We start from the raw sequence: 55,704 nt of genomic DNA on the forward strand, positions 1-55,704 counted from the left end.
CTCACGAAGATCATTGGAAAGAGGTCGCGTCATTCGATGCTGGCCTCCACTCCAGCCAGCATCTTGAATCACAAAACACACAAAAACGGAATCCCTTCCGATTCAACTAAATCCGGATACGCTCTAGAGCTATGCGGTTCGGCTTTTCGTAAAGCGCAGAGCTGCCCTAACGGGATCAGCTGAAGCGGTGGAACTGGCTTGCGGCCTTTGCCGCAAGCTCGGCGAGATTGTCGCGGATCCGGTTCTCGATCAGCCGGGCCGCGTCCGGATATTCTTCGATCAGCCGGTGGAAGAGGGCACGGGTAATGCGGATGATACTGGTGTCCTCGCGCGCCACCGCGGTGAACTTGCGCTCAACCAGCGTCACCAGTGCCAGTTCGGAAACCAAGGTTCCGGGACCGGCGATCCCCTCTGTCCTCTGCATGCCATCGCTGCTCGTCGCGCGCAGCTCCAGGCTGCCGCTGAGAATGACATAGGCGCTCTCGGCCGGTGAGCCCTGGCGAAACAGCATCTGGCCGGCAGCGATCATGCGCCGGTCGGCGCCAAAGGCGATCAACCGCAGCTGATCCTCGTTCATGTCCTTGAACAGAGGAAGCTGCGCGAGCATGTGGATATCGTCGGTCAGCGCCATGCGGGCTTTTCGCCTTAGAGCAATTCCAGCAGAGGTGTCTAGCGGTTTTGCCAGGCAAAGCGTGAAAGGCTTTTGCCGGGAATTGCGTGAAAACAAAGAGATAGAGCATTTCCGTGATTCGGAGAAAAGGAAATGCTCTAGGGTATGATTTTATAGCCGCCGTTTTCCGTGACGAGGATTTCGGCATTGGAGGGATCGCGCTCGATCTTCTGGCGCAGGCGGTAGACGTGGGTTTCCAGCGTATGCGTCGTCACGCCGGAATTATAGCCCCAGACTTCTTCGAGCAGCACGTCGCGGGTGACGACTTTCTGTTCGGCGCGGTAGAGATAGCGGATGATCGCCGCTTCCTTTTCCGTCAGCCGGATCTTCTGACCGTTATCGGTGGTCAGCAGCTTCTGGCTCGGCTTGAAGAGGTAGGGGCCGACGGTGAAGGTCGCATCCTCGCTCTGCTCATGCTGGCGCAACTGCACGCGGATGCGGGCGAGCAGCACGGCGAAGCGGAAGGGCTTGGTGACATAGTCGTTGGCGCCGGCTTCGAGGCCGAGGATCGTGTCGGAATCGGTATCATGGCCGGTCAGCATGATGATCGGCGCCTTGAAACCGCCCTTGCGCAGCAGCTTCACTGCCTCGCGGCCGTCCATATCGGGCAGGCCGACATCCATGATCAGCAGGTCGATCGGCGTCGAACGGGCGGTCGCGACACCTTTACCGGCGTTGGATTCCTGCAGAACCGTGAATTCCTCATACAGCGACAATTGCTCCGTCAGCGTCTGCCGAAGGTCATCGTCGTCATCCACCAGAAGAATGGTGCGTGCGGTCATGCCGTTTGCGTCCTCATGTTAAGTTCCCTAGTCCTACGCCAAATTGCTGGTTTGGCAAGGATCGGGCAGCGGGCTGTTGCCTGGTCGGTTTTGATATGATTTCAATCGGAGCCCCAGACAAGGCACGACATGCGAGAAAAATGGAAAAAGCAAGGCAGAGGCGGGGCATGACGCCGACGGTGGTGGTGCGTCCTGCGCCGGGGCGTAAAAGCCGGGCAATCGTTCGGCTCGGCGCCATCACCATACCTGCTGCGATCGGCCGTTCCGGCCGCACCGTGATGAAACGCGAGGGCGACGGCGCCACGCCGATCGCCTCGATGAGGCTGATATCCGGCTTCCGGCGCGGCGAGCGGAACGGCCGGCTCGTCACTCCGCTTTCCATCCGCCGCATCCGCCCCGACATGCTCTGGTGCGATCAGTCCGACAGTGCCAGCTACAACCGCCTTGTCAGGGCGCCGTTCGGCGCAAGCCACGAGGAGATGCGGCGCAGCGACGGGCTCTACGATATCTGCCTGGTGATGGACTGGAACATCTCCTCGCGTGCACGCAATCGCGGCTCGGCGATCTTCTTCCATCTCATCAGGCCGGGTTACGAGCCGACGGCCGGCTGCGTGGCCATAAGCCTGCGCGACATGCGCCGCCTGCTGCCTCACCTTCGAAAGGGAACGATTGTCCGCGTCGTCTGATTGTCTTCCGGATGCGGCCGCCTATATGTTTTCGGTGACCGAACGCTCCGGCTGAGATGCGTTCAGGGACGCCCCGAAGGTGCGGGCGCAATTCATGCCTCGTCCAATTCTTCAAACTCCCGGAGATATATTGTGACCGCTCAACCCATCATCACTTTCCATGACGGACATTCCATTCCGCAGGTCGGCCTCGGCGTCTGGCAGACGCCGCAGGACATTGCCGCTCCCACCGTGCGCACGGCGATCGCCGCCGGCTATCGTCATATCGATACCGCTTCCGGTTACGACAACGAAGAGGGCGTCGGCGAAGGCATCCGCTCTTCCGGCCTCGACCGCAGGGATATCTTCGTGACCACCAAGCTCAGGAACGACGACCAGGGCTACGACAATGCGCTGCGGGCCTTCGACGGCAGCCTGAAGAAACTCGGCTCCGAATATATCGACCTCTATCTCATTCATTGGCCGTCGCCGCATCGCGGCCTTTATACGGAGACCTGGAAGGCTTTCGTCCGGATCCGGGAAGAGGGCCGCGCCCGCTCGATCGGCGTGTCGAATTTCAATCCTGAACATCTCGAGCGCATCATCGGCGAGACCGGCGTCGTTCCCGTTATCAACCAGATCGAACTGCATCCCGATTTCCAGCAGAAGGCGGCGCACGAGGTTCACAAGAAGCTTGGTATCGCCACCGAATCCTGGAGCCCGCTCGGCCAGGGCAAGTTCATCTCGAACGCTGTTATTGGTGAGATTGCCAAAAAGCATCAGAAGACGCCGGCTCAGGTCATCGTTCGCTGGCACATCGACACCGGCCTCGTCGTCATCCCGAAATCAGTGACGCCGTCGCGTATCGAGGAGAATTTCCAGGTGTTCGACTTCAAGCTCGATGCCGATGATATGGCTGCGATCGCCAAACTCGACAGCGCCAGCGCCCGCATGGGACCGGATCCGATGACGGCAGCCTTCTGATTAAGCAAGCCAATGAGCGGCCGCGCGGGTGAGATCGCCCGTGGCGGCCGTTGCATCAAGGAGGCATGCAGCCTTCAGTCAATAATTGCAATTGGACGATCCGTTGGTCGGGGCGAAGCCGTAACTGCAGCTATTGCCCAGGCTCCGCGGTCTTCCAATTGAGCCGGTATAATCGTCGAAGGCGTGTGAGGGATACCAATAACCGTTCGCGCTTTTGATATAGCCGGGCCGACCGCTGCTGTAGCCGCGGTATCCGTTGAGCGACGGTATCTTCTTCTGCGCGACCTGTTGCAGTTGGCCCGAGGCGACCGTGACTTGCGGTATGGTTGAATGCATCGGCGCAGCGCCGACCGCGTCGATCGATGCCAGCGGTGCGAATATGATCAGGCCGGCTCGCAGTAAACTCGCTACTGATTTCTGCCTCATGGCGCTTCCCCGATGGCGCGGTGTTCGCGAAGCCTGAACGGTATCTGTCGCGTATCGCGCCTGATCATCGATGAGGCCACAGGACTTTATCGATGTCGATTGCCCGAAAGGATGAAATTAGAAGGCGGGCCATGCACAAACGGGCTCGCCCGCCACGAGTGAGTTAAATCGGAAGCAATTTACGGAGTTAGAGCATGTCGCGCAAAACTGTGCCGCGGTTTTGCGACAACGACATGCGTAAGAACAAAGGCCTAAAGCGCGAGGAGCGAATCTGAAAGATCGCGACGCGCGCTTTGGTGCAGCAATTCAGGGGCTGCAGAGCTCTTTGCGCGTCGAAGAAGGCGCGGGGGTGCAGGTCGCAATCTGGGCGCCGAAGCGACAGACGCCATAAATGCAAAGCCGCCCGATGCGCATCGGGCGGCTTTCAATCTCATCCGTTGCCGGATCAGATCAGTTCCACTCGCGGATATCGACGAAGTGCCCGGCGATCGCGGCTGCGGCGGCCATTGCCGGCGAGACGAGGTGCGTGCGGCCCTTGAAGCCCTGGCGGCCTTCGAAGTTGCGGTTCGAGGTCGAAGCGCAGCGTTCGCCCGGCTTCAGGCGGTCGTCGTTCATCGCAAGGCACATAGAGCAACCCGGCTCGCGCCAGTCGAAACCGGCGGCCTTGAAGATCTTGTCGAGGCCTTCGGCTTCCGCCTGTTCCTTGACGAGGCCGGAACCCGGCACGATCATCGCGTCGACGGTTGGGGCAACCGTCTTGCCTTCGACGACCTTGGCGACTTCGCGCAGATCCTCGATGCGGCCGTTGGTGCAGGAGCCGATAAAGACGCGGTCAAGAGTGATGTCGGTCATCTTCGTGCCCGGCTTCAGGCCCATATAGTCGAGCGCGCGCCACTTGGAGGTGCGCTTGGTTTCATCCGGAATGTCGTCGGGGTTGGGAACGATGCCCTGGACGGAGATGACATCCTCGGGCGAGGAGCCCCAGGAAACGATCGGCGGCAGGCTGGCGGCATCGAGCACGACGACACGGTCGTAATGAGCGCCCTCGTCGGTCTGCAGCGTCTTCCAATAGGCGATTGCCTGCTCCAGCGCCTCGCCCTTCGGCGCGCGCGGTTTGCCCTTGATATATTCGAAGGTCTTTTCGTCAGGGGCGATCAGGCCGGCGCGGGCGCCGCCTTCGATCGTCATGTTGCAGACGGTCATGCGGCCTTCCATCGACAGCGCGCGGATCGCTTCGCCGGCAAATTCGATGACGTGGCCGGTGCCGCCGGCCGTGCCGATTTCGCCGATGATGGCAAGGATGATGTCCTTGGCGGTGACGTGCGGCGGAAGCAGGCCGTCGACCCGCACCAGCATGTTCTTCGCCTTCTTCTGGATCAGCGTCTGGGTCGCCAGCACATGCTCGACCTCGGAGGTGCCGATGCCGTGTGCCAGCGCGCCGAAGGCGCCGTGCGTCGACGTGTGGCTGTCGCCGCAGACGATGGTCATGCCGGGCAGGGTGAAGCCCTGTTCCGGGCCGACGATGTGGACGATGCCCTGGCGCTTGTCGCTTGCCGAATAATATTCGACGCCGAATTCGGCGGCATTGGTGGCCAGAGCTTCCACCTGGATGCGGCTTTCGTCGTTCTTGATGCCGAGATGGCGATCGGGTGAGGTCGGAACGTTATGGTCGACGACGGCAAGCGTCTTTTCCGGCGCGCGAACCTTGCGGCCGGTCATGCGCAGGCCTTCGAAAGCCTGCGGCGAGGTGACTTCGTGGACCAGATGGCGGTCGATGTAGAGAAGACAGGTGCCGTCCGGCTGTTCGTCGACCAGATGATCGTCCCAGATCTTGTCGTAGAGGGTACGCGGTGCGCTCATGGCGTTAAGTCCGTTTTTTGGAAGCTTTTGGGAAATCGAGAAATGGCGGATCAGGCTCCGCCGGCCGTCATTCGATCAACGAAGTCGGCTGTTGAGCGCACCGGATACGCACGCAAAGAACCGCGCCGGCAGGCGATAATGGTCCTGCAGCACGAAAATATGCGCACCAATACATCTGAACTTGGATTCCATGGCCCTGCATATAGCGATTTTTCGCGGCGGCTTCAATTTGAATCATCAGCAGATGCTCTGCCGCCTCTCCGCAGCGCGGCGGGTATTGATCGCTTTACCGCGACTTCATCCATTTCTCCGTCCGCCGCAGCGCCAGCGACAGGCCGATCGTCAGGATCAGATAGATATAGGTGACGATCGAATAGGTTTCGAAGAAGCGGAAGGAGCCGGCGGCATAGACCTTGCCCATCTGGGTGATGTCGGCGACGCCGAGCACGGAGACGAGCGAGCTGTCCTTCACCATCGAAACGAAATCGTTGGAGAGCGGCGGGAAGATCACCCGGATCGCCTGCGGGAAGACGACGGAGCGAAAGCGCCGGTAGCGCGACAGGCCAAGCGCCTTGGCCGCCTCGATCTGGCCGAGATCGACCGACTGGAAACCGGCCCGGAAGATTTCGGCGATGAAGGAGGAATAACCGACCGTCAGCGCGATGATCGCTCGCCACATCAGCGACAGGTCGCGCACCAGGATGGGCTCGGCCATGCCTGATGTCACCAGCGGCGAAATCAGGAAATTATAGGCTGCGACCAGAGCCGGCGCGCCGACGAAGGCGACGTAGAACAAGAGCACGAGGATCGGTATGCCGCGGATGATTTCGATGTAGAAGCGCGCGATCTGACGCAACACCTGGCTGTCGGCCATGCCGAGCAGGCAGATGCCGAGGCCGAGCACGGTGGCGAGCACGAAGGCGACCAGCGTCACGAAGACGGTGACGCCGACACCGTTGACGACGGTGCGGAAGACCTGGGCGTATATATCGTTGGCGACGATGACGGCGGCAAGCACGATGCCGATCGTGAGGAGGGCGACCAGCCACCAGGGATAGTCGTCCTTGACGTGTCTGTCGGGAGATGGTCGCAGGGCCATCAGTCGTTTTTCGGCGTCATTCGCCCATCTTGTAGTCGAGGAACCACTTCTTGTTCAGCCCATCCAACGTGCCGTCGGCCTTGAGTGCGGCGATGGCGGCATTGACCGGGGCGACAAGGTCGGACCCTTTCGGGAAGATGAAGCCGAAATCTTCGGTGCCGAGCGGTTCGCCGATCAGCTTGAGGGCGCCGTTCGAGGCGTCGACATAACCCTTGCCGGCGGTGCCGTCGGTCAGCACGACGTCGACATCGCCGGCCTTCAGCGCTTGGACGGTGGCGCCGAAGGTTTCGAAGAGCTTGATGCGCGGGTTCTGCTCGTTGCCATCCAGCACTTCATAGACGGCGGTGTAGAAGGGCGTGGTGCCCGGCTGGGCGCCGACCAGGCCATCCTTGAATTCGCCGAAGGACTTGGCATCGGCGAAGCGTTTCTCGTCGCCGCGCACCAGCATGAACTGCTGCGAGCGCATATAGGGATCGGAGAAATCCACCTTCTGCTTGCGGTCTTCCTTGATGGTGATGCCGGTCATGCCGATGTTGTACTGGCCGTCGGACACCGCCTGGATCATCGCGTCCCAGCTGGTGTTCTGGTATTCGACTTTGAAATTCAGCCGCTTGGCGATCTCGTTCATCGCATCATATTCCCAGCCGATCGCCTTGCCGGATTTCGGATCGACGAATTGCAGCGGCGGATAGGCATTCTCGGTGACGACGACGACGCTCTTGCCGCCGAGATCGGGCAACTCGGCCGCTGATGCGGCCAAGGGCAGAAGAGCAAGGGCGGCGAAGCTCGCAAGAACGGTACGACGAAACAACATTGAACGGTTCCCCAAAATTGAACGGCAAAAACTGTCACGGAAGATAGGCCTGAGGCAAGGCCGCCCACGGCGTGCCCCAGCAAAAAATAGAAAAGGCGACCCGAAGGCCGCCTTTTCAAGCAAAGAATTTTGCCTAGCGCAGGTCTTATTCTGCTGCCGGTTCCGCTGCAGCGGCGGCTGCTTCTGCGGCGGCCTTTTCAGCGGCGGCCTTGGCTTCCGCAGCTTCTGCTGCTGCCTTCTCGGCGGCGAGCGCCTGAGCTGCTGCCACCTTTTCAGCTTCGATACGTGCCTTTTCCTCGGCAATGGCGGCGCGCTCGGCGTCGTTAAGCTTGCGGGCGCGGACGCCGGTGTCTTCAACAATACGGGCAGACTTGCCGCGACGGTCGCGCAGGTAATAGAGCTTGGCGCGACGGACCTTACCGCGACGAACGACGTCGACGCTTTCGATCATCGGCGAGTAGACCGGGAATACGCGCTCGACGCCTTCGCCGTAGGAGATCTTGCGGACCGTGAAGTTTTCCTGCAGGCCGCCGCCGGAGCGGGCGATGCAGACGCCTTCATAGGCCTGAACGCGGGTACGGGTGCCTTCCGTGACCTTCACGTTGACGCGGACGGTGTCGCCCGGGGAAAATTCGGGAAGCGTGCGCTTGGCTTCGATCTTGGCGGCCTGTTCGGCCTCAAGCTGCTGAATGATGTTCATCGTCTTAACCCTTGGTTCTTCTGAAACAGCCAGAGCGCTCGACACTGATCCTTCGGAACTGGCCTCAGGACTTTGCCCATCAAGGGCGGGAGCGGATTCGCCATTCTTTGTTTGCTGGCAGACGGGGATAAACCCCATTTCCGCGTGCGCCAATACACCAAAGGCCAGGGCTTGTCATCCCTTGGGCGGCATTTTTGTGAAAAGGGCTGCGAAATCAGCCGTTTTTCTCGGTTTTGGCCTTTTCGAGAAGATCCGGGCGCCGTTCCCGGGTCAGGCGCACCGCTTCTTCATGCCGCCATTTCTCGATGGCGCCGTGATTGCCCGAGGTGAGGATCGGGGGAATTTCATGGCCCTCCCAGTCCTGCGGCCGGGTATAGTGCGGATGTTCCAGCAGTCCGCCTTCGAAGCTTTCGTGCAGGCCGGAAAGATCGTTGCCCATGACGCCGGGCAGGATGCGGATGATGGCATCGAGCACGATCAGCGCCGCCGGCTCGCCGCCCGATAGGACGTAGTCGCCGATCGAGACCTCTTCCAGGCCGCGCGCCTCGATCACCCGCTGGTCGACGCCCTCGAAGCGGCCGCAGACGATGATGACGCCATCACCGGCGGCGAGCTCGCGCACACGCTCCTGCGTCAGCGGCCGGCCGCGCGGGCTCATCAGCAGCCGCGGGCGGGTATCGTTTTCCGAGGCACTGTCGATGGCGCGGGCGAGAACGTCTGGTTTCAGCACCATGCCGGCGCCGCCGCCGGCCGGGGTGTCGTCGACGGTGCGGTGTCTGTCGGTGGCAAAATCGCGGATCTGAACCGTGTCCAGCGACCATTGCCCCCGCTCCATCGCCTTGCCGGCGAGCGAGAAGCCCAGATGCCCCGGAAACATTTCCGGATAAAGTGTCAGCACGCTCGCCCGGAAAGCCATCACTTCTTCTTTTTCGGCTTGTCGGGGGTGAATTTCGAAAGCTCTTCGGGATCGTCGACCAGCCCCGCCGCCAGCGGATCGATCAGCAGCGTGCCGGCCTCGAGGTCGATCTCCAGCACCGAGGTTTCGGAGAAGGGGATCAGCACCGGGCGCTTGCCCGGACCTTTGAGTTCCAAGAGGTCGCCGGCGCCGAAATCGAAGACCCCGGTAACCGTGCCATAGCTGACACCCTTGTCGTCGCGTGCTTCGAGCCCCTCGAGATCGGCATAGTAGAACTCGTCGTCCTCCAGTTCCTCGTCCGGCAGGTTGTCCCGCTCGATATAAAGTTCTAGCCCGTTCAGAGCCTCGGCGGCATTGCGGTCGTTGACGCCGCGGAAACGGACGACGACGACATTCTTCATCTCGCGGATTTCGAGGACTTCGAAGCTGCGGCCGTCCATGCTGTGCAGATGGCCGTAATCGCCAAGCGCGCCGGGATCGGCCGTATAGGCCTTGGCGCGCACCTCGCCCCGGAGGCCTTGCGCGCCACCGATCGTCGCCATCAGAACGGGGTTTTCAAGCTTGGTCATGGGTTCCTTCATGTGAAGCCGAAAGACAGGTTTCTCATAAACGAAGTGCGTGCGATTGGAAACGAAAACGGGCGGCATGTCGCCATGCCGCCCGCTCGAAGGGAATGTCGCGATTATTCCGCGGCGTCTGCTGCAGCAGCGGCGGCGTCGGCGACCTTCTGAGCCTTTTCGGCGGCGCGTTCCTGGGCGCGCTTGCCGGGCTTTGCCTTAACCGGGTTGTTCTTGACTTCGCGCTTGGCAACGCCTGCTTCATCGAGGAAGCGCAGAACGCGATCGGTCGGCTGAGCGCCGTGTTCGATCCAGTGCTTGATGCGCTCGGCGTTCAGCTGAACGCGCTTCTCATCGTCCTTGGCAAGCATCGGGTTCCAGGAACCGAGGTTTTCGAGGAAGCGGCCGTCACGCGGGCTGCGCGCATCGGCGAGAACGACGTGGTAATACGGGCGCTTCTTGGAACCACCGCGGGCGAGACGAATTTTCAGTGCCATGTTCTTTACTCCTTGGGCTTTTCTTGACCGCTTTCTCGAGCGGTACGGGTTATCGGGCTGCAGCGCTCTGTTCAGCGTGGTCCGCAGCGATCTGCTCATGATGCCGGATGACTTCCTTGATGACGAAGTTCAGGAACTTCTCAGCGAAATCCGGGTCCAGATTGGCGGCATTCGCCAGCTGGCGAAGGCGTTCGATCTGGTATTCCTCGCGCGCCGGGTCGGCCGGCGGCAAATTGTATTTGGCCTTCAGCACGCCCACCTCTTTGGTGCAGCGGAAGCGTTCGGCCAGCATGTGCACGAGAGCGGCATCGATATTGTCGATCGACTGCCGATAGCTCGCGAGCTGGGCTTTGACGTCTGGATCAATCATGGGGCAAGCGATCCTTTCACTTCTTCTTCGGCAATCCGGGCAATCCCGGGAAACCACCGCCAAGGCCCGGCAGCTTGGCGCCGCCGAGGCCCGGCAAACCACCCGGCAGACCGCCGAGACCGGGCATACCCCCACCCGGTTTTCCAAGCCCCGCCGCTTCCGCCTGCTTTTGCAGGGCCTCGAGCTGCCGGGGATCGATATTCGAGAGATCGGGCATGCCGCCACCCATGCCACCCATGCCGCCGCCGAGCCCCATCTTGCCGGCAAGGCCGCCCATCATCTGCTTCATCATGCCGCCTTTGCCCTTGCCGCCCATCATCTTCATCATGTCCGCCATCTGGCGGTGCATCTTCAGAAGCTTGTTGATGGCGGCGGCATCGGTGCCGGAACCGGCGGCGATGCGCTTCTTGCGCGAATGCTTGAGCAGGTCGGGATTGGTGCGTTCGGCCTTGGTCATCGACTGGATGATGGCGATCTGGCGACCGAAAAGCTTGTCGTCGAGGCCGGCTGCGGCCATCTTGTCCTTCATGCCGGCCATGCCGGGCATCATGCCCATGATGCCGCCCATGCCGCCCATCTTCTGCATCTGGCGCAGCTGGTCGGCAAGGTCGTCGAGATCGAACTTGCCCTTGGCCATCTTGGCGGCCATGGCGGCCGCCTTCTCGGCGTCGATGTTTTCGGCCGCGCGCTCGACGAGCGAGACGATGTCGCCCATGCCGAGGATGCGGTCGGCGATGCGGCGGGGATGGAATTCCTCCAGCTCGCTCATCTTCTCGCCGACGCCGATCAGCTTGATCGGCTTGCCGGTGACGGCGCGCATCGAAAGGGCGGCACCGCCGCGGCCGTCGCCGTCCATGCGGGTCAGCACCAGACCGGTGATGCCGACGCGTTCGTCGAAACTGCGGGCGAGGTTGACGGCGTCCTGGCCGGTGAGGCTGTCGGCGACCAGCAGGATTTCATGCGGGTTCGACCGCTTCTTGATGTCGGCCATCTCGACCATCAAGGGCTCGTCAATATGCGTGCGGCCGGCGGTGTCGAGGATGACGACATCATGGCCGCCAAGCTTGGCCGCCTGCACGGCGCGGGCGGCGATATCCGTCGGCGACTGGCCCGATATGATCGGCAGCGTATCGATATTGGCCTGGGCGCCGAGCTGGCGAAGCTGCTCCTGGGCTGCCGGACGGCGCGTGTCGAGCGATGCCATCAGCACCTTCTTCTTCTCGCGCGTCGACAGGCGGTGGGCGATCTTCGCCGACGTCGTCGTCTTGCCGGAACCCTGCAGGCCGACCATCATGACGACGACGGGGGCTGCCGCATGCAGGTCGATGCCGACTCCTTCGCCGCCCAGCATCTCGATCAGTTCGTCATGCACGATCTTGACCACCATCTGGCCGGGCTTGATCGACTTCAGAATCTCGGCGCCGACGGCCTTTTCACGCACGCGGTCGGTGAAGGAACGCACGACGTCGAGCGCGACGTCGGCCTCCAGCAACGCACGGCGAACCTCGCGCAGCGCTGCGGAAACATCGGCTTCCGAAAGCGCGCCACGGCCTGTCAGTCCATTCAGAATGGATCCAAGACGGTCCTGGAGGTTTTCAAACATCGGCTCTTCCTTGATACGTTTCGGGCGGGTTTGGATATGCCCGGAAACGTCGTGCTTTTCCTTGACGAAAACAAGACGCAAAGCCAAAAAGCACCCGAGGGCGCATCGCGCTGTCGGGTGTTGACCTCCGGGATCTCTCAGTCCCGGTCGGCGGCTCGGAGTCATGCGGCTCGTCGCGGATTGGGCGCGATAAACAGGAAAGCCGGGCGAAAGTCAAGGCAATGCGGACAAATGACCGCATGACCGACTTCTTAGAAGCCGGTGACGAGATGCCGATGGCGCCTCATCCGACGGTTGCAGCAAAAGTACATACTCAAACAAAGTGATGTATTGGCTCGGGCAATCTGCCAGCGTTTCATGTTTTGCCGATAAATATTGCCCCTCCGGCGGCCGAATTCGCTGTCAACGCCAGTTGCAAATTATTCGGCTTATGATTCTACTTTATACTTGAGTGCGTCCTGTAAAATGATTCGTGAATATCCTTGATGCCGAATGAATCGGCGGAGATATCGAATGCTAAATGCTGATATTGAGAGCTGGGCGCTGGCGCGGGCCCATCATATTGTCCTGAACGAAGGCCTGAATCTGGCGAAGGCGGCACAGGATCTGGATCGCAAGCGGTCCCGCTCGCTGGTCTACGAGCTGAGAAAGGTCATCACCGCAGCTATTGTCGAAGCCCATGCTGCGTCTTTCGATCCTGAGGGTGTACAGCGGTAAAAGCCAAGCTGCCTCGAAAGAGTCGGCAGGCTGCAACGCCTGCCCGGCACTCACCACTGGTAATTCCTTCGCATTTCCGCCATATACACCGGAAAGACAGACGGAATGATACCCATGAGCGCAACGGTCGAATTCGCGAGGATGAACGGGCTTGGCAACAAGATCCTGGTCGTCGACATGCGCGGCCGATCGGACAAAGTCACGGCGGCGGCGGCGGTTGCGCTCAATGCCGATCCGCAGACTGAGTTCGATCAGATCATGGCGATCCATGATCCGAAGGCCGACGGCACCGATGCCTTCATCGATATCCTGAATTCCGATGGTTCGAAGGCGCAGGCCTGCGGCAACGGCACGCGCTGCGTCGTGCAGGCGCTTGCCGCAGAGACCGGCAGGAAGGTCTTTACCTTCCAGACGGTCGCCGGCATCCTCAACGCCGTCGAGCACGAGGACGGGACAATCTCGGTCGATATGGGCCGGCCGGTGTTCGATTGGGACAGGATCCCGCTGGCGGAAGAATTCCACGACACGAGCCGCATCGAGCTGCAGATCGGCCCGATCGACAAGCCGGTGCTGCATTCGCCCTCAGTGATGTCGATGGGCAATCCGCATGCGATCTTCTGGGTGGACAGGGACGTGATGTCCTATGATCTCGCTCGCTTCGGGCCGTTGCTCGAAAACCATCCGATGTTTCCCGAGCGCGCCAATATCACGCTGGCGCAAGTGACGTCGCCGACATCGGTGACGACGCGCACCTGGGAGCGCGGCGCGGGACTGACGCTTGCCTGCGGTTCGGCTGCCTGTACTGCTGCCGTCAGTGCTGCGCGCACCGGCCGCACCCGCCGGAAGGTGACGATCAATGTGGCAAGCGCCAAGCCGCCGGCCACGCTTTCGATCGAATGGCGCGAGCGCGACGATCATGTCATCATGACCGGCCCGGCCGAATGGGAATGGTCGGGCAGGGTCGATCCTTCGACCGGTCTCTGGTCGCGCGATGATACCCGAGAGGCCGAGGCGCAGTGAGCGGCATCGAGGTCATTACCTTCGGCTGCCGCCTCAACACATATGAATCCGAAGTGATGAAGGCGCAGGCTGAGAAGGCCGGGCTCAACAACGCTATCCTTGTCAACACCTGTGCCGTGACCGGCGAGGCCGTGCGCCAAGCCCGCCAGGCGATCCGCCGGGCACGGCGCGACAATCCGCATGCCCGCATCATCGTCACCGGCTGCGCCGCGCAGACGGAAAAGCAGACCTTCGCCGCGATGGCGGAGGTCGATGCCGTGCTCGGCAACGAGGAGAAGCTGACGAGCGCCTCTTATCGCAGACTGCCGGATTTCGGCGTTTCGGCCGAAGAGAAGCTCCGCGTCAACGACATCATGAGCGTCAAGGCGACGGCGCCGCAGATGGTGAGGCATATCGACGGCCATGTGCGTGCTTTCATCCAGGTGCAGAACGGCTGCGACCATCGCTGCACTTTCTGCATCATTCCCTATGGCCGCGGCAATTCCCGCTCCGTGCCGATGGGAGCCGTCGTCGATCAGGCCCGCAAGCTCGTCGACGGCGGCTATCGCGAAATCGTGCTGACCGGCGTCGATGCCACCAGCTATGGCGGCGATCTGCCGGGCGCCCCGACGCTGGGGCTTTTGGCGAAGACGCTGCTGAAGCAGATCCCCGATATCCGTCGGCTCAGGCTTTCCTCGATCGACAGCATCGAGGCCGATGCCCACCTGATGGATCTCATCGCCGACGAGCCACGTTTCATGCCGCATCTGCATCTGTCGCTGCAGCATGGCGACGACATGATCCTGAAGCGCATGAAGCGCCGGCATTTGCGCGCCGATGCGCTGCGTTTCATCGAGGATGCGCGCCGCCTCCGCCCCGAGATGAGCTTCGGCGCCGATATGATTGCCGGCTTTCCCACAGAAACCGAAGAGATGTTCGACAATGCCGTGCGGCTGGCCGAAGAGGCTGGCATCGCCCATCTGCATGTCTTCCCCTACAGTCCGCGTCCCGGCACGCCGGCCGCCCGCATGCCGCAGCTCGACCGGTTGCTGGTCAAGGATCGCGCCGCAAGGCTGCGCGCCACTGGACATAGGCTGCATCAATCCCATCTCGATGGGATGATTGAAACCCGGCAATGGCTGCTTGTTGAAAACAATGGCCTGGCGCATACGGAGAACTTCACGCTGGTCGCAGCCCCCGGCCTTCGTCCCGGCGAACTTGTGCCGGTCACGATCACCGGCCACAATGGCAAGCATCTCGACATGCAATTGACGGCCGCAGCAGCGGCCTGACTTTCACGGAATCCCCATGGCGCTCAGTTTCATCAAAAAGGTCTTCACCTTCGGCAAGCCGGCTGAAGAACCTGTGCCCGCGACCGTGGAAAGGGAGCTGGAACCGCGTTCGCGCGACGAAGATCTGCCGGTTGCCGACGATCCGGTGCTGGCCGAGGAAATGTATACGGCCGGCGGGCCGGCTGCCGATATTGACGAGGGCGGAGTCGAGGCAGCGGTTGCTGAAGATGATGTCGAATCCGCAATCCTGCCCGCCGCCGACCAACTGAGCGATGTGGGTGTCGTGCCGTTATCGCTGCTGGAAGCTGAGGCGGCAGTGGAGGCCGCGCAAGATACCCCCCCTACCCTGCCGGGCGTCCCCCCCACAGGTGGGGGGACTAAGCAGCTGGATGCCGATCGCCAGACAATAGATGCGGAGAGTGAGTCTGCTGCTTCGGATGATTCAGTCGATGCGGCGGAAAACATTGCCACGAGTTTCCCCCCACCTGTGGGGGGGATGCCCGGCAGGGTAGGGGGGGAAGCCGCAGATCGCGAGTTTTCGGCCGAAACGCCGCTGCCGCCATCCGAGCCGATAGAATCGCCGCCGACCGTTGAGCCCATCCTCCCCAAAGGCTTCGCCACCGGCCCGAAGGTCGTCGAACCGGAACCGATTGTCCCGCAACCGAAACTCAGCTGGTTCCAGCGCCTGCGCAATGGCCTTGCACGTACCTCCTCGCAACTGACCGGCCAGATCACCGCGCTCTTCACCAAGCGCAAGCTCGACGACGACACGCTGCAGGATCTCGAGGACCTGCTGATTCAGGCCGATCTCGGCGTCGAGACCGCCATGCGCGTCACCGACACGCTCGCCTCCGAACGTTATGGCAAGGATGTGACCGGCGAGGATGTCAGCCGGATCATGGCGTCGGAAATCGCCAAGGTCCTGAAGCCGGTCGCCAAGCCGCTGCAGCTCGACCTCTCGCACAAGCCGCATGTCATCCTCGTCGTTGGCGTCAACGGCACTGGCAAGACGACGACGATCGGCAAGCTTGCGGCCAAACTTTCCGGCGCCGGGCTGAAGGTGATGCTGGCCGCCGGCGATACGTTCCGGGCGGCGGCGATCGAGCAACTGAAGATCTGGGCCGACCGGACGAAATCCGAATTCATCGGCACCAAGCTCGGCGCCGATGCCGCCGGCCTTGCCTATGATGCTTTCGAACAGGCAAAGGCGAAAAAATGCGACGTGCTGATCGTCGATACGGCCGGGCGCCTGCAGAACAAGGCAGAGCTGATGGCCGAGCTTGAGAAGATCGTGCGCGTGCTCGGCAAGCTCGATCCCGATGCGCCACATACCGTGCTGCAGACCCTCGATGCCACGACCGGGCAGAATGCGCTGAGCCAGGTCGAGATCTTCCGCAACGTCGCCGGCGTCAACGGGCTGATCATGACCAAGCTCGACGGCACGGCGCGCGGCGGCATCCTCGTCGCCATCTCCGCCAAGCACAAGCTGCCGGTCTATTTCATCGGCGTCGGCGAGGGCGTCGAGGATCTGGAGCCGTTCGAGGCCGAGGATTTTGCCCATGCCATTGCCGGACTTCCCCAATGATGCCACAGATATGCCGCCGAAAGCCTGCAGGGCACGGCCGGAAACAGTTTCCAGGAAAACAGGTTTGAAGAACGCATGAGTACCGAAAGCGATATCACCCCGTCTGCTGCCGACCGGCATCACCCGCTGCTGAAACTGGCGCTGGAACTCGGGCCGCTGCTGATCTTCTTCTTCGCCAATCTGCGCGGCCAGTGGCTGGTGGAGACGTTTCCTGCTCTTTCCGAATTGGGCGGACCGCTGTTCGTCGCGACCGGGCTCTTCATGGCGGCGACGATCATCTCGCTGATCGTTTCGAAGATCGTTCTCGGCCATCTGCCGATCATGCCTTTCGTATCCGGCATCGTCGTCGTCATCTTCGGCTCGCTGTCGATCTGGCTGCAGAACGAAACCTTCATCAAGATGAAGCCGACCATCGTCAACGCGCTCTTCGGGGTGGCGCTGCTCGGCGGGCTGGCCTTCGGCAAGTCGCTGCTCGGCTATGTCTTCAATGCCGCGTTCCAGCTCGATGCCGAGGGCTGGCGCAAGCTCACCATCCGCTGGGGCATCTTCTTTCTCTTCCTTGCCGTGCTGAACGAAGTCGTCTGGCGTAATTTTTCCGACGGTACCTGGGTCGCCTTCAAGGTCTGGGGCACGATGCCGATCACCATCATCTTCACGCTGGCGCAGATGCCGTTGGTGCTGAAGCATAGCGTCAACCTGGAAACGGACGGCGAGAAGTGAGCGCTGTCGATGCAGAGTCTCGCGTAAGACACCAGAATTTCTGGTTTGTCGCCTGCCTTGCGGTCCTGATCATTCAGGTCGTCGCCGAATATATGATGGGCCGCGTGCCGATCTGCGCCTGCGGCACTGTCAAGCTGTGGGAGGGCGGGGTCAATACCAGCGGCAATTCGCAGCATCTATCGGATTGGTACACGCCGTCACACATCATCCACGGCTTCCTGTTCTATGGGCTCGCGCATCTCATCCTGCGCGGCAAGCCGCTGGCGGCAAGGCTGCTGCTGGCGCTCGTCATCGAATCCGGCTGGGAGCTGCTCGAGAATTCACCTCTCATCATCGACCGTTACCGTACGGCGACGATCGCGCTCGATTATTACGGCGACAGCATTCTGAATTCGGCGATGGACACCGTCTTCATGTGCGTCGGCTTCTTCTTCGCGCGGCGCGCGCCGGTGGCGCTGACGGTAGCGATCGCCATCTTCTTCGAGATTTTCACCGGCTACATCATCCGCGACAACCTGACGCTCAACGTGGTGATGCTGATCTGGCCTGTGGAGGCGATCAAGGTCTGGCAGAGCGGGCTTTAAGGCTTCTTTGTCAGATAAAACCCCTCCCCAACCCTCCCCACAAGGGGGAGGGACTAACTCGTGGCATCGCCTCGCAAACCAGACCAACTGCACACTGGACGTTCGATAGGACGCACGGCAAGAGCCGCACGTTAAGTCCCTCCCCCTTGTGGGGAGGGGTCTTCGAGCAATCGTTACGAAGCCGGCTTCCCGAGCGCCTTTTCCATCGCTGGAAAAAGCCCTTCCTTCAGGCTGATATCGTCGAAGGGTCCGACGCGCTTGTAGAGGATCGTGCCGTCAGGCCCGACTAGATAGCTTTCCGGAATGCCGTAGACACCCCAGTCGATCGCTGCCTTGCCGTTCGGATCGATGCCGATCGCCTGGTAGGGGTTGCCGAGCTCGCCGAGGAAACGCAGGGCGTTGTCGCTCTGGTCCTTGTAGTTGATGGCGACGATGTTCAGCCGTCCGTCTTTTGCCAGTTCTTTCAATATCGGATGTTCTTCCCGGCAGGGGAGGCACCATGAGGCAAAGACGTTGACGAGGGTCAGCTTGCCCTTGATTGCCGCATCGGTCAGCGCCGGCAGGTTGGCGCCGTCGAGCGGCGGCAGGTTCAGCGCCGGCGCCTTGGTGCCGATCAGGGCGGAGGGAATTTCGGCGATGTTCTTGCCATGGAAATCCTGGTCGTAGAGCATCTTTGCGGCCGTGGCCGCAATGCCGCCGAAGACGACGAGCGGCAGCAGCGCCAATGCGTAACGGCTCAGCCCGCGCGGCTTGGCGACGGTGTTTTCCGGCGTGTCGTTCATTCGCCATCCCCCACACCGACGTTGGGGCGCGCCGAACGGCGGCGGATGCCGGCAGCCTCAAGGGCTGCAAGTTCCCTGCGGCGGGCGCGGCCGTCGGCCCAGGTCCAGACCGTGACGACGATCGTTACCAGGGCTGCAAAGCCATAGGAAGCGTAGACGTAGAAGGCATGCGTCACGGCTATTCCTCCCGGCTCGCCATGCGGGCGGCAAGACGGCGCTGGGCGGCAATGCGGCGGCGCCAGATCTCGTTCCTCATTGCCATGATGTGCAGGGTGAAGAACAGCAGGGTGAAGGCGATCGCCATGACAAAGAGCGGCCGCAGAAATTCCGGATCGATCGCCGGCCCACCGAGGCGCAGCACGCTTGCCGATTGGTGCAGCGTGTTCCACCACTCGACCGAGAATTTGATGATCGGAATATTGACGAAGCCGACGAGGATGAGCACGGCGCTGACGCGCGCGGCCTTCGACGGATCGTCGATGGCACGGCTGAGCGCAATCAGCCCGAGATACATCAGGAAGAGAACGAAGACGGAGGTCAGCCGCGCATCCCAGACCCACCAGGTGCCCCACATCGGCTTGCCCCAGAGCGAGCCGGTGACGAGTGCAAGCAGGGTAAAGGCGGCGCCGATCGGGGCTGCGGCCTTGGCGGAGACATCGGCCAGCGGATGGCGCCAGACCAGAGTGCCGATCGCCGAGGCGCTCATGATCGTATAGCACATCATCGAAAGCCAGGCCGAGGGCACATGCACATACATGATGCGCACGGTCTCGCCCTGCTGGTAATCGCCTTCGGTGGCGAAGCTCAGATAGAGGCCGGCCGCGAAACAGAGGGCGGTGATGCCGGCGAGCCACGGAATGGCGCGCGCCGCCAGCGCCAGAAACCGCGTCGGGTTGGCGAGATCGCTGAATTTGCTGATCGAAAGGCTGGTTTGGCTCATGACCGTTTCCTTACCTTGATCCGGCTTTTCCCGCAATCGAATGGCTCATCAATCCGCTGTGTTTCGCAGCGCCAGGGCGGCGGCTGCCGGGCCGATGACGGCAAAGAAGAGTGTCAGCGCAATGAGAATCAGGAAGGGTGGCAGGAAGGGGGCGGGATCCTCGACTGCGGCATAGGTGGCGCTGACGCCGAAGATCAGCACCGGGATGGTCAGCGGCAGCACGAGGATCGAGACCAGCAGGCCGCCGCGGGGCAGCGCCACGGCAACGGCAGCACCCACGGCGCCGATGAAGGTGATGGCAGGCGAACCGACCAGCAGCGTCAGCATCGTGGCAGCAATCGCCGTCTCGTCCATGTTCATGAAGAGGCCGAGCAGCGGCGAGGCGATGACCAGCGGCAGGCTGGTGGCCGTCCAATGGGCGAAGCATTTGACCAGCACGGTGAGGACGAGCGGCGTTTCCTGCATCAGCATCAAGTCGAGCGATCCGTCGTCGCGCTCGGCCTGGAACAGGCGGTCGAGGCCGAGAAGGGCGGCAAGCAGGGCGCCGATCCAGACGATGGCGGGGCCGATGCGCGACAGCAGTTTGAGATCGGGGCCGACGCCGAAGGGAATGACGGCGACGATGGTCAGGAAGAACAGCACGCCGATCAGTGCACCGCCGCCGGCGCGGATCGAGAGTTTCAGGTCGCGGAGGAAGAGGGCGGTCATGCGGAGCACTCGTTGCGAGGATGTGAGAAAGACCCCTCACTGTGAGCGGAGAAAAACCCCTCCCCAACCCCTCCCCACAAGGGGGAGGGGCTAAGTCGCAGCCCGCAATGGCGGTCAAAAGCCAAGATCTCGCAAGCTGTTATCGTTCTGCGGACTGCAAGGATGAGGTTTGCATGAGGCAGCGCGGCATCATAGCCCCTCCCCCCTGTGGGGAGGGGTTGGGGAGGGGTTTTCACGCCATACCCGTAAACCATCATCCCCATACCCCCGCATCGACCCCGGCAAAGCCCGTCATCTTCAATTCCTGCGAATTCCTCAGCCCCAGCGGTTGATGCGTTGCCGCCAGCACGATGCCGCCCTTTGTCTGATGCGCTTCAATCAAATCGGCAAGCAGCCGGTCGGCGCTGGCATCGAGTGCGGCGGTCGGCTCGTCGAGGATCCAGACTGGGCGGTGGGCAACGAGCAGCTTGGCGAAAGCCATCCGGCGCTGCTGGCCGGCGGAGAGATAACCGAAGGGAAGGTGGGCGATGCCGGCAAGACCGACGGCGTCAGTGGCGTCCTCGATGGAATGGGCGGCGGCGGAGCCTGTATTGCCGAGAAAGGTGCGCCAAAAATCGAGGTTTTCTGCAACTGTAAGTTCACTCTTCATCGCATTTCGATGGCCAAGGTAGTGGCTGACCTCGCCGGGATGCCTGCCTCCCGGGCTCTCTTCGTCGCAGAAGATGACAGTGCCTTTTTCCGGCCTGAGGAGGCCCGCGACGACGCGCAGCAAAGTCGACTTTCCCGATCCGTTTCTTCCCGTGAGGACAAGCGCCTTGCCGGCTGCCAAGTGAAAGGAAATGTTAACGAAAATGAGATCTTCACCGCGCCTTGCAGCCAGATTGTCGGCAGTGAGATGCATGCGGCGGCTCTTTCCTGGTTTCGGCCTGCGGCGGTCAAAAAATGTCCGATTTTGACCGTGCTCGGGTATGGCAAGTTTTTAGGAAATTATCTATAAGACCTGCAACCACGCCAGCGGTCGGCGTGAATTTCATCCTTGCGCCGAACTTGGAGCGTCTGTTCCACGTGCGGACAGCGGAAATGGCCGTACCCGCATCCTGATGTGCATTAAGTGCATAGGCGTTCGCACGACTGTGTTGGCTATCAGAAACGGGGTCTCTCGTGTCTAAATCTCTTGACAGTTTCAATTGTCGTTCCACGCTTTCCGTCAACGGGAAGGACTATGTCTATTACAGCCTGCCTAAGGCTGAGGCAAACGGTCTGGCCGGCGTGTCGAAGCTTCCCTATTCGATGAAGGTGCTGCTCGAAAACCTGTTGCGCTTCGAAGACGGCCAGTCGGTCACCAAGGAGCACATCCTGGCCGTTGCCGAATGGCTCAACAATAAGGGTGCCGTCGAAAACGAGATCGCCTATCGCCCGGCGCGCGTGCTGATGCAGGACTTCACCGGCGTTCCCGCCGTCGTCGATCTTGCCGCGATGCGCGACGCGATGGTGTCGCTCGGCGGCGATCCCGAGAAGATCAACCCGCTCGTTCCGGTCGACCTCGTCATCGACCATTCCGTCATCGTCGATGAATTCGGCACGCCGCAGGCTTTCGCCAAGAACGTGGAGCTGGAATACCAGCGCAACGGCGAGCGCTACCGCTTCCTGAAGTGGGGCCAGCAGGCCTTCAAGAATTTCCGCGTCGTGCCTCCCGGCACCGGCATCTGTCATCAGGTCAATCTCGAATATCTCGGCCAGACCGTCTGGACCAAGGAAGAGGACGGCGAGACGATCGCCTATCCCGACACATGCGTCGGCACCGACAGCCACACGACGATGATCAACGGTCTCGGCGTTCTCGGCTGGGGTGTGGGCGGTATCGAAGCGGAAGCTGCGATGCTCGGCCAGCCGGTCTCGATGCTGCTGCCCGAAGTCATCGGCTTCAAGCTGACCGGCAAGCTCAAGGAAGGCGTCACGGCGACCGACCTCGTTCTCACCGTCGTGCAGATGCTGCGCAAGAAGGGCGTCGTTTCGAAGTTCGTCGAATTCTTCGGCCCCGGCATGGACAACATGCCGCTCGCCGACCGCGCGACAATCGGCAACATGGGCCCGGAATACGGCGCGACCTGCGGCTTCTTCCCGGTCGACGGCGAAACCATCAACTACCTCACAATGTCCGGCCGCACGCATGACCGGATCGCCCTTGTCGAAGCCTATTCGAAGGCGCAAGGCATGTGGCGTGAGGGCGACGGTTCCGAGCTCGTCTTCACCGATAAGCTGGAACTCGATCTTAGCGACGTCGTGCCGTCGATGGCCGGCCCGAAGCGTCCGGAAGGCCGCATCTCGCTCGAGAACATCGCGACCGGCTTCGCCGGCTCGATGGACGCGGATTACAAGAAGCCCGGCCAGCTGAATAACCGCTATGCCGTCGAAGGCATGGATTTCGATCTCGGCCATGGCGACGTGGCGATCGCTGCCATCACATCGTGCACCAACACCTCCAACCCGTCAGTGCTGATCGCCGCCGGCCTTCTTGCCCGCAACGCCGTTGCCAAGGGACTGAAGACGAAGCCGTGGGTGAAGACTTCTCTGGCGCCGGGAAGCCAAGTCGTCGGCGAATATCTCGCCAAGTCGGGCCTGCAGGCCGATCTCGACAAGCTTGGCTTCAACCTCGTCGGCTTCGGCTGCACCACCTGCATCGGCAATTCCGGCCCGCTGCCGGCACCGATCTCGAAGACGATCAACGACAAGGGCCTTATCGTTTCCGGCGTTCTCTCCGGCAACCGTAACTTCGAAGGCCGTATCTCGCCCGACGTGCAGGCGAACTACCTCGCATCCCCGCCGCTCGTTGTCGCTTACGCGCTTGCCGGCACGGTGCAGAAGGATCTGACCAAGGAGCCGATCGGCGAGGACGAGAGCGGCAACCCGGTCTATCTCAAGGACATCTGGCCGACCTCTAAGGAAGTCCAGGAATTCATCCTGAAATACGTGACCCGCGAGCTCTACGAACGCAAGTATGCCGATGTCTTCAAGGGCGACGTCAACTGGCAGGCCGTTCAGATCCCGCCGGGCCAGACCTATGCCTGGGACGACGATTCGACCTATGTGCAGAACCCGCCCTACTTCGTCGGCATGGGCAAGAAGGGCACCGGCGTCTCCGACATCAAGGGCGCGCGGGTTCTCGGCCTGTTCGGCGACAAGATCACCACCGACCACATCTCGCCGGCCGGTTCGATCAAAGCGGCATCGCCAGCCGGTGCCTACCTCATCGACCACGACGTCGCCGTTGCCGACTTCAACCAGTACGGCACGCGCCGCGGCAACCATGAAGTGATGATGCGCGGCACCTTCGCCAATATCCGCATCCGCAACCACATGCTCGGCCCAAACGGCAAGGAAGGCGGCTACACCATCCATTACCCGTCGAAGGAAGAGACCTCGATCTACGACGCCGCGATGCAGTACAAGCAGGAAGGCGTGCCGCTCGTCATCTTCGCCGGTGTCGAATACGGCAACGGCTCTTCGCGCGACTGGGCTGCCAAGGGCACCAACCTGCTCGGCGTCAGGGCTGTGATCGCCCAGTCCTTCGAGCGCATCCATCGCTCGAACCTCGTCGGCATGGGCATCATCCCCTTCGTCTTCGAAGAGGGCACGACCTGGCAGAGCCTCGGCCTCAAGGGCGATGAACTCGTCACCATCGAAGGTCTGGAAAAGATCAAACCGCGCGAGAAGAAGATTGCCAGGATCACCTATAGCGACGGCACTGTGAAGGAGGTTCCGCTGCTGTCGCGCGTCGACACGCTCGACGAGGTGATCTACCTCAACAATGGCGGCATCCTGCAGACGGTTCTGCGCGATCTCGCTGCCTGATTTTTTAAGAGATGCGCGTGATAATAGCCGCCGGAGAGCAATCTCCGGCGGCTTTTCTTTGATGCGGACAGTATTTGGACGGGCTCACGATGATTTGTTTTACGCAGGTTCCGGTCGGGCTAGGTCTCACCCGTTCGTGACTTTCCGTTTGGACCCCGAGGGATTATTCGTACGTTCATATCAGCGCCCCGGTTCAAACATGCCGCCGGCGCTGAAAAAGAGGTGCAGGTGAATGTCCCCCCGTTTTTTGATTCCGCTGATTGCCGGCGTTGTTCTCTCAGGCCCGCTGCAGGCCGAAGACGGTACGCCGAAAGGTGTCGTCGAACTCTTCACGTCTCAGGGCTGCTCCTCCTGTCCTCCCGCTGATGCCGCTTTCCGCAAGCTGGTGAACCAGGGCGATGTTATCGCGCTCGCCTACCATGTCGACTACTGGAATTATCTCGGCTGGGCCGATACGCTGAGCTCCAAGGAAAACACCGAGCGGCAGTATGGCTATGCCAGGACGATGGGCCGCAGCAACGTCTATACGCCGCAGGCGATCGTCAACGGACGCGGCCATCTGGCCGGCGCCGATCTCAGCGGTATCAACAGCAAGATCGACACCTTTAGCAGCGAAGGCAACGGGCTGACCGTTCCGATCAGTGCCGCGATGCGCGGCGACGAGTTGGAGATCAAGATCGGCGCGGGACAGGGCAAAGCCAATGTCGTGATGGTCTATTTCGATAAGGAAAAGACGATCGACGTCGAAAAGGGTGAGAACAGCGGCCAGAAGATCTCCTATCTGCACAGCGTCACCAATGTCGAAACCGTCGGCATGTGGGACGGCAAGGCAACGAGTCTGACGTTGCCGGCAAGCGTCCTGCAGCGGCCGCAGCTCGAGGGCTGCGCCATCCTGCTGCAATCGGCGACCGCAGACGGCGATCCGGCTGCGATCCTTGGCGCGACCGTAGTGATGGCTGGCAAAAATATCTGAGATTCCATCCGCTTTCGGATGAAGTTCTGGGCGGCCCGGCCGAACGTATTCGGGGCTGGGGTTAAGGTCGATACGCTCCGCCGGGCCCTTTGGCGCGCTGGCGCCAAACTGGAATGCATAAATCTCCTGCAAATGAGGCGCTGTTTTGACTGAAATGCGGCGCTGCGGAGAAAGCGTCGGCCTGCCCGGCGTCCTTGCGCGAGAGACGCGCGGCGCTGCAGTGCGGCTGAATGTGACGGCCGGCGCTCTTGCAATTTGCAGCAGCTCGGGCAAACTGTCACTCTCCTGTCACAAGCGGAGGCCTCGGGAGACTGATGACAGATCAGCCGGATTTGCGACACGGCGAGAGCCGCTCCGTCGACAATAGTTCCTCAGTCGTCGTCGATCTCAGGGAATACAGACAAAGCAAGGATCCGCTTCCGGTGACCTTCCAGCGGCGCGAGCTGGACGCGATCCTCTGGATCTACGGCCGGATGGTCGGTGATGGTGACTGGCGCGACTACGCCATTGATCATCTGAAGGACAGGGCGGTTTTTTCCGTTTTCAAGCGTTCCGGCGAAATGCCGCTCTTCCGCATCGAGAAAAACCCGAAGCTCGCCGCCAAGCAGGGCGCCTATTCCGTGATCAACACCAACGGCACCATCCTGAAGCGCGGTCACGAGTTGAACCAAGTGCTGAAGGTGTTCGACAAGGCCCTGAAGCTGGTCGACAAATAAAGCGCGTCGCGCTTTAAGTCTCTGTTTTATGCATGTCGTTATCCCAAAACCGTTGCACACTTTTGGGCGACATGCATTAAGCCGCATCAGCCGGCAAACAGCGTGCCGGGATAGACGGACGGATCCGGATCGCTCGTCATGGCTTCGCCGAGCGCGCGCTGCATGAACATCGTGTCCAGCCAGCGGCCATGCTTATAGCCGGTGCCCTTCATCAGACCGACTTCCTCGAAGCCGGCTGCGCGATGAAGCGCGATCGAGGCCGGGCTGGCGCCGCCGATGACGGCTGCCATCTGACGAAAACCGAGTCCGGTGCAGCGGTCGATCAGTTCGGCAAGCAACGCCTTGCCGATGCCCCGGCCGCGGACCTCAGGCGCCAGATAGATCGAATCCTCGACCAGCCAGCGATAGGCAGGACGCGTGCGAAACGCCGAGGCATAGGCGTAGCCGAGCAGGGTTCCATCCGCATCGACCGCGGCGATATAGGGATATTGCTGGCTGACGATGGCCGCAAAACGTTGCGCCAGCTCGGCCTCGGACGGCGGCACGATCTCATAGCTCGCGACGCCGTTCAGGACCGATTCGCGATAGATATCGGCAATGGCGGGAATATCGGCTTGCGTGGCATCGCGCAGGAGGAAGGACATTTTGGCGGCAGATCCATTGGGGAGCATATCTCTTCCTAGAGCCTTTCCGGGTTAGATTGAAGCATTCTGTTGGCTCAAACGGAGTCGGATGGTCGACCGGCCGGCGCGCGTCGTAGCCCAGCTCTACGGCCAAGCCGGCCGGTCGATCAGCCGGCCCGTTTCAGCCAACCCGAAGGGCCGGGCATCTTTCCGCCAGGATCAAAGGCGATCGGCTCGGACGTACCTTGGGGTATGCCCTTCGCCAATCGCCTCTGCCCTGACGAAAACCTGCTCCGGCAGAATGCTGCAATCTAATCCGGAAAGGCTCTAAAACCATCCCGCGAAAGCCTGCGCAACAAAAAAGGCGGCCGAAGCCGCCTTTTCGATCTCAGTCTGCCCTGCTTATTTACGGTTGCCCATGAACTGCAGCAGGAACATGAAGAGGTTGATGAAGTCGAGATAGAGCGTCAGCGCGCCCATGATCGCCTTGCGGCCGGCGACGGCGACGTCATCGGCTTCCAGGTACAATTCCTTGATCCGTTGCGTATCATAGGCGGTGAGGCCTGCGAAGATCAGCACGCCGAGTACCGAGATCGCGAACTGCACGGCGGATGACGCCAGGAAGATGTTGACCAGCGAAGCGATGATCAGGCCGAACAGACCCATGATCAGGAACGAGCCCATCGCCGACAGGTTACGCTTCGTCGTGTAGCCGTAAAGCGACAGCGCGCCGAAAGAGGCGGCGGTGACGAAGAAGGTCTGCACGACGCTCTGGCCCGTATAGATCAGGAAGATCGACGAGAGCGACAGGCCGACGAGCGCGGCATAGACCGCAAAGGTCGTCTGGGCGGCGGCCACCGTCATCGAATTGATCCGGAAGCTCAGGAAGAACACCAGAGCCAGCGGCGCCAGAATGACCACCCACTTCAGCGGGCTCACATAGATCGCCTGACCGAAAGCGGTCAGTTCGCCATTGGCGAAGGCGAGTTGGAACGACAGATATGCGGCCACACCGGTGATCGCCAGGCCCAGCGCCATCAGGTTGTAGACCTTGAGCATATAAGCGCGCAGGCCTTGATCAATCATCTCGCCGGTCTGAACGCGGCTTTGATAGTTACGAAGATCAGCCATAGTTTCCTCTTACAAGCTCCGATGGAAATACGGTGTCGGGGTTTTCGACCCGGGCGCCGCTGCGGAGCTCCAGCATGCCTGCGAACAATATGAGGCTTTCGCCCATTGCAAACAAGAGGCTTGCAAAGCCTCGGCCGGTTAAATCGCCGTAAGGTGAAGGGTTTGAGTGCCGCTGACTGGTCAAAGCTCGCGCAAAACGGGGGCCGCCTTCTGTCCAAGGATGCGCCAGGTACCGATCAGGCCGATGCCGACGGTTAGGATGAGCGCGGTCACAAGCGTCAGTCCGGCCACGTCGGGCAGAAAGGTCGAGGGCAGCCGCATGATGCGGGCGACGATGAACCAGGCGGCAACCCCGCCGGCGATCAGCGCGAAGATCGCAGTTGCGAGGCCGAGGATCAGATATTCGTAGCTGAAGGCGCGGATCAGCATGGCGCGCGTGGCGCCGAGCGTCTTCAGCACCACCGCGTCGTGGGTGCGCGCCCGGTTTCCGGCGGCAAGCGCGCCGGCAAGGACGAGGATCGAGGCGATGAGGGCGACGGAGGCTGCGGCGCGGATCGCGGTCGCCAGCTGTGCGACCAGCTGGTTGACGATATCGATCGCGTCCTTGACGCGCACGCTGGTGATCGTCGGATAGGTGTTGGTGACCGATTTCAGGATCGCGGCATCTTCCGCCGGTGTCGAAGAGGGATCTGTCAGGGTCGCCAGCCACGCATGCGGGGCGCCGCGGAAGGTATTCGGCGAGAAGACCATGACGAAATTGATCGACAGCGATTCCCACTCGACGCGGCGCAGACTGGCGATCTTCGCGGTGATGTTGCGGCCGAGCACATTGACGGTGACCGTATCGCCGATCTTGAGGCCGAGCTCATGCGCCTCTTCCGAGGAGAAGGAGACGAGCGGCTCGCCGCTGTAATCCTTGTCCCACCATTTGCCTTCGGTGAGGGCGGCGTTCTCCGGCAGGGTTTCGGCATAGGTGATGCCGCGGTCGCCGTTCAGCACCCAGCGGCCGGCTGCCGGCACGTTCATCTTGGTGACGTCCTCGCCGTTGAAGGCGATGATCCGGCCGCGCAGCATCGGCACCTCGACGAGCTTGCCCTGCGGCGCCTGCGCCTGGACGAGATCGCGGAAGGCATCGACCTCGGCGCTCTGGATATCGACGAAGAAGAAGTTCGGCGCACCCTCGTTCATCCGGTCGGTCAGCTGCCGGCGCAGGTTCCCGTCGATCAGCGTCAGGGTTACCAGCAATGCCAGGCCAAGGCCGAGCGAGAGGACGACCGAGGGCGTCAGTGCGCCGGGGCGGTGGATGTTGCCGATCGCCAGCCGCAGCGCCGGCGAATTGACGCGCGGGCTGCGGCGCGCGAGCCAGGCGATCAGCGCGGCGACCAGACGCAGGACGACGAAGGCGAAGACGATCGCGCCGACGAAGACGACGGCGATGAAGCGGTCATAGGCGGTAAGGATGGCAAGGCCGGCAAGGCCGGCCATGAACAGGGCGGCAAGCAGAATATAGGGCCAGGAAGGCAGGCGACGGGCCTCGAAGCCTTGCTCGCGGAAGAGGGCCGTCGCCGGCACTTCGCGGGCGTGGCCGAGCGGCAGGATGGCGAAGGCGAGCGTCGTCAGGATGCCGAAGAGCGTGGCGAGCAGCAGGGCGCCGGGATAAAGGGTCGGCGCAGTCGAGACCGGCAGAAATTGCGCCAGAAACTGGGCGGCGAAGATCGGCGACAGGGCGCCGATGACGAGGCCTATCAGGATGCCGCCGAGAGCGATGATGGCAATCTGGAAGAGGTAGATCAGAACGACGACCTGCGCCGGCGCACCGAGACATTTGAAGGTGGCGATGGTGGTGCGCTTGGAATCGAGGAAGGCGCGCACCGCATTGGCGACACCGACGCCGCCGACGATCAGTGCGGTGAGGCCGACCAGGGTCAGGAACTGCGAGAAGCGAGTGATATTTTCGGTGAGAGAGGGCGCGGCACGGTCGCTGGTGCGGATCGCCCAGCCGGCGGCGGGGAATTCCTTGGAGGCGCGCGCCTGGATGCCCGACATCGCGCCCTTGTCGTTCAGCCTGATCTTGTAGGCATGTTCGACCAGGCTTCCGGTCTGGATCAGTCCGGAGGCTTGGAGCGCCTGGCGGCTGACGAGCAGACGCGGCGCAAAGCCAAAACCTTCCGACAGCGCATCCGGCTCGGTCTTCACCGTGCCGGTGATGCTGAGCTTGACGTTGCCGAGCAGCAACTCGTCGCCGACGGCAAGCCCGAGCCGATCGAGAAGGAGGGGCGCTGCGACCGCGCCATAGGTGCCGCTTTGGCTGGAAAGCAGCGCTGCAAGCGGATAGTCCGGCTCGGCCACGAACTTGCCGTAGAGCGGGTAGGCTTCATCGACGGCCTTGACCTCGACCAGCGCCTGATCGGAACCGTCGGGCTTGCGGGCCATCGAGCGCAGGCCTGTCGACACTGAAAGGGTGCCGAGGCCTTCGAGGAAACCGATTTCCTGAGGCGTGGCTTCGCGGTTGTTGAGTTCGAAGCGGACGTCGCCGGCCAGCAGCTCCTGCCCCTGCGAGGCGATCGTGTCGGTGATCGACTGCGAAACGGAATTGACGGCGGCAATGGCGCCGGTGCCGAGCGCGATGCAGGCAAGGAAGATGTAGAAGCCGCGGATGCCGCCGCGCAGCTCGCGCAGGGCCAGGCGAAAAGCGAGCGAGACGCGTGGCGTGACGATCCTCATGCGATCGCCGCTTCGCTACGGCGGGCGGCGCTGTCGCTCTCGATCCTGCCGGAGCGGACGCGGACCTGGCGCGAGCATCGGTTTGCAAGCGAGACGTCATGGGTGACGAGAAGCAGGGTCATGCCGCGTTCGGCCTGCTTGGAGAACAAGAGGTCGGCGATCTGGCGGCCGGTCTCGGTATCGAGATTGCCGGTCGGTTCGTCGGCGATCAGCAGGGCCGGCGACGGGGCGAGCGCCCTGGCAATCGCCACGCGCTGCTGTTCGCCGCCGGAAAGCTGGCCGGGATAGTGGTTCAGCCGCTCGCCAAGGCCGACCGATTTCAGCTCGCGATGAGCGATCTCGAAGGCGTTGCCGACATTGGCGAGTTCGAGCGGCACGGCGACGTTTTCCAACGCCGTCATATTGGCAATCAGGTGAAAGGACTGAAAGACGATGCCGATGTTGCGGCCGCGGAAATCGGCGACCTGGTCCTCGCTCAACGCGTGGAGCGGCGTGTCATTGATGTTGATCTCGCCGCTGTCGAGCTTCTCCAGCCCGGCAAGAACCATCAGCAGGGTGGATTTGCCGGAACCGGAAGGGCCGACGATGCCGACGGATTCGCCGGCCGCGATATCGAGATCGATGCCCTTCAGCACATGGACGGAGGCGGCTGCGCTGCCAAGGGTCAGATCGGCGCCCTTCAACTCGATAATGGTTTTTGCCAACAGAAATCGCCCTATATAAGTCCGTAATGGAAAGGCCGCATAACGGCACCTCGCCAATCTAGGGAAACCAGGATGAGATTTAAAGTTGCCGCCCTTCAATTCACCGTCATCGCCGTCTCGCTGATCCTTGCCACTGCCGCCGATGCCCGGACGATCAATCTCGTCGGTTTTGGGGATAGTTTGATGGCGGGCTATCAGCTGCCGCCCGGCGACGGCTTTCCGGAAAAGCTGCAGACGGCCCTGAAGGCGAAGGGGCTCGACGTCACCATTGCCAATGCCGGGGTCTCCGGCGACACGACGACAGGCGGGCTTGCGCGTATCGACTGGTCGGTACCCGACGGCACCGATGGCGTCATTCTCGAGCTTGGCGCCAACGATGCGCTGCGCGGCATTCCGCCGGAGGAGAGCGAGAAGAATCTCGATCAGATGATTGCCCGGCTAAAGGATCGCGGGATTGCCGTGCTGCTCGCCGGTATCATAGCGCCGCCGAACATGGGGGCGGATTATGCCGCGCGGTTTAACCCGATCTATCAGAAACTCTCGGAAAAACATGGGCTTCCGCTCTATGCCTTCTTCCTCGACGGCGTCGCGCTGGAGGCGGGGTTGAAGCTCGACGACGGCATGCATCCGAACGCGAGAGGTGTCGACGTTATGGTCGAAAAGATGGAGCCTGCTGTCACAAATTTCGTCGAAGCGATTTCTTCTGTGAAGAAATAGGGGCTTGCGCGGTTGTTGATTGCATGATTCCGTGTGAGCACCTGCAAAAGATTCGGGGAGTGCTCGTGATGCCGAGACTTTTTACCGCCCTCGAAATTCCGCGCAATGCGGCGATGAGTCTTTCATTGCTGCGCGGCGGCCTCCCCGGAGCACGGTGGATCGATGTGGAGAATTACCACATTACCCTGCGCTTCATCGGTGATGTCGACGGCCGCACGGCCGATGAAATCGTTGAACGCCTCGACCGGATCGACCGGCCGGAATTCCAGTTCCGGCTCGAAGGCATCGGTTCGTTCGGGTCGAAGAAACCGCATTCGGTCTGGGCCGGCGTCTCGCCATCGCCTGAAATGCATGCGCTGCAGGGCGAGATCGAGCGCATCTGCCAGCGCATCGGCCTGCCGCCCGATCCCCGCAAATTCATGCCGCATGTGACGCTGGCGCGGCTCAAATCCTCGCGGCTCGATGATGTCGTGCAATATCTGGCGGGACGCGGCAACTTCCACACCGCAACGTTCACTGCACCGCGCTTCGTGCTGCTTTCGTCGCGCGAATCGGTCGGTGGAGGGCCTTACCTCACCGAGGAAGTTTTCCCGCTGCACGAGGCACGCTCGACGCCCAGCGTTTCGAGCAGCCTGCAGCAGCCGGTCAAGAGCCTGGTGTAGACCAGCTCGAAACCTTCAGGGCCGCCATAATAGGGATCGGGGATATCCTCTCCCGTTCCCAGCGCGGCATCACCGAAAAGGTGGATATTCGCCCCAGGCGGTGTGCTCTTTTCGAGCGCCGCCAGGTTGTCTCGGTCCATGGCGAGGATCAGATCGAAATCCCTGAGATCCCTCGCCCTGATGCAGCGCGCGCGCTGCCCCGATATGTCGATGCCGTGACTTTTCGCGGTGGCGATCGAACGCCGATCGGGCGGCTCGCCTTCATGCCAGCCGCCAGTGCCGGCGGAATCGATCGTAAAATCGCCGGTCAACCCCGCCTTGGCGACAAGATGGCCAAAAATTCCCTCCGCGAGCGGAGAACGGCATATATTGCCCATGCAAACGAAGAGGATGCTGATGCGTTTCATCGGTAACCTGTCGACAGAGAAGAGGATCATGGCATGAAAATGGAAAGACTGGAACGGACAGCGGCCGAGGCTGAACTGACCGAGCTTCCGGGCTGGGCGCTCAATGATGCGGGTTCTTCGATATCGAAGACGTTCAAGTTCGCAAATTTCGTCGAGGCTTTCGGCTTCATGACGCAGGCAGCACTCGCGGCCGAGAAGCTCAACCACCATCCCGAATGGTTCAACGTCTATTCCAGGGTGGATGTGACGCTGAACACGCATGATGCCGGCGGACTGACGGAGCTGGATTTCAAGCTCGCCAAAGCCATGGAAAAGGCTGCGGCGCGCCGTATTGTCTGAAAGCGAGGTCGATTGAAAGGGGTCGATTGAAAGACTGGGCGCCGTCACCATATGTTCGCATGGACAAAAGGGATGCAGGGATGGACGAGGTCAAATTCGGGGAAATCCTCTTGCCGGGCGACGAGGACACCCAGAGCCGACGCGAGAAAACCGTCAGGCAGAAATTCTGGCCGACGTTTCGGCGGGCGGTGCGGCAGATTCCCTTCTCGCGCGATGTCGTCGCCGGTTTCTATTGCGCGCTCGATCCGCAGACGCCGACCAAGGTGCGCGGCGTGCTGCTTGCAGCACTCGCCTATTTCGTCATGCCGATCGACATGATCCCGGATGTTTTCGCCGTCATCGGTTTTTCCGACGACATCGCCGTGCTCTCGGCCGCCTTCGCCATGGTGCGCGGCCACATCCGCCCGGGCCACTACGAAGCGGCCGACCGCGTTCTCGCCGATCGACCCGAAGAAGCAATGAAGACGATCTAAAGCGCGTCCGCTGCACACTTTTGGGCGACATGCATCAGGCGATTTCGCGTTCCAGCACCTTGCGGAGCTTGCCGAAGGCAAGCCGAATACGTGACTTCACCGTGCCGAGCGGCAGCCCGGTTGATTCGGCGATCTCCGAATGCGATTGACCGAGGAAGAAGGCGGCGCGCAGCATGTCGCGCTGTTCCTCCGGCAATTGACCGACGGCCGCGCGTATCTTGGCGTCGCGATCGTCATTGGCGATGATCTCTTCCGCGCCGATATCACCCGGCGGCTGCAGGGCCGGATCGGTCTCGTCGAAGATGCGGGTATTGGCGCGGCGCCGCATGTCGATGCGGCGATTGCGGGCAATGCGGAAAAGCCAGGTCGAGAGGGACGATCGCGTGGCATCGTAAAGTCCTGCCTTGTGCCAGAGCACGATCATGATCTCCTGGACCAGTTCCTCGGCCTCGCCTGATGTCATCTTCTGGCGCATCAGCCAGGCCTTCAGGCGAGGGGCGAAATAGTCGAACAGGATGGAAAAGGCCTGCTGGTCGCGATCGTCCGCGACGGCCTTGGCGAGGGCAGCGAAACGCTGTCTTTCCTCGGCATCCATATCCCCTCACCAGCCCCCTGCGGCAATAATTTCGTCCCGGATTTCCAAGTCTTAATGAGGTACAACGGATTTGCGAAACGTCAAACTCTTGCCTGAATCTTTGTGTCTTAAATTCAGCCGAACGGACGGCCAGTGCCATCGGGGCACGATGTCGCGGCCGATACCGTCAAAGGTGCGAAAATTGACACTCGAGCTGAAATGACACAGGCAGATACAAATCGCAGCTATTGTTGACCATTTGGTAACCTGAATTAAGTCAAAATAAAGCAGATCGTGATTATGCGGCGCCCGCTATGATCGCTTCGGGCCTTGAATCGCAAGAACCGGCAGGAATCCATGTTTGTAAAAAGTATCGTATCCGCTCTCGCACTCACCCTTGTTATGGCCGGAGTTGCGGAAGCGCAGCAGGCCGCGCCGAACCGCATCCAGCAGTTCCAGGCATGGGGCGCCTACTCCTACAAGTCGGGCAACAGCACCGTCTGCTACGTGCTGTCCGTTCCGACGGCAAAGCAGCCGGCAAGCGTCGACCACGGCGACAATTTCTTCATCGTCTCTCAGCGCCCCGGCCAGAACATCTCCTACGAGCCGCAGGCGATGATGGGCTACACGGTCAAGGAAAATTCGAAGATCAACGTCGTCATCGACAACAAGACCTTCGTGATGTTCACCAAGGACAAGGCCGGCTGGGTCGAGAATGCGGCCCAGGAGCCAGCCCTCGTCGCCGCGATGAAGACCGGTCACTCGATGACGGTGAATGCCGTTTCGCGCAAGGGCACTGGCACCTCCTACAGCTATTCGCTCTCGGGTATTTCGGCTGCGCTGAAGCAGATCGAAACCTGCAAGTAAGCGGTCCTCTAGGCCGAAGAGTTTCATGGGCCGGCCTTGCGCCGGCCCATGCCGTTTCCATCTATGGTGACGCGCGGGCAAAATGATGCTAAAGCCGGCGCCAACAGCGGACAGATCGCGATTTCAGTCGCCGTTCCGCCATTCAACTTCTGCCGATGTGCTGTCATGCGCCCGCAGGTCTTCCGGCTTACCGCTGAAGTCCGCGGGGTTGCGAGGAGCAGCCACATGTTTGAATTCGGGATGAATGCCTATGTCCGTCATGGATGCGATAGATGTCACCAAGCCGCTGATGCGCGCGCCGGCCGGCGCCGAGAAACCCTCGTTGATCGGGCTGTCCCGTGAGGAGATGGGGGCGGCACTCCGGGAAAAGGGTGTGGCCGAGAAGCAGATCAAGATGCGCGTCTCGCAGCTGTGGAACTGGATCTATGTGCGCGGCGTTTCCGATTTCGACCATATGACGAATGTCGCCAAGGACATGCGGGAGATGCTGAAGCAGCATTTCACCATCGAACGTCCCGAGATCGTCGAGGAGCAGGTTTCCAACGACGGCACGCGCAAATGGCTGCTGCGCTTTCCCGCCCGCGGCGCCGGGCGTCCCGTCGAGATCGAGGCCGTCTACATTCCGGAAGAGGGCCGCGGCACGCTCTGTCTTTCCAGCCAGGTCGGCTGCACACTCACCTGTTCCTTCTGTCATACCGGGACGCAGCGTCTGGTGCGCAACCTGACGGCGGAGGAAATTCTTTCGCAGCTGCTGCTTGCCCGCGACCGGCTTGGGGATTTCCCGGACCGTGAAGCGCCGCAGGGTACGATCATGCCTGCCGAGGGCCGTAAGGTCAGCAACATCGTCATGATGGGCATGGGTGAGCCGCTTTATAACTTCGATGCCGTCAAGCAGGCATTGTTGATCGCCACGGATGGTGACGGCCTGTCGCTGTCCAGGCGCCGCGTGACGCTGTCCACCTCCGGCGTGGTGCCGGAGATCTTCCGCACCGGCGAGGAAATCGGCGTCATGCTGGCGATTTCGCTGCATGCGGTGCGCGACGATCTGCGCGACATTCTGGTGCCGATCAACAAGAAGTACCCGCTGAAAGAGCTGATCGAAGCCTGCCGGACCTATCCCGGCCTTTCGAACGCGCGGCGTATCACCTTCGAATATGTGATGCTGAAGGATGTCAACGACAGCCTGGAAGACGCCAAGGGGTTGATCAAGCTGTTGAAAGGCGTGCCGGCGAAGATCAACCTCATTCCGTTCAATCCCTGGCCCGGCACCAATTATCAGTGTTCCGACTGGGAGCAGATCGAGAAGTTCGCCGACTTCATCAATTCGGCAGGCTATGCTTCGCCGATCCGCACGCCGCGCGGCCGCGACATTCTTGCAGCCTGCGGCCAGCTGAAATCGGAATCCGAACGCATGCGCAAGACCGAACGTCTGGCCTTCGAGGCGATGATGATCGCCAATCACGGCGCCGACGACTGATCAGCAAGTTTGATCCTCGCTACAATTCTCCGCGATTGATTTCAGGGGGCGCTTTTCCTAAAAGTGCCCCCAAAATCATTCAGGAGGATCCCCATGCGCCCGATTTTGCTCGCTCTTGCCGCCAGTTTGGCCCTTTCCCTGCCCGCAAAGGCCGATGACGTCACCGTCGCCGTGACGGCGATCGTCGAACATCCGGCGCTCGATGCGGCGCGCAAGGGCGTTCTCGATGCGCTGACGGCGGCCGGCTACAAGGAAGGCGAGAACCTGAAATTCGTGTTCGAGTCGGCGCAGGGCAACCCGGCGACAGCAGCCCAGATCGCCCGCCAGTTCGCCGGCGACGAGCCCAATGTCATCGTGCCGATCTCGACGCCCTCGGCCCAGGCCGTCGTTTCCTCGACACGTGACATTCCTGTCGTCTTCACGGCCGTGTCCGATCCGCTTGGCGCCCAGCTCGTCAAGAACATGGACAAGCCTGGCGGCAATGTCACCGGCCTCTCCGACATGTCGCCGGTCGCCGAGCACATAGCGCTGATCAAGGAAATCCTGCCTGATGTGAAAACCATCGGCTATCTCTATAATTCCGGCGAGGCGAATTCCGTTTCGCTGCTCGCCGTGCTGAAGGCTGAAGCCGAAAGGGCTGGCCTGAAGGTGGTCGAATCGGCCGCCACCAAGTCGGCCGAGGTCCAGGGTGCGGCACGCGCGCTCGTCGGCCGCGCCGATGTGATCTACATTCCGACCGACAACACGATCATCTCCGCGCTTGAAGGCGCGGTCGCTGTTGCCGAGGAGAGCAAGCTGCCGCTCTTTACCGCCGATACGGATTCGGTTTCGCGCGGCTCGATCGCCGCTCTCGGCTTCAACTATTATGATGTCGGCAAGCAGACCGGCGAGATCGTCGTGCGCGTGCTGAAGGGCGAGAACCCGGGCGACATCGCGGTCAAGACCGCCGCCGGCAGCGACCTCGTCGTCAACAAGGCGGCGGCCGCGAAGATGGGCGTCACGCTGCCGCAAAGCGTGCTTTCCCGCGCCAATAAGGTCATTGAATAATCGGCCGTTAGTTCGACGTTTAGTTGGATACAGCCGCTCCCGTTTGCACGGGGGCGGCTCTTCGTATTAAAACGCTGCGGTTTCGCGACGGGCGGAACGGACATAAAAAGGGGCTGAAAGCCTTGAGCCAAATCGCATTCTGGGGGGCCGTCGAGCTCGGCCTGGTTTATTCTTTCGTCGCTCTCGGGGTCTATCTCGCCTTTCGAGTTCTGGATTTTCCCGACCTGACGGTCGATGGCTCCTTTCCGCTTGGTGCGGCGGTGACGGCCGTGCTGATCATTGCCGGCGTCAATGCCTGGCTTGCGGCTTTGATCGCCTTGGCGGCCGGTGCCGCTGCGGGCATGGTGACGGCGCTGCTCAATGTGCGCTTCAAAATCCTCAACCTGCTCGCTTCGATCCTGACGATGATCGCACTGTTTTCCGTCAATCTGCGCGTAATGGGCAAACCCAATGTCGCCCTTATCAATGCCGACACGATGATCAGCCCGTTCTTCGGCCACGGCCTTCGCGATTTCTACGTACGGCCGCTCTTCGTCGGTGGTCTGGTCGTCATCGCGCTCATCCTGGTCTGGCGTTTCCTCGAAAGCGATGCCGGGCTGGCAATGCGGGCGACCGGCGCCAATGCGAGGATGGCGCGGGCCCAGGGCGTCGATACCAGCCGGCAGATCTATCTCGGCATGGCGATCTCGAATGCGCTGGTGGCGCTCGGCGGCGCGCTGTTTGCTCAGACCAACGGCTTTGCCGACGTCACCTCGGGCGTCGGCACGATCGTCGTCGGTCTCGCTGCCGTCATCATCGGCGAGACGCTGCTTGGGCGCCGCGGTCTGCTGATCGCGTTGATCGGCTGCGTGCTCGGCTCGATCCTCTATCGCATCGCGATCCAGCTGGCGCTTTCGAGCGACGTCATCGGCCTGCAGGCGTCCGACCTGAATTTCGTCACCGCCGTGCTGGTGACCTTTGCGCTCATTCTTCCCCGACTTCGTCGAGGTGCCGCATCGTGATCAGTGTCAAGGACATCAAGGTCGTTTTTGGACGCGGCACGCCGCTGCAGAAGCAGGCGCTGAACGGAGTCAGCCTGACCATAGAGCAAGGCTCTTTCGTCACCGTCATCGGCTCCAACGGCGCCGGCAAATCGACGCTGCTCGGCGTGCTCGCCGGTGACGTGCTCCCGAGCGAAGGGCAGGTGCTGATCGGCAAGAACGAGGTGACGCGCAGGTCGACGGCGGCCCGAGCCGGTCTGGTCGCGCGCGTATTCCAGGATCCATTGACGGGAAGCTGCGGCGCATTGTCGATCGAGGAAAATCTTGCTTTGGCTGCCCGTCGCGGCGAGAAGCGCGGGCTTGCGCCGGCGCTCGGTGGTATCAGGCGCGACTATTTCCGCGAGCGGATTGCCGAACTCAATCTCGGGCTGGAAAACCGGCTGAAGGACCGCATGGACCTGTTGTCCGGTGGGCAGCGGCAAGCTGTTTCGCTCGTCATGGCGACGCTGGCGGGCTCGGAAGTGCTGCTGCTCGACGAACATACGGCGGCACTCGACCCGGGCATGGCGGAATTCGTGATGAACCTCACGCAGAAGATTGTTACCGAGCGCAAGCTGACGACGATGATGGTGACACATTCCATGCGCCAGGCTCTGGATTACGGCCATCGCACGATCATGCTGCACGGCGGCGAAATCGTTCTCGACGTGGCAGGCGACAACAGAAAGAACCTGCAGGTTGAAGACCTGATCGCCATGTTCCGCAAGATGCGCGGCCAGACGCTGGACGACGACGCCCTGCTGATCGGCTGACGCCGACAGCGTGCTGATCGGTTAGACCGCCGCGTGCTGATCGGCCGATCAACGTGCCTGGGTGAGCAGGATCTTCGCAGCGAAGACCGAGAAGACGCCGGCGAAAGTGTAGTCCATGCCGCGCAGCACCTTCTTGTTGTTCTGCAGCCAGGAGGCCAGCCAGTCGGCAGCAAAGACGATGCTGGCGTTGACCGGCATGCCGATCAGGATGAAGCAGAAGCCGAGAAAGAGCAGCTTTTGGGTGACGGCTGGATCGCCGGCGCTGACGAATTGCGGCAGGAAGGTCATGAAGAAGATGATGACCTTGGGGTTCAGAAGATTGACCCAGAAGCCTGACGAGACGTTCGAAAGTGGCGTGCCCTTCTGCTCCTCGACCTTGGCGACGGTGAGCTTCGAGCCGAAACGGATCGCCTGCATCGCCAGCCAGAGCAGATAGGCGGCACCGCCGGTCTTCAGGATCAGGAAGGCGGTCGGCGAGGCGGTGATCAGCGCCGAAATGCCGAAAGCGACCAGCATGGTGTGAACGACGATGCCAAGGCTGGTGCCGACGACAACGAAGAGCGCCGCCTTCTTGCCCTGGGCGAGCGCGCGGCTGATCGACAGCGTCATATCGGGGCCTGGGGTCGCCGCGAGCAGCAGCGTGGCGGCGGCAAAGGCGAGAAGGGTCGGCAGGCTGGGCAGAAAATCCATGACACACTCTGAAAGCCGGAAAGGATCTAAAGCATGTTGCGCAAAAGTGTGTAGCGGTTTTGCGACAACGACATGCGTAAAAACAAAGACCTAAAGCGCGAGGAGCGATTCCGAAAGACCGCGACGCGCTTTAGGGACCTCTTAACCAGCTTTCAGAAAATTACCAATCAAACCTTGTGATGGGGCCTATTACTTCTGTTCGAGGAACGCCTTGAACTTGTCGGCGTAGTCCTTGTGCCAGCGTGACAGCGGCGGGCGGTTCTCAATGATATCGCCGGCCGCCCAGGCCATCCGGCGCTCGTCGACCGGACGCGCCACATCATTGTCGGGGCAGAGAATATAGAAATCGCCGTGTTCGAGGCTTTCGACCATGAAATCGATGGTCTGCTCCGGCGTCCAGGCAGCGGCCGGTTTTTCCGCGCGGTCGCCCTTGGTGAGGCCGGTGAAGACGAAGCCGGGGATCAGAAGATGGGCGGAAATCTTTCCGCCTTCGGTATTGCGTAGCTCATGCTGCAATGCTTCGGTGAAGACTTTCACGCCGGCCTTGGAGATGTTGTAGGCGGGGTTGCCGGGCGGCGTGGTGATGCCCTGCTTGGAGCCGGTGTTGATGATTAGGCCCGGCTCGCCGTGCGACAGCATCTTCGGGCCGAAGGTGCGCGTGCCGTTGATCACGCCCATCAGGTTGACGGCGAAGATATTGTCCCAGTTCGCCTGCGGGCTGAAGATCGAGGTTTCCGGGCCGATGCCGGCATTGTTCATCAGCACGTGCACACGGCCGAAGCGCTGGAGCACGGCGCGTTCGAGCGCTTCCAGCGAATCTCTGCTGGCGACGTCGGTCTCGACCGCCATCACATTTTCCTCGCCGGCAATGGCCTTGAGTTCATTGGCCGCGTCGGCCAGCCGATCGCCGCCGAGATCGGCAATGGCAACGCTCATGCCGCATCCGGCGAAATATTTCGCCGCGGCAAGGCCGATGCCGGAGGCGCCGCCGGTGATGACGGCAACATTGGATTTTTTGAAAATGTCTTGAATATTCGTCACGGGGGCAACCTCTCCTCGAGCATTTGCGGACGCTGGCGAATATGGGCTCCGCTTTCGCCCTGTCAAACGCTATCGGCACCATCAGCGTCGCAGTTGCCCTTGCGTCACGCGCCAATCTCGCTAAAAGTGCCGCGACACCGGGTTTTGCCGGCCTTTTATGCAACGGACCTCATCATCATGGCATCGTACAAAGACGTGAAGAAAGTCGTTCTCGCCTATTCCGGCGGTCTCGACACCTCGATCATCCTGAAGTGGCTGCAGACGGAGCTCGGCGCCGAAGTCGTCACCTTCACCGCCGACCTCGGCCAGGGCGAAGAGCTGGAGCCGGCGCGCAAGAAGGCCGAGATGCTCGGCATTAAGGAGATCTATATCGAGGATGTGCGCGAGGAATTCGTGCGCGATTTCGTCTTCCCGATGTTCCGTGCCAATGCCGTCTACGAGGGCGTCTACCTGCTTGGCACCTCGATCGCCCGTCCTCTGATTTCCAAGCATCTGATCGACATCGCCAAGAAGACCGGCGCCGATGCGATCGCCCACGGTGCGACCGGCAAGGGCAACGACCAGGTCCGTTTCGAACTCTCCGCTTATGCCCTGAACCCCGATATCAAGATCATCGCGCCGTGGCGCGACTGGTCGTTCAGGAGCCGCACCGATCTGCTGGCCTTTGCCGAGCAGCATCAGATCCCGGTTGCCAAGGACAAGATGGGCGAGGCGCCGTTCTCCGTCGACGCCAACCTTCTGCATTCCTCTTCCGAGGGCAAGGTTCTGGAAGATCCCTCCCAGGAGGCTCCAGAATATGTGCACATGCGCACGATCTCCCCGGAAGCCGCACCCGACAAGGCGACGACCATCAAGGTCGGCTTCGAGAGGGGTGACGCGGTTTCGATCAATGGCGTGCGCATGAGCCCGGCGACGCTGCTGGCGGCGCTCAACAATTACGGCCGCGACAACGGCATCGGCCGTCTCGACCTCGTCGAGAACCGCTTTGTCGGCATGAAGTCGCGCGGCGTCTACGAGACACCCGGCGGCACCATCCTGCTTACGGCGCATCGTGCCATCGAATCGATCACGCTCGACCGCGGTGCTGCCCATCTCAAGGACGACATCATGCCGCGTTACGCCGAGCTGATCTATTACGGCTTCTGGTTCTCGCCGGAGCGCGAAATGCTGCAGGCGCTGATCGACAAGAGCCAGGAGCATGTCGAAGGCGAAGTGACGCTGAAGCTCTACAAGGGCAATGTCATGGTCATCGGCCGCGAAAGCGAAAAGTCGCTCTATTCCGACAAGCTCGTCACCTTCGAGGACGATCAGGGCGCCTACGACCAGAAGGATGCGGCCGGCTTCATCAAGCTCAACGCGCTGCGCCTGCGCACGCTCGGCAAGCGCAACCTCGCGAAGTAATCACGGTTCGCTTTCGAACTGGATATCAGCCCGCCGGCATTTTGCCGCGCGGGCTTTTTGCAACGAGGTAGCAAACGCCACCAACCTCTTAGAGCGTCCTGGATGGCTGGATTGCACCAACAGCGGACATCGGCTCGGCTTGAATAGACGACCGCTACGGGGCCGGTGGCGGAATCACTGTTTTTTGCCGGGTGATAACAGAACCAGACCTCGTGCCATTAATGAGGACGGAAAAACGGCTCAAACCTGTGGGGGCGGCTCAATGATCTTCAAAACAACACGTCCAAAAGGTCTTGTTCCATTAAAACCTGCACTCTAAATCTATTACCTTAGATTGCAGACCGCATTGATTGCGATATAGTCGGGTCCCGGAGGGGCCATGCGCATCGAATTTGTTGAAATTGCGAATTTTAGAAAGCTGATCTCGACGAGAATTGGCCTGTCTACCGACAAGACCGTTTTCGTTGGTGCAAATAACAGCGGAAAGACTTCAGCGATTACCGCCTTGAGGTATTTCCTCATCGATCGGGAACGCACTAGCTTTTGCTTCAACGATTTTACGCTGTCCCATTGGCCCGGCATCGACACGATGGGTGCTGCCTGGGAGGTCGCACACGTCGCCAAGCAGCCGTTGCCAGAACCGGAATGGGATGCGTTTCTTCCATTCTTAGACGTTTGGATGCACGTCGAAGAGAACGAGGTGCATTACGTTCAGGGAATCTTGCCAACGCTGGATTGGGCGGGAGGTCGCCTTGGGGTTCGCGTCAGGTACGAACCAAAGGATCGAGAACAACTTCAGAAGGACTATCTGACCACTCGCGCCAACGCGCGCGATCTGCAGACGGCGGGCGCCGCGCTCGCCGAAGCAAGGGGTCAGGACGCGACACTATTTCAAGTCTCAATCTGGCCGCAAACGCTGGTCGAGTTTCTGCAACGCCGCGTCACGCGCTACTTTACGCTCGAGACTTACGTGTTGGACCCAACCGCGTGCGTCGATCCGGAGCACGGACGGGCTCAACCTCAGGCGTTGAATGGAAGTGATCCTATCGAGGGCGATCCGTTCAAGGGTCTGATCCGGATTGACGAGATCAGCGCGCAGCGTGGGTTTGGCCATGCCGGCGAAAGTAAAATGGAAGAAGGCGAAGCACCCGGCTCGGGATCGACATCCCGCAAACTCTCGGCCCAACTTCGGCAGTATTACAAAAGCCATCTCGATCCGTATCAGAGCCCGGATGCGAAAGACCTGCTTGCACTCAAGGCGATTGAGGAAGCCCAGGAAGCATTTAATCTTCGCCTCAGCGACGGCTTTGAAAGCCCACTCAGGGAAATGCACACCCTTGGCTATCCTGGCGTCACAGATCCAAAACTCAACATCTCAACGCGCCTGCGGCCCGTTGAAGGCCTTAACCACGACACCGCAGTGCGGTTCATCGTCCCGATGAAGGCGGGTGGGGCTTCCACAAATCTGTATCTGCCGGAAGATTCCAACGGGCTTGGGTACCAGAACCTCATATCCATGGTGTTCCGTCTGATGGCGTTTCGTGACAGTTGGATGAGGGTTGGAAAGGCGCAAAGTAAAGCTTCTGATGAGGCGATAATCCCGCCGCTGCATCTTGTCCTGATTGAAGAGCCGGAAGTACATCTGCACACGCAAGTGCAGCAGGTTTTTATTCGACAGGCCCATAAAATATTACGCAATCACGATCAGTTAGGGGCCGGCTCCAACTTCGTTACGCAGATGCTCGTGAGCACCCATTCCAGTCACATCGCTCACGAGTGTCACTTTGACTCTCTTCGCTACTTCCGACGCCTGCCTGCCATTGAGAATGCTATTCCAACATCGTGCGTCGTGAATGTTGGTGAGGCCTTTGGTGACGAGCAGGAAACCAAACGCTTCGTCACCCGCTATCTGAAGGTGACACACTGCGATCTGTTTTTCGCCGACGCCGCGGTACTGATCGAAGGACCGGCTGAGCGCATACTCGTCCCACATTTTGTGAACTCGCATGCGGAATTTGATAAGCTCGCTGAGAGCTACATCACTTGGCTCGAAATCGGAGGAAGCCACGCCCACAAGCTGCGCAGCCTAATCGAAAAGATCGGACTGACAACGTTGATCGTCACCGACATCGACTCTCAGGACGCGGCCGGCTCCAGTGCGGTGCCAGTACGTGGGGCAAACTACACGACGCGTAATCACACGCTCAAGACTTGGTGGCCCGAAATCGAGGAATTGGACGCGTTGCTGGACAAGCCTGAGGCTGAAAAAGCCAAGGACTATGATGCAGAGGAATTCACGCTTCGCGTCGCCTATCAATGTCCGATCGAGATCGAATTCAAAGGCGCCACAACTGAGGCTTTGGCTTATACGCTGGAAGACGCGGTTGTCGTCGCCAACATAGAGCTATTCGCTGCGCTTCCCGGCACAGGCCTCATCGCGAAATTCCGATCCGCTATCGCCGAGAGCGCAAATTTCGCGGAACTGAGCATGGCCATGAAAGAGGCATTGAAGGGCGGTAGCAAAGCCGAGTTTGCCCTCGACCTTCTCGAGATCGACAATCCCAGCGATTTGAAACCGCCCAACTATATTCGCGAGGGCTTGCTGTGGCTGGCAGAGCAACTTGATCACAAACAGACACAGCTAGGGTTGGTCTCGCTCGGGCAGGTAGAGGTTGAGGCTGACGCTCCCGTTGAGGCTGCCGCGTGAACGTCGAGACAGATCCAATCGTATCCAATGTAACGCTCGACGATGGGGTCGAGGCCGAGATCGCTTCGTACCTCGACTTGGAAAAGCCTACGAGCTTTTTCCTATTTGCCGGGGCTGGCTCCGGGAAAACCCGGTCGCTCGTCAATGCGCTCAAACACATTGCTACAAAATACCGGGGCACGCTTCGCCTTCGGGCGAGGCATGTCGCGGTCATAACCTATACTAACGCTGCCTGCGACGAGATCACACGTCGCCTGGAATATGATCCGCTGTTCGTCGTCAAAACCATCCATAGTTTTGCGTGGTCGCAAATTCGGGGGTTCAACGCCGACATAAGGGAATGGCTGCGCGCCAACCTCAATACAGAAATCGCAGATTTGACGGCAGAGGAGGCTAAAGGCCGCGCCGGCACGAAAGCATCCGCAGCGCGGCTGGCGTCGATTGAATCAAAGCAGCGGCGCCTTGGGCGTCTCGATGAGATCAAAGCTTTCACGTACAATCCCAACAGCGATAACCGCGAGCGTAACGCTCTCAATCACAGTGAAGTCATCAAGATTTTTGCGACCTTCCTTCTTGAGAAGTCGCTGATGCAGCGAATGTTCGTCGAAAAATATCCGTTCCTCCTGATCGACGAAAGTCAGGACACGAACAAGGTTCTGATCGACGCCCTTCTTTCAGTTCAACAGGCGCACGCCAATCGCTTCGCTTTGGGACTCATCGGTGACACGATGCAGCGCATTTACCTGGACGGCAAAGAGCATATCGAAGATGCTTTGCCGCCGGGATGGAAAACGCCCCAAAAAGCACTCAACCACCGGAGCCCAGGACGTATCGTACGTCTCATCAATAAGATTCGCTCAGGTGCGGACGAGCAAATTCAGGTGCCTCGCGAAGATGCGAGTGAGGGATGGGCGCGGCTGTTCTTGTTCCCCATCGACACGCCCGATAAGTCCGCGATGGAGGACCGCGTTCGAGCATATATGGCCGAACTCACCGCCGACACCGGCTGGAGTGATCGAAACGAATGTAAGATTCTCACGCTCGAGCACCACATGGCTGCGAAGCGAATGGGGTTTGAGCAGCTATTCGAGGCGATTGCGCCTATCGAGTCATTCCGGACGGCGTTTCTCGACGGCAGTTTCGCGCCTACTCGATTTTTCACTCACAGTGTCCTTCCGCTGGTCGCCGCTACCCAGCGGGGTGACAAGTTTTTAGCGACCAAGCTAATCCGCGAAGCGTCGCCTCTGTTGAGCAAAGACATGCTGAGAGGCTCTGAAAAGCCGTTGGATCAATTGCGCGCGGCGCAAGCGGCGATCGACAGTCTGATGTCACTCTGGGCGAACGCTGACCCGACCTGTGGCGCCGTTCTGGAAAATGTCGTGAGCACCAATCTCTTCACGGTGCCTGACAGCCTCAAAGCCGCCCTGGCAGCGGTGAGCGCCAAGCCAACAGTTTCCGCAGACGAAGAGGCTGATCCGGTTGGTGAGAATGTCGCCGCGCTATTGGCTCTTCTGGATTGCCCGTTCTCGATGATTGCACCGTACGCATCGTACGTCGCGCGCGAGGCCTCCTTCGACACACATCAAGGCGTCAAGGGCCTCGAATTCGATCGCGTTATGGTTCTCATGGACGACGGCGACGCCCGCGGCTTCCTTTTTGGTTACGACAAACTGCTGGGAGCCAAAGAATTGAGCGCCAGCGATTTGAAGAACGCACAAGAGGGCAAGGATTCCTCGGTCGATCGCACTCGACGACTGTTTTACGTCACCTGCAGTCGTGCCAAATCTAGCTTAGCTCTTGTGGCATATTCGACCGATCCGGGCGCGATAAATGCCCATGTAATCCAGTCAGGTCTTTTCCATGAGGATGAAGTGTTGCTTGGCCTGCCGGCATAGGTCGGTAGCGGTTCGCGCGCAATCGCTAAAGCATCCGAGATCGGAAATGGTTTTTTGTCGTACGGTGCGCCATAGCCGACAACGAACGCCGCGAAGCCATTCCGGGCGCATCAGGCGTTTGCGTAACTTTCGGTTCAGCAATGGTCGCCAAATGCGGACCGCGCCTGATCCGTCATTGGGCGCATGCTGCGCGGCGCGATTGGCGAAAAACGCTAAACGTCGGTCGGGCGAGGCCGCTTTTGAAATCTCAACAGGGCGATTGAACGACCGAAATGGGGGCGCAAAGCATCCGCATCCTTCAACAACGAACAGATATCCGCCTCGGGTCGAAAGCCGCCTCTGGTAGCGTTTGCTACGTGATGCCACTCTCCATGGCGGTGCACCACCCTTGACGGATGGCCGCGATCGCTTAGTCTGCCGTCATCATCCTCCGGAGCATTCCCATGACGCAGTCCCTGCTCTTCGGCGCCTTTCTGGCGGCGCTCTTCTACGTGCTCATTCCGGGACCCGCCTTCCTGCAGCTGCTCGGTATCGGCGCCGGGCAGGGGCGCAAGGCCGGCGCCTTCTTCATGATGGGGCATCTGGTTGGGGATCTCATCTGGTCGTCGTTGGCGCTGATCGCGATCGTCGGCGCAAAGACGATCGGAACCTTCGTCTTCGACCTGCTCGGCCTTGCCTGCGGCTTCTACCTCGCCTGGATCGGCTGGAGCGCCGTCAGTGCCAAGCCGAAAACGGAGGGGCAGGCGCTTGTTGTGGTCGAGCGGCCGTTTCGCCGCGGTCTGATTTTCGGCGTCACCAATCCGAAGGGTTATCCGGTGGCGCTCGCGACCTTCACCGCGCTCGTTGCCGGCTCGGCCGGCGCGCTCGATTTCGAGGCGCTGCCGGTGCTGCTCGGCGTGTCCTTCGTCGGCTTCGTGACGGCCGACATCATCCTGATCGGCATCATCGGCGCCGGTACGGTGCGCCGCTTCTATCGCGCCCATGAGCGGCTGATCGTGCGCTGCTCGGGCGTGCTTTTCATGGGATTTGCCGCCCAGGCGCTTTGGCACGCAACGCCCGGCCTGCTCGGCTGGCGCAAGGCTTGACCCAACGCGCGTCGCGATCTTTCAGCTTCGCTCCTCACATCACACTTTTCGGCGTCATGCCGATCAGCCGTCCAGGAAGTTGACGATCGAGTTCAGCGTCTGGACCTCGTCAGAATCGCCGATCGACATGGCGACCTGCAGCTGGCTCTTGTAATAATCGAGGAAATTGAAGCTGGTGCCGTCGGTGACGCTGGAGAGATCGACGATGTTGCCGAGCGGATCGATCGCGTGCATCGGCAGCGGTTCGGAGATCGCGGCGTAGGTGTTCTGATCGATCAGGCCGCTGTCGAAACTCTGGCGTGCATAATTGCGCAGTTCTCCCGCGCTGACCGCGGTGAAATCCGGGCCTTCGCCAACATCGTCTTCGATCTGGAACGAGGCCGGGGCGGGAGCTCTGGTCTCGATTTCAATATCAGAGGTCTTCGAACTTTTTGCGTTATTGGGATTGTTTTTAAAAAGCAAACTCTGAGAAGACCGCACAGAAAAAACTTCCATGGCGCATGTCCCCTTACAAGAAGAACATCAGGAAACTAGCGCCTGCGCGTGATTCGCGTCAATCGTTAACGATTGGTTAATTTTCACGTATCAATTGTCGTCCATCAGATTTGACAGTCCACAAGATTGGCAGGCGAGGCAAAAGGTGCATCCCGGCAACATACCAATTCTGTGACGGCTCTCCTATATTGACGATCCACTTGCATGCCAAAAAGGAATTCTCCGATGTCTTCTCCACATGATTTCAATCCGGCGCTGGTGACCTGGGACGGTCTTCACGGCTTGCCGCGTTTCGATGCCCTGGATGACGGTGATTTCGCCGCTGCCTTCGAAGCCGCGCTTGCCGCGCATGAAAGGGAGATCGACGAGATTGCCGGAAACGGCGATGCGCCGACATTCGACAATACGGTCGTGGCGCTGGAGATTGCCGGCGACGCACTGTCGCGCGTTTCGGCGCTGTTCTGGAACAAGGCAGGCGCGCATACCAATGATGTGATCCAGGCGCTGGAGCGGGAGATCTCGCCGAAGATGTCGCGCCACTATTCGAAGATCGGGATGAATGCAGCGCTTTTCGCCCGCATCGACACGCTCTGGGAGAGCCGCGAGAGCCTTGGCCTGACGCTCGAACAGACACGCGTGCTGGAACGCCACTGGAAAGGTTTCGTCAAATCGGGCGCCAAGCTTGAAAAGGCCGAGCAGGAAAAACTCGCCGCGATCAATGAAAAGCTTGCCGGCCTCGGCACGCAATTCGGCCAGAACGTCCTGGCCGACGAGAAGGCCTGGGCGCTGGTGCTTTCTGATGGAGCCGAGCTCGACGGGCTGCCGGAATTCCTGCGCGATGCAATGGCTGCGGCAGCGCGCGAACGCGGCGAGGAGGGCAAATATGCAGTGACGCTGTCACGCTCGATCATCGAGCCGTTCCTCACCTTTTCGGAGCGTCGCGATCTGCGCGAGCAGGCTTTCAAGGCGTGGGTGGCGCGCGGCGAAAATGCCGGGGAGACGGATAACCGCGCCGTCATCAAGGAAACGCTGGCGCTGCGCCATCAGGTGGCGACGCTGCTTGGCTACGGCAATTTCGCCGAGCTGAAACTCGACAATACGATGGCGAAGACGGCCGATGCGGTGAACGGCCTGCTCAAGGCCGTCTGGGCGCGGGCGGTGAAACGCGCCGGCGAGGAGGAGATCGATATCGCGGCACTAATCGCCGAAGAGGGCCGGAACCACGAGGTGATGCCCTGGGACTGGCGCCACTATGCCGAAAAGATCCGCGCACGGAAGTTCGATTTCTCCGAGGCCGAGCTCAAGCCTTATCTGCAGCTCGAGAAGATCATCGAAGCCTGCTTCGACGTGGCCGGCCGGCTGTTCGGCATCCGGGCTGTCGAGAAGAAGGGCGTGGCCGCCTATCACCCGGATGTCAGAGTGTTCGAAATCAGGGACCGCGACGACAAGCTCGTCGCCCTATTCCTCGGCGATTATTTCGCCCGCAGCTCGAAACGATCAGGCGCCTGGATGAGCTCACTGCAATCGCAGCACAGACTGGAGCTGAAGAACGGCCGCCACGGCGAATTGCCGATCATCTACAATGTCTGCAACTTCGCCAAGCCGGCGGAAGGCAAGCCGGCGCTGCTGTCGCTCGACGATGCCCGCACGCTGTTCCACGAATTCGGCCATGCACTGCACGGCATGCTTTCGAACGTCACCTATCCCTCGGTTGCGGGTACCGGCGTTTCGCGCGATTTCGTCGAGCTGCCGTCACAGCTCTATGAGCACTGGCTGACGGTGCCCGATATTCTGAAGCGCTATGCCGTGCATGTCGAAACCGGCGAGCCGATGCCGCAGGCCCTGCTCGACAAGGTGCTGGCCGCCCGCACCTTCAATGCCGGCTTCAATACCGTCGAGTTCACCTCCTCGGCGCTGGTCGATATGGCGTTTCACACGAGAACGGCCGTCGAGGACCCGATGGCGGTGCAGGCCGAGGTGCTGGACGAAATCGGCATGCCGAAGTCGATCGTCATGCGCCATGCGACGCCGCACTTCCAGCACATCTTCTCCGGCGGCTATTCGGCCGGCTATTACTCCTACATGTGGTCGGAGGTGCTCGACGCCGACGCCTTTGCCGCCTTCGAGGAGACGGGAGACGCCTTCAACGGCGAGATGGCGCGCAAGCTCAAGGACAATATCTATTCCGTCGGCGGTTCGGTCGATCCGGAAGACGCCTACAAGGCCTTCCGCGGCAAGCTGCCGAGCCCGGATGCGATGCTCGTCAAAAAAGGACTTTCGACCTTTGAGGAATTGACAGGCAGCGACGCCTAAGACAATTTGATGACATGCCATGATGCGGCGGGGCGACAGCCTTGCCGCAGCTTTTGCGCGTTCCCCCCTTTCGCAAACGCAAAAAAAACTGTATGGACGCCCCAAACTAATAGGCGCGTCCTCTAGAGCGTGCGCCCCAGCATCAGAGATTTCACATATGTCACTTCGCAATATCGCGATCATCGCGCACGTTGACCATGGCAAGACGACCCTGGTGGATGAGCTTCTCAAGCAATCCGGCTCGTTCCGCGAAAATCAGCGTGTCGCTGAACGCGTGATGGACTCGAACGATCTCGAAAAGGAACGCGGCATCACCATTCTCGCCAAGGCGACCTCGGTGGAATGGAAGGGTGTCCGCATCAACATCGTCGACACTCCCGGCCATGCCGACTTCGGCGGTGAGGTCGAGCGCATTCTCTCGATGGTGGATGGCGCGATCGTTCTCGTCGACTCCTCTGAAGGCCCGATGCCGCAGACGAAGTTCGTTGTCTCGAAGGCGTTGAAGGTCGGTCTTCGTCCGATCGTCGCAATCAACAAGATCGACCGTCCGGATGGCCGCCACGAAGAAGTCATCAACGAAGTTTTCGATCTTTTCGCCAATCTCGACGCCACCGACGAGCAGCTCGACTTCCCGATCCTCTACGGTTCCGGCCGCGACGGCTGGATGAACGTCAATCCGGAAGGCCCGAAGGATCAGGGTCTTGCGCCGCTTCTCGACCTGGTGCTCAAGCACGTTCCGGAGCCGACCGTCCATGAAGGTCCGTTCACGATGATCGGTACCATCCTCGAAGCCAACCCCTTCCTCGGCCGCATCATCACCGGTCGCATCAATTCCGGTTCCATCAAGCCGAACCAGGCCGTAAAGGTTCTCCACGCCGACGGCAAGACGATCGAAACCGGCCGTATTTCCAAGATCCTCGCCTTCCGCGGCATCGAGCGCACGGCGATCGACGAAGCGCATCAGGGCGATATTGTTGCGATCGCCGGCCTTTCCAAGGGTACGGTCGCCGACACTTTCTGCGATCCCTCGGTCACCGAGCCGCTGCAGGCGCAGCCGATCGATCCGCCGACCGTCACCATGTCCTTCATCGTCAACGACAGCCCGCTGGCGGGCACTGAAGGCGACAAGGTGACCTCACGCGTCATCCGCGACCGTCTCTTCAAGGAAGCGGAAGGCAACGTCGCCCTGAAGATCGAAGAAGCCGAAGGCAAGGATTCGTTCTACGTGTCCGGCCGTGGCGAACTTCAGCTCGCCGTTCTCATCGAGACCATGCGTCGCGAAGGCTTCGAGCTTGCCGTGTCGCGTCCGCGCGTCGTGATGCACAAGGATGAAAACGGCCAGCTTCTGGAGCCTATCGAGGAGGTCGTCGTCGACGTCGACGAAGAACATTCCGGTGTCGTCGTGCAGAAGATGTCCGAGCGCAAGGCCGAAATGGTCGAGCTGCGTCCGTCGGGCGGTAACCGTCTTCGCCTGCGTTTCTACGCACCGACCCGCGGCCTGATCGGCTACCAGTCGGAGCTGCTGACGGATACGCGCGGCACGGCGATCATGAACCGCCTGTTCCACGACTACCAGCCCTACAAGGGTGTGATCGGTGGCCGCGTCAACGGCGTGCTGCTCGCCAACGCTCCCGGCGAAGCCGTCGCCTATGCGATGTTCAACCTGGAAGATCGCGGCCCGATGATCATCGAGCCGGGCGAAAAGGTCTATGCCGGCATGATCATCGGCATCCATTCGCGCGACAACGACCTTGAAGTGAACGTGCTGAAGGGCAAGCAGCTCACCAACATCCGCGCCGCCGGCAAGGACGAAGCGGTGAAGCTGACGCCGCCGATCCGCATGACGCTTGATCGCGCGCTCTCCTGGATTCAGGATGACGAGCTGATGGAAGTGACACCGAAGAATATTCGTCTGCGGAAGATGTATCTCGACGCAAACGATCGCAAGCGTTTCGAAAAGACGAAGGCGGCTCTCTGAGCGCCATTCAAGTGCTGCAGCGTTTTGGGCTTCCGAAAAGAGGCGCGGCGCTGGAGAGAAATCCTTAAAAACCCCGGCCTTCGCGCCGGGGTTTTTTATTGTGCGCCGCGTCGATTCCGTCTTGTGACAATCGTTAAAAAAGCGTTAACTTTTGATCGTCGTCCACATATCAAGTCTGTGGGCAATCAACCGGGATGCGACATCGCATATGGTTAATTGCCTCTAGCGGGACCAGAGTAAACGTTATGAAGACGTTGTCGATCGATGTCCGGCGGGCCGAGCCGCAAGACGCCCGAGCCATATCGGAAACACACAGGCTTGCCTGGCAACACACCTATGCCGGCATCATTCCCCACCGCGCACTGACGCAGATGATCGAGCGGCGCGGCGAAAGCTGGTGGCGCAAGGCAACGCGCGGACCGGCGACGCTGCTGGTTCTCGATGTTGCCGGCACGGTTGCCGGCTACGCGACGCTCGGCCTCAACCGTGCCCGCGCTCTGCCGCAAGAAGGTGAAATTTACGAGCTTTATCTGCGGCCCGAGTATCAGGGCATCGGCCTTGGCAGGATGCTGTTCGGCGAGGCGCGCCGGCTCTTGAAGTCGCTCGGCTGCAACGGGCTTGTCGTCTGGTGCCTCGAGGAAAACGAGACCGCCAGCCACTTTTATCGCCATCATGGCGGCGTCGATTTCTGCGAAGGCATGGAAAGTTTCGACCACAGGCAATTGAAGAAGATCGGCTTCATCTGGAGCTGAACGGCCATTCAAAGTGCCACAGCGTCCTTGGCGCGTCTGAAAAGACGGGCGGCGCTGGAGTCGACGCTCCACTATCTCCTATTGGAAACTTTTGATGTGAATGTGCGCCGCTGCAGTCGAGCATTGGCGCTGTGCGATGTTGCGTTGCCACATGAAACTGATTATCTGGCTGCCGGCACATTCAACCTTGCGGGAGTTTCTTATGCGCATCGACGCTATTGCAATCGGTCATAATCCACCTGAGGACGTCAACGTTATCGTCGAGGTTCCGGTCGGCGGTCATCCCATCAAGTATGAGATGGACAAGGAAGCCGGCACGCTGGTGGTCGATCGTTTCCTCTATACGCCGATGACCTATCCCGGCAATTATGGTTTCGTGCCGCACACGCTGTCGGAAGACGGCGACCCGATCGACGTGCTGATCGCCAGCACCCGCCCGCTGGTTCCCGGCTGCGTCATCAACGTGCGCCCGATCGGCGTCCTGAAAATGGAAGACAATTCCGGCAAGGACGAGAAGATCATTGCCGTGCCGTCGCCGAAGCTGACGCTGCGCTATGAGAAGGTGAAGGACTTCACCGATCTTCCCGAGATCACGCTGAAGCAGATCGAGCACTTCTTCCAGCACTACAAGGATCTGGAGCCCGGCAAGTGGGTGAAGATCTTCGGCTGGGGCGACTCTAGGGAAGCAGGCGAACTCATCCTCGAAGCTGTCGAGCGCGCCAAGAAAACGAAAGGCTGATCGCTCAGCCTAAAAACATCTCGAGCTTTTTTAGCAAATCCTCCGGATCGCCGTCGATCCGGAGGATTTTTTTGCGCGCGGTCTCACCCGAGACGAGGCTGATGCTGGATTTGGGAATGCGCAGGGATTTTGCGATCAAAAGGATAAGCGCCTTGTTGGCCTTGCCTTTCTCGGGCACTGATGTGACGCGTGCCTTCAGGAAGGCTTCGCCCTTGCCGTCGACCTCAATGCCGTCGAGAGCGTCGCGCCCGCCATTCGGGGTCAGCCGGACGGCGAGGCGCAGATGGTCATCGAAAAGGCTCCAGGGACGGCTCAAGCGACCAGCGGGTACAGCGTGGTCCAAAGCAGGGTGCGCAGGAAGAAGATGATCAGCAGCAGGATGATTGGCGAAATATCGATGCCACCAAGGTTCGGCAGCCGGCGGCGGATCGGCTTCAGCACCGGTTCGGTGACATTATACAGGAATGTGCCGACCGAATTGACGAACTGATTGCTGGAATTGATAACATTGAAGGCATAGAGCCAGGAAAAAATGGCACTGGCAATCAGGATCCAGGTGTAAATATTCAAAGCCAAATCAATGGTTTGAAACAGCGCAAACATCGTCGTCTCCAATTCGTTGTTGACAGACATGTAGACATTGGCGACTAAACGGGCAAGTGCCGTGTGGAAACGCACGGTGAATCTTGTTTAACGGGCGGCTTTGCAGCTATTCCGGCGCCCGTCTCCTCGGAAAACATCCATGTCGTTTTCGCCCACCGGAGATCGTTTTGCCGCGTTCCGGCATTCGTCCTACACGCGTTTCTTCTTCGCGCGCTTCCTGCTTTCCTTCTCGCAGCAGATCGTCAGCGTCGCGGTCGGCTGGCAGATGTACGATCAGACGGGCAGCGCGATCTATCTCGGTTTGATCGGTCTCGTGCAGTTCCTGCCGTCGCTGCTGCTCATCCTCGTCACCGGTTCGGTGGCCGACCGGTACAATCGCCGGGCGATCGCGGCTCTCTGCTCGCTGGTAAGCGCGCTCTGCACGCTGGCGCTGCTGGTTATGACTGTCATGGGGACCTTCACGCCCTTGCCTGTTTTCGCGGTGCTTCTGATCTTCGGTGTTGAACGCGCCTTCATGTCGCCGGCAGTGCAGTCGCTGGCGCCCAATCTCGTGCCGGAGCAGGCACTCTCCAATGCGATCGCCTGGAATTCGTCGTCCTGGCAGCTTGCGGCAATCACCGGCCCGGTGCTCGGCGGTCTGCTTTACGGCGTCAGTGC

Annotated in this window: 57 protein-coding genes (1 of these 57 only partly in view); 29 read left to right on the forward strand and 28 right to left on the reverse strand. The window is 60.6% G+C overall.

Translation table 11 applies throughout. The features are described 5' to 3' along the window. Positions 1 to 175: 175 nt before the first annotated feature. Together ACIPSK_RS27630 and ACIPSK_RS27635 are read right to left on the reverse strand one after the other, a co-directional pair. Positions 176 to 631 carry a cyclic nucleotide-binding domain-containing protein gene (locus ACIPSK_RS27630; protein ID WP_162116919.1) on the reverse strand — a complete coding sequence of 152 codons (456 nt, stop codon included), beginning with the start codon at positions 629 to 631 and terminating at the stop codon, positions 176 to 178. A gap of 137 nt (positions 632 to 768) precedes the next feature. Next, positions 769 to 1,452 (reverse strand): response regulator transcription factor, encoded by a 684-nt coding sequence (locus ACIPSK_RS27635; RefSeq protein ID WP_017966170.1) that lies wholly within the window; start codon positions 1,450 to 1,452, stop codon positions 769 to 771. Positions 1,453 to 1,619: 167 nt separating this feature from the next. Between ACIPSK_RS27635 and ACIPSK_RS27640 the strand changes: the two genes are divergently transcribed. Both ACIPSK_RS27640 and ACIPSK_RS27645 read left to right on the forward strand, forming a co-directional pair. Beyond that, positions 1,620 to 2,138: a L,D-transpeptidase family protein gene (locus ACIPSK_RS27640; RefSeq protein ID WP_162116918.1), complete on the forward strand. Its 519-nt coding sequence runs from the start codon at positions 1,620 to 1,622 to the stop codon at positions 2,136 to 2,138. 132 nt (positions 2,139 to 2,270) lie between these two features. Next, complete coding sequence (locus tag ACIPSK_RS27645; protein ID WP_162116917.1) at positions 2,271 to 3,101, forward strand: aldo/keto reductase; 831 nt, start codon at positions 2,271 to 2,273, stop codon at positions 3,099 to 3,101. Between the two features lie 78 nt (positions 3,102 to 3,179). On the opposite strand, the gene ACIPSK_RS27650 is transcribed toward ACIPSK_RS27645, so the two are convergent. The 10 genes from ACIPSK_RS27650 to ffh form a co-directional block, all read right to left on the reverse strand. Then, entirely contained in the window at positions 3,180 to 3,527 is a 348-nt protein-coding gene (locus tag ACIPSK_RS27650; protein WP_162116916.1) for a cell surface protein, read from the reverse strand. A 450-nt stretch (positions 3,528 to 3,977) separates the two neighbouring features. Then, complete coding sequence (gene leuC / locus ACIPSK_RS27655) at positions 3,978 to 5,387, reverse strand: 3-isopropylmalate dehydratase large subunit (protein ID WP_162116915.1); 1,410 nt, start codon at positions 5,385 to 5,387, stop codon at positions 3,978 to 3,980. 286 nt (positions 5,388 to 5,673) lie between these two features. Next, the gene (locus ACIPSK_RS27660) at positions 5,674 to 6,486 is read right to left on the reverse strand and encodes an amino acid ABC transporter permease (RefSeq protein WP_162116914.1); all 813 of its coding nucleotides are present in this window, start codon (positions 6,484 to 6,486) and stop codon (positions 5,674 to 5,676) included. Between the two features lie 16 nt (positions 6,487 to 6,502). Further along, positions 6,503 to 7,300, reverse strand: coding sequence for a transporter substrate-binding domain-containing protein (locus ACIPSK_RS27665; RefSeq protein ID WP_162116913.1), 798 nt, complete (start codon positions 7,298 to 7,300; stop codon positions 6,503 to 6,505). 145 nt (positions 7,301 to 7,445) lie between these two features. Further along, positions 7,446 to 8,000 carry a 50S ribosomal protein L19 gene (gene rplS, locus ACIPSK_RS27670; RefSeq protein ID WP_003582945.1) on the reverse strand — a complete coding sequence of 185 codons (555 nt, stop codon included), beginning with the start codon at positions 7,998 to 8,000 and terminating at the stop codon, positions 7,446 to 7,448. Between the two features lie 214 nt (positions 8,001 to 8,214). After that, positions 8,215 to 8,916 (reverse strand): tRNA (guanosine(37)-N1)-methyltransferase TrmD, encoded by a 702-nt coding sequence (gene trmD, locus ACIPSK_RS27675; RefSeq protein ID WP_162116912.1) that lies wholly within the window; start codon positions 8,914 to 8,916, stop codon positions 8,215 to 8,217. Then, positions 8,916 to 9,485, reverse strand: coding sequence for a ribosome maturation factor RimM (rimM, locus tag ACIPSK_RS27680; RefSeq protein WP_026154357.1), 570 nt, complete (start codon positions 9,483 to 9,485; stop codon positions 8,916 to 8,918). The genes trmD and rimM overlap by 1 nt, the downstream gene beginning before the upstream one ends. Before the next feature lie 113 nt (positions 9,486 to 9,598). Continuing rightward, positions 9,599 to 9,970 (reverse strand): 30S ribosomal protein S16, encoded by a 372-nt coding sequence (gene rpsP / locus ACIPSK_RS27685; protein WP_003543667.1) that lies wholly within the window; start codon positions 9,968 to 9,970, stop codon positions 9,599 to 9,601. A 49-nt stretch (positions 9,971 to 10,019) separates the two neighbouring features. Beyond that, positions 10,020 to 10,340, reverse strand: coding sequence for a chorismate mutase (locus ACIPSK_RS27690; protein WP_162116911.1), 321 nt, complete (start codon positions 10,338 to 10,340; stop codon positions 10,020 to 10,022). Between the two features lie 16 nt (positions 10,341 to 10,356). Continuing rightward, positions 10,357 to 11,943, reverse strand: a complete 1,587-nt coding sequence (ffh, locus tag ACIPSK_RS27695) for a signal recognition particle protein (RefSeq protein WP_162116910.1) — start codon at positions 11,941 to 11,943, stop codon at positions 10,357 to 10,359. A 492-nt stretch (positions 11,944 to 12,435) separates the two neighbouring features. On the opposite strand from ffh, the gene ACIPSK_RS27700 reads away from it, so the two are divergent. From ACIPSK_RS27700 to ACIPSK_RS27725, 6 genes are all read left to right on the forward strand, one after another. Next, complete coding sequence (locus ACIPSK_RS27700; RefSeq protein WP_162116909.1) at positions 12,436 to 12,660, forward strand: hypothetical protein; 225 nt, start codon at positions 12,436 to 12,438, stop codon at positions 12,658 to 12,660. Positions 12,661 to 12,774: 114 nt separating this feature from the next. Beyond that, a complete protein-coding gene (dapF, locus tag ACIPSK_RS27705; protein WP_446533083.1) occupies positions 12,775 to 13,680 on the forward strand; it encodes a diaminopimelate epimerase in 906 nt (301 codons plus the stop codon). Beyond that, positions 13,677 to 14,951: a tRNA (N(6)-L-threonylcarbamoyladenosine(37)-C(2))-methylthiotransferase MtaB gene (gene mtaB, locus ACIPSK_RS27710; RefSeq protein ID WP_162116907.1), complete on the forward strand. Its 1,275-nt coding sequence runs from the start codon at positions 13,677 to 13,679 to the stop codon at positions 14,949 to 14,951. Before dapF ends, mtaB begins: the two co-directional genes overlap by 4 nt. Positions 14,952 to 14,967: 16 nt before the next feature. Then, a complete protein-coding gene (gene ftsY / locus ACIPSK_RS27715; RefSeq protein WP_162116906.1) occupies positions 14,968 to 16,536 on the forward strand; it encodes a signal recognition particle-docking protein FtsY in 1,569 nt (522 codons plus the stop codon). A 75-nt stretch (positions 16,537 to 16,611) separates the two neighbouring features. Beyond that, entirely contained in the window at positions 16,612 to 17,256 is a 645-nt protein-coding gene (locus ACIPSK_RS27720; protein WP_017966185.1) for a septation protein A, read from the forward strand. Beyond that, positions 17,253 to 17,840: a DUF2585 domain-containing protein gene (locus ACIPSK_RS27725; protein ID WP_162116905.1), complete on the forward strand. Its 588-nt coding sequence runs from the start codon at positions 17,253 to 17,255 to the stop codon at positions 17,838 to 17,840. The genes ACIPSK_RS27720 and ACIPSK_RS27725 overlap by 4 nt, the downstream gene beginning before the upstream one ends. Positions 17,841 to 18,013: 173 nt before the next feature. Here the strand turns inward: ACIPSK_RS27725 and ACIPSK_RS27730 are convergent, their stop codons facing one another. The 5 genes from ACIPSK_RS27730 to ccmA form a co-directional block, all read right to left on the reverse strand. Continuing rightward, entirely contained in the window at positions 18,014 to 18,622 is a 609-nt protein-coding gene (locus ACIPSK_RS27730) for a DsbE family thiol:disulfide interchange protein (RefSeq protein ID WP_162116904.1), read from the reverse strand. Continuing rightward, a complete protein-coding gene (ccmD, locus tag ACIPSK_RS27735) occupies positions 18,619 to 18,798 on the reverse strand; it encodes a heme exporter protein CcmD (protein WP_017966188.1) in 180 nt (59 codons plus the stop codon). Before ccmD ends, ACIPSK_RS27730 begins: the two co-directional genes overlap by 4 nt. Before the next feature lie 2 nt (positions 18,799 to 18,800). After that, the gene (locus ACIPSK_RS27740) at positions 18,801 to 19,562 is read right to left on the reverse strand and encodes a heme ABC transporter permease (RefSeq protein WP_162116903.1); all 762 of its coding nucleotides are present in this window, start codon (positions 19,560 to 19,562) and stop codon (positions 18,801 to 18,803) included. A 48-nt stretch (positions 19,563 to 19,610) separates the two neighbouring features. After that, positions 19,611 to 20,270, reverse strand: a complete 660-nt coding sequence (ccmB, locus tag ACIPSK_RS27745; RefSeq protein ID WP_162116902.1) for a heme exporter protein CcmB — start codon at positions 20,268 to 20,270, stop codon at positions 19,611 to 19,613. Positions 20,271 to 20,523: 253 nt separating this feature from the next. Then, a complete protein-coding gene (gene ccmA / locus ACIPSK_RS27750; protein ID WP_162116901.1) occupies positions 20,524 to 21,171 on the reverse strand; it encodes a heme ABC exporter ATP-binding protein CcmA in 648 nt (215 codons plus the stop codon). Positions 21,172 to 21,431: 260 nt separating this feature from the next. Between ccmA and acnA the strand changes: the two genes are divergently transcribed. The 3 genes from acnA to ACIPSK_RS27765 all read left to right on the forward strand — a co-directional run bounded on the left by acnA (position 21,432) and on the right by ACIPSK_RS27765 (position 25,811). Then, positions 21,432 to 24,122, forward strand: a complete 2,691-nt coding sequence (acnA, locus tag ACIPSK_RS27755) for an aconitate hydratase AcnA (protein ID WP_162116900.1) — start codon at positions 21,432 to 21,434, stop codon at positions 24,120 to 24,122. Between the two features lie 232 nt (positions 24,123 to 24,354). Continuing rightward, the gene (locus tag ACIPSK_RS27760) at positions 24,355 to 25,095 is read left to right on the forward strand and encodes a DUF1223 domain-containing protein (protein ID WP_162116899.1); all 741 of its coding nucleotides are present in this window, start codon (positions 24,355 to 24,357) and stop codon (positions 25,093 to 25,095) included. A 314-nt stretch (positions 25,096 to 25,409) separates the two neighbouring features. Continuing rightward, the gene (locus ACIPSK_RS27765; RefSeq protein WP_162116898.1) at positions 25,410 to 25,811 is read left to right on the forward strand and encodes a DUF2794 domain-containing protein; all 402 of its coding nucleotides are present in this window, start codon (positions 25,410 to 25,412) and stop codon (positions 25,809 to 25,811) included. 86 nt (positions 25,812 to 25,897) lie between these two features. Here ACIPSK_RS27765 and ACIPSK_RS27770 read toward each other — a convergent pair whose 3' ends face one another. From ACIPSK_RS27770 to ACIPSK_RS27785, 4 genes are all read right to left on the reverse strand, one after another. Beyond that, entirely contained in the window at positions 25,898 to 26,455 is a 558-nt protein-coding gene (locus tag ACIPSK_RS27770) for a GNAT family N-acetyltransferase (protein WP_162116897.1), read from the reverse strand. A 381-nt stretch (positions 26,456 to 26,836) separates the two neighbouring features. After that, a complete protein-coding gene (locus ACIPSK_RS27775) occupies positions 26,837 to 27,565 on the reverse strand; it encodes a Bax inhibitor-1/YccA family protein (RefSeq protein ID WP_162116896.1) in 729 nt (242 codons plus the stop codon). A gap of 180 nt (positions 27,566 to 27,745) precedes the next feature. Beyond that, entirely contained in the window at positions 27,746 to 30,289 is a 2,544-nt protein-coding gene (locus ACIPSK_RS27780) for an ABC transporter permease (RefSeq protein WP_162116895.1), read from the reverse strand. After that, positions 30,286 to 30,993 (reverse strand): ABC transporter ATP-binding protein, encoded by a 708-nt coding sequence (locus ACIPSK_RS27785; protein ID WP_162116894.1) that lies wholly within the window; start codon positions 30,991 to 30,993, stop codon positions 30,286 to 30,288. The genes ACIPSK_RS27780 and ACIPSK_RS27785 overlap by 4 nt, the downstream gene beginning before the upstream one ends. Positions 30,994 to 31,065: 72 nt before the next feature. On the opposite strand from ACIPSK_RS27785, the gene ACIPSK_RS27790 reads away from it, so the two are divergent. Both ACIPSK_RS27790 and thpR read left to right on the forward strand, forming a co-directional pair. After that, complete coding sequence (locus ACIPSK_RS27790; protein WP_162116893.1) at positions 31,066 to 31,710, forward strand: arylesterase; 645 nt, start codon at positions 31,066 to 31,068, stop codon at positions 31,708 to 31,710. A gap of 68 nt (positions 31,711 to 31,778) precedes the next feature. Next, positions 31,779 to 32,372 carry an RNA 2',3'-cyclic phosphodiesterase gene (gene thpR / locus ACIPSK_RS27795; RefSeq protein WP_026154359.1) on the forward strand — a complete coding sequence of 198 codons (594 nt, stop codon included), beginning with the start codon at positions 31,779 to 31,781 and terminating at the stop codon, positions 32,370 to 32,372. Here thpR and ACIPSK_RS27800 read toward each other — a convergent pair. Continuing rightward, positions 32,279 to 32,779: a low molecular weight protein-tyrosine-phosphatase gene (locus tag ACIPSK_RS27800; RefSeq protein WP_162116892.1), complete on the reverse strand. Its 501-nt coding sequence runs from the start codon at positions 32,777 to 32,779 to the stop codon at positions 32,279 to 32,281. The genes thpR and ACIPSK_RS27800 overlap by 94 nt on opposite strands. A gap of 33 nt (positions 32,780 to 32,812) precedes the next feature. Here ACIPSK_RS27800 and ACIPSK_RS27805 point away from each other — a divergent pair, with 33 nt between their 5' ends. Both ACIPSK_RS27805 and ACIPSK_RS27810 read left to right on the forward strand, forming a co-directional pair. After that, complete coding sequence (locus ACIPSK_RS27805) at positions 32,813 to 33,118, forward strand: 4a-hydroxytetrahydrobiopterin dehydratase (RefSeq protein WP_162116891.1); 306 nt, start codon at positions 32,813 to 32,815, stop codon at positions 33,116 to 33,118. Between the two features lie 80 nt (positions 33,119 to 33,198). Beyond that, positions 33,199 to 33,591: a YkvA family protein gene (locus ACIPSK_RS27810; RefSeq protein ID WP_018072065.1), complete on the forward strand. Its 393-nt coding sequence runs from the start codon at positions 33,199 to 33,201 to the stop codon at positions 33,589 to 33,591. Between the two features lie 34 nt (positions 33,592 to 33,625). Here the strand turns inward: ACIPSK_RS27810 and ACIPSK_RS27815 are convergent, their stop codons facing one another. Continuing rightward, positions 33,626 to 34,186: a sigma-70 family RNA polymerase sigma factor gene (locus tag ACIPSK_RS27815; protein ID WP_162116890.1), complete on the reverse strand. Its 561-nt coding sequence runs from the start codon at positions 34,184 to 34,186 to the stop codon at positions 33,626 to 33,628. 336 nt (positions 34,187 to 34,522) lie between these two features. Here ACIPSK_RS27815 and ACIPSK_RS27820 point away from each other — a divergent pair, with 336 nt between their 5' ends. From ACIPSK_RS27820 to ACIPSK_RS27840, 5 genes are all read left to right on the forward strand, one after another. Then, the gene (locus tag ACIPSK_RS27820; protein ID WP_017966206.1) at positions 34,523 to 35,032 is read left to right on the forward strand and encodes an invasion associated locus B family protein; all 510 of its coding nucleotides are present in this window, start codon (positions 34,523 to 34,525) and stop codon (positions 35,030 to 35,032) included. A gap of 250 nt (positions 35,033 to 35,282) precedes the next feature. Beyond that, complete coding sequence (gene rlmN, locus ACIPSK_RS27825) at positions 35,283 to 36,509, forward strand: 23S rRNA (adenine(2503)-C(2))-methyltransferase RlmN (RefSeq protein WP_162116889.1); 1,227 nt, start codon at positions 35,283 to 35,285, stop codon at positions 36,507 to 36,509. A 93-nt stretch (positions 36,510 to 36,602) separates the two neighbouring features. Further along, the gene (locus ACIPSK_RS27830; protein WP_162116888.1) at positions 36,603 to 37,556 is read left to right on the forward strand and encodes an ABC transporter substrate-binding protein; all 954 of its coding nucleotides are present in this window, start codon (positions 36,603 to 36,605) and stop codon (positions 37,554 to 37,556) included. A gap of 122 nt (positions 37,557 to 37,678) precedes the next feature. Next, positions 37,679 to 38,557: an ABC transporter permease gene (locus tag ACIPSK_RS27835; RefSeq protein ID WP_162116887.1), complete on the forward strand. Its 879-nt coding sequence runs from the start codon at positions 37,679 to 37,681 to the stop codon at positions 38,555 to 38,557. Beyond that, complete coding sequence (locus ACIPSK_RS27840) at positions 38,554 to 39,348, forward strand: ABC transporter ATP-binding protein (protein WP_162116886.1); 795 nt, start codon at positions 38,554 to 38,556, stop codon at positions 39,346 to 39,348. The genes ACIPSK_RS27835 and ACIPSK_RS27840 overlap by 4 nt, the downstream gene beginning before the upstream one ends. Before the next feature lie 48 nt (positions 39,349 to 39,396). Here ACIPSK_RS27840 and ACIPSK_RS27845 read toward each other — a convergent pair whose 3' ends face one another. Together ACIPSK_RS27845 and ACIPSK_RS27850 are read right to left on the reverse strand one after the other, a co-directional pair. Next, on the reverse strand, positions 39,397 to 40,038 hold the full coding sequence (locus ACIPSK_RS27845; protein ID WP_162116885.1) for a LysE family translocator: 642 nt from the start codon (positions 40,036 to 40,038) through the stop codon (positions 39,397 to 39,399). A gap of 189 nt (positions 40,039 to 40,227) precedes the next feature. After that, entirely contained in the window at positions 40,228 to 41,079 is an 852-nt protein-coding gene (locus tag ACIPSK_RS27850; RefSeq protein ID WP_017966212.1) for an SDR family NAD(P)-dependent oxidoreductase, read from the reverse strand. A gap of 177 nt (positions 41,080 to 41,256) precedes the next feature. On the opposite strand from ACIPSK_RS27850, the gene ACIPSK_RS27855 reads away from it, so the two are divergent. From ACIPSK_RS27855 to ACIPSK_RS27870, 4 genes are all read left to right on the forward strand, one after another. Continuing rightward, on the forward strand, positions 41,257 to 42,480 hold the full coding sequence (locus ACIPSK_RS27855) for an argininosuccinate synthase (RefSeq protein ID WP_026154360.1): 1,224 nt from the start codon (positions 41,257 to 41,259) through the stop codon (positions 42,478 to 42,480). 379 nt (positions 42,481 to 42,859) lie between these two features. Beyond that, the gene (locus ACIPSK_RS27860; protein WP_017966214.1) at positions 42,860 to 45,187 is read left to right on the forward strand and encodes an AAA family ATPase; all 2,328 of its coding nucleotides are present in this window, start codon (positions 42,860 to 42,862) and stop codon (positions 45,185 to 45,187) included. Further along, positions 45,184 to 47,082, forward strand: coding sequence for a UvrD-helicase domain-containing protein (locus tag ACIPSK_RS27865; protein ID WP_017966215.1), 1,899 nt, complete (start codon positions 45,184 to 45,186; stop codon positions 47,080 to 47,082). The genes ACIPSK_RS27860 and ACIPSK_RS27865 overlap by 4 nt, the downstream gene beginning before the upstream one ends. Positions 47,083 to 47,525: 443 nt before the next feature. Then, positions 47,526 to 48,167, forward strand: coding sequence for a LysE family translocator (locus ACIPSK_RS27870; RefSeq protein WP_017966216.1), 642 nt, complete (start codon positions 47,526 to 47,528; stop codon positions 48,165 to 48,167). A 63-nt stretch (positions 48,168 to 48,230) separates the two neighbouring features. Here ACIPSK_RS27870 and ACIPSK_RS27875 read toward each other — a convergent pair whose 3' ends face one another. Further along, complete coding sequence (locus ACIPSK_RS27875; protein WP_017966217.1) at positions 48,231 to 48,662, reverse strand: hypothetical protein; 432 nt, start codon at positions 48,660 to 48,662, stop codon at positions 48,231 to 48,233. Positions 48,663 to 48,887: 225 nt separating this feature from the next. Here ACIPSK_RS27875 and ACIPSK_RS27880 point away from each other — a divergent pair, with 225 nt between their 5' ends. From ACIPSK_RS27880 to ppa, 4 genes are all read left to right on the forward strand, one after another. Next, positions 48,888 to 50,975: a M3 family metallopeptidase gene (locus ACIPSK_RS27880; protein WP_446533084.1), complete on the forward strand. Its 2,088-nt coding sequence runs from the start codon at positions 48,888 to 48,890 to the stop codon at positions 50,973 to 50,975. Positions 50,976 to 51,132: 157 nt separating this feature from the next. Further along, complete coding sequence (gene typA, locus ACIPSK_RS27885; protein WP_017966219.1) at positions 51,133 to 52,953, forward strand: translational GTPase TypA; 1,821 nt, start codon at positions 51,133 to 51,135, stop codon at positions 52,951 to 52,953. Between the two features lie 245 nt (positions 52,954 to 53,198). After that, positions 53,199 to 53,705, forward strand: coding sequence for a GNAT family N-acetyltransferase (locus tag ACIPSK_RS27890; RefSeq protein WP_017966220.1), 507 nt, complete (start codon positions 53,199 to 53,201; stop codon positions 53,703 to 53,705). 202 nt (positions 53,706 to 53,907) lie between these two features. Beyond that, entirely contained in the window at positions 53,908 to 54,444 is a 537-nt protein-coding gene (ppa, locus tag ACIPSK_RS27895; protein WP_026154361.1) for an inorganic diphosphatase, read from the forward strand. Positions 54,445 to 54,448: 4 nt separating this feature from the next. Here the strand turns inward: ppa and ACIPSK_RS27900 are convergent, their stop codons facing one another. Together ACIPSK_RS27900 and ACIPSK_RS27905 are read right to left on the reverse strand one after the other, a co-directional pair. Beyond that, entirely contained in the window at positions 54,449 to 54,760 is a 312-nt protein-coding gene (locus ACIPSK_RS27900; RefSeq protein ID WP_162116883.1) for a DUF167 domain-containing protein, read from the reverse strand. Continuing rightward, a complete protein-coding gene (locus tag ACIPSK_RS27905; RefSeq protein ID WP_025396317.1) occupies positions 54,757 to 55,047 on the reverse strand; it encodes a YggT family protein in 291 nt (96 codons plus the stop codon). The genes ACIPSK_RS27900 and ACIPSK_RS27905 overlap by 4 nt, the downstream gene beginning before the upstream one ends. Before the next feature lie 139 nt (positions 55,048 to 55,186). Here ACIPSK_RS27905 and ACIPSK_RS27910 point away from each other — a divergent pair, with 139 nt between their 5' ends. Continuing rightward, on the forward strand, positions 55,187 to 55,704 hold the 5' end (the start) of the coding sequence (locus ACIPSK_RS27910) for an MFS transporter (RefSeq protein ID WP_162116882.1). The gene runs 733 nt beyond the window's last position; only the first 518 of its 1,251 coding nucleotides appear in the window; the start codon lies at positions 55,187 to 55,189; its stop codon lies beyond the right edge, outside the window.

This window comes from Rhizobium sp. LARHSG275, from assembly GCF_052871115.1.

Bases quoted from the DNA above. Each gene is read 5' to 3' on its own strand.
- rimM (WP_026154357.1), bottom strand. From the start codon at position 9,485: ATGACCAAGCTTGAAAACCCCGTTCTGATGGCGACGATCGGTGGCGCG.
- ACIPSK_RS27665 (WP_162116913.1), bottom strand. From the start codon at position 7,300: ATGTTGTTTCGTCGTACCGTTCTTGCGAGCTTCGCCGCCCTTGCTCTT.
- ACIPSK_RS27640 (WP_162116918.1), top strand. From the start codon at position 1,620: ATGACGCCGACGGTGGTGGTGCGTCCTGCGCCGGGGCGTAAAAGCCGG.
- ACIPSK_RS27635 (WP_017966170.1), bottom strand. From the start codon at position 1,452: ATGACCGCACGCACCATTCTTCTGGTGGATGACGACGATGACCTTCGG.
- ACIPSK_RS27660 (WP_162116914.1), bottom strand. From the start codon at position 6,486: ATGGCCCTGCGACCATCTCCCGACAGACACGTCAAGGACGACTATCCC.
- ACIPSK_RS27690 (WP_162116911.1), bottom strand. From the start codon at position 10,340: ATGATTGATCCAGACGTCAAAGCCCAGCTCGCGAGCTATCGGCAGTCG.
- ACIPSK_RS27770 (WP_162116897.1), bottom strand. From the start codon at position 26,455: ATGTCCTTCCTCCTGCGCGATGCCACGCAAGCCGATATTCCCGCCATT.
- ACIPSK_RS27700 (WP_162116909.1), top strand. From the start codon at position 12,436: ATGAATCGGCGGAGATATCGAATGCTAAATGCTGATATTGAGAGCTGG.
- ACIPSK_RS27820 (WP_017966206.1), top strand. From the start codon at position 34,523: ATGTTTGTAAAAAGTATCGTATCCGCTCTCGCACTCACCCTTGTTATG.
- ftsY (WP_162116906.1), top strand. From the start codon at position 14,968: ATGGCGCTCAGTTTCATCAAAAAGGTCTTCACCTTCGGCAAGCCGGCT.
- rlmN (WP_162116889.1), top strand. From the start codon at position 35,283: ATGTCCGTCATGGATGCGATAGATGTCACCAAGCCGCTGATGCGCGCG.
- typA (WP_017966219.1), top strand. From the start codon at position 51,133: ATGTCACTTCGCAATATCGCGATCATCGCGCACGTTGACCATGGCAAG.
- ccmB (WP_162116902.1), bottom strand. From the start codon at position 20,270: ATGACCGCCCTCTTCCTCCGCGACCTGAAACTCTCGATCCGCGCCGGC.
- dapF (WP_446533083.1), top strand. From the start codon at position 12,775: ATGAGCGCAACGGTCGAATTCGCGAGGATGAACGGGCTTGGCAACAAG.
- leuC (WP_162116915.1), bottom strand. From the start codon at position 5,387: ATGAGCGCACCGCGTACCCTCTACGACAAGATCTGGGACGATCATCTG.
- ACIPSK_RS27870 (WP_017966216.1), top strand. From the start codon at position 47,526: ATGACGCAGTCCCTGCTCTTCGGCGCCTTTCTGGCGGCGCTCTTCTAC.
- ACIPSK_RS27805 (WP_162116891.1), top strand. From the start codon at position 32,813: ATGAAAATGGAAAGACTGGAACGGACAGCGGCCGAGGCTGAACTGACC.
- ACIPSK_RS27845 (WP_162116885.1), bottom strand. From the start codon at position 40,038: ATGGATTTTCTGCCCAGCCTGCCGACCCTTCTCGCCTTTGCCGCCGCC.
- rpsP (WP_003543667.1), bottom strand. From the start codon at position 9,970: ATGGCACTGAAAATTCGTCTCGCCCGCGGTGGTTCCAAGAAGCGCCCG.
- thpR (WP_026154359.1), top strand. From the start codon at position 31,779: ATGCCGAGACTTTTTACCGCCCTCGAAATTCCGCGCAATGCGGCGATG.
- ACIPSK_RS27830 (WP_162116888.1), top strand. From the start codon at position 36,603: ATGCGCCCGATTTTGCTCGCTCTTGCCGCCAGTTTGGCCCTTTCCCTG.
- ACIPSK_RS27780 (WP_162116895.1), bottom strand. From the start codon at position 30,289: ATGAGGATCGTCACGCCACGCGTCTCGCTCGCTTTTCGCCTGGCCCTG.
- ACIPSK_RS27810 (WP_018072065.1), top strand. From the start codon at position 33,199: ATGGACGAGGTCAAATTCGGGGAAATCCTCTTGCCGGGCGACGAGGAC.
- ccmA (WP_162116901.1), bottom strand. From the start codon at position 21,171: ATGCATCTCACTGCCGACAATCTGGCTGCAAGGCGCGGTGAAGATCTC.
- trmD (WP_162116912.1), bottom strand. From the start codon at position 8,916: ATGGCTTTCCGGGCGAGCGTGCTGACACTTTATCCGGAAATGTTTCCG.
- ACIPSK_RS27905 (WP_025396317.1), bottom strand. From the start codon at position 55,047: ATGTTTGCGCTGTTTCAAACCATTGATTTGGCTTTGAATATTTACACC.
- ACIPSK_RS27815 (WP_162116890.1), bottom strand. From the start codon at position 34,186: ATGGATGCCGAGGAAAGACAGCGTTTCGCTGCCCTCGCCAAGGCCGTC.
- ffh (WP_162116910.1), bottom strand. From the start codon at position 11,943: ATGTTTGAAAACCTCCAGGACCGTCTTGGATCCATTCTGAATGGACTG.
- ACIPSK_RS27890 (WP_017966220.1), top strand. From the start codon at position 53,199: ATGAAGACGTTGTCGATCGATGTCCGGCGGGCCGAGCCGCAAGACGCC.
- ACIPSK_RS27775 (WP_162116896.1), bottom strand. From the start codon at position 27,565: ATGGCTGATCTTCGTAACTATCAAAGCCGCGTTCAGACCGGCGAGATG.
- ACIPSK_RS27760 (WP_162116899.1), top strand. From the start codon at position 24,355: ATGTCCCCCCGTTTTTTGATTCCGCTGATTGCCGGCGTTGTTCTCTCA.
- ACIPSK_RS27630 (WP_162116919.1), bottom strand. From the start codon at position 631: ATGGCGCTGACCGACGATATCCACATGCTCGCGCAGCTTCCTCTGTTC.
- ACIPSK_RS27790 (WP_162116893.1), top strand. From the start codon at position 31,066: ATGAGATTTAAAGTTGCCGCCCTTCAATTCACCGTCATCGCCGTCTCG.
- rplS (WP_003582945.1), bottom strand. From the start codon at position 8,000: ATGAACATCATTCAGCAGCTTGAGGCCGAACAGGCCGCCAAGATCGAA.
- ACIPSK_RS27860 (WP_017966214.1), top strand. From the start codon at position 42,860: ATGCGCATCGAATTTGTTGAAATTGCGAATTTTAGAAAGCTGATCTCG.
- ACIPSK_RS27740 (WP_162116903.1), bottom strand. From the start codon at position 19,562: ATGAGCCAAACCAGCCTTTCGATCAGCAAATTCAGCGATCTCGCCAAC.
- ACIPSK_RS27880 (WP_446533084.1), top strand. From the start codon at position 48,888: ATGTCTTCTCCACATGATTTCAATCCGGCGCTGGTGACCTGGGACGGT.
- ACIPSK_RS27720 (WP_017966185.1), top strand. From the start codon at position 16,612: ATGAGTACCGAAAGCGATATCACCCCGTCTGCTGCCGACCGGCATCAC.
- ACIPSK_RS27730 (WP_162116904.1), bottom strand. From the start codon at position 18,622: ATGAACGACACGCCGGAAAACACCGTCGCCAAGCCGCGCGGGCTGAGC.
- ACIPSK_RS27800 (WP_162116892.1), bottom strand. From the start codon at position 32,779: ATGAAACGCATCAGCATCCTCTTCGTTTGCATGGGCAATATATGCCGT.
- ACIPSK_RS27855 (WP_026154360.1), top strand. From the start codon at position 41,257: ATGGCATCGTACAAAGACGTGAAGAAAGTCGTTCTCGCCTATTCCGGC.
- ACIPSK_RS27650 (WP_162116916.1), bottom strand. From the start codon at position 3,527: ATGAGGCAGAAATCAGTAGCGAGTTTACTGCGAGCCGGCCTGATCATA.
- ppa (WP_026154361.1), top strand. From the start codon at position 53,908: ATGCGCATCGACGCTATTGCAATCGGTCATAATCCACCTGAGGACGTC.
- ACIPSK_RS27765 (WP_162116898.1), top strand. From the start codon at position 25,410: ATGACAGATCAGCCGGATTTGCGACACGGCGAGAGCCGCTCCGTCGAC.
- ACIPSK_RS27875 (WP_017966217.1), bottom strand. From the start codon at position 48,662: ATGGAAGTTTTTTCTGTGCGGTCTTCTCAGAGTTTGCTTTTTAAAAAC.